At 38.2% G+C, this 57671-nt stretch carries 44 protein-coding genes (2 of these 44 running past the window's edge); 28 read left to right on the top strand and 16 right to left on the bottom strand.

What is annotated here, in order from left to right; genetic code table 11:
• A protein-coding gene (gene truA / locus AACM45_RS14005) for a tRNA pseudouridine(38-40) synthase TruA (RefSeq protein ID WP_339143457.1) crosses the window boundary here: on the top strand, nt 1-448 show its 3' portion. It extends 299 nt beyond the left edge of the window; only the last 448 of its 747 coding nucleotides appear in the window; its start codon lies beyond the left edge, outside the window; it ends in the stop codon at nt 446-448.
• Entirely contained in the window at nt 441-2213 is a 1773-nt protein-coding gene (locus tag AACM45_RS14000) for an ABC transporter ATP-binding protein (protein WP_339143456.1), read from the top strand. The genes truA and AACM45_RS14000 overlap by 8 nt, the downstream gene beginning before the upstream one ends.
• A gap of 9 nt (nt 2214-2222) precedes the next feature.
• Here the strand turns inward: AACM45_RS14000 and AACM45_RS13995 are convergent, their stop codons facing one another.
• From AACM45_RS13995 to folP, 3 genes are read right to left on the bottom strand one after another with little or no spacing between them, the layout of a single operon-like run.
• Nucleotides 2223-3023 carry a DUF3667 domain-containing protein gene (locus AACM45_RS13995; RefSeq protein ID WP_339143455.1) on the bottom strand — a complete coding sequence of 267 codons (801 nt, stop codon included), beginning with the start codon at nt 3021-3023 and terminating at the stop codon, nt 2223-2225.
• Nucleotides 3023-3808, bottom strand: coding sequence for a diadenylate cyclase CdaA (gene cdaA / locus AACM45_RS13990; protein ID WP_339143454.1), 786 nt, complete (start codon nt 3806-3808; stop codon nt 3023-3025). The genes AACM45_RS13995 and cdaA overlap by 1 nt, the downstream gene beginning before the upstream one ends.
• Nucleotides 3809-3845: 37 nt before the next feature.
• Nucleotides 3846-4685 carry a dihydropteroate synthase gene (gene folP, locus AACM45_RS13985; RefSeq protein WP_339143452.1) on the bottom strand — a complete coding sequence of 280 codons (840 nt, stop codon included), beginning with the start codon at nt 4683-4685 and terminating at the stop codon, nt 3846-3848.
• Between the two features lie 93 nt (nt 4686-4778).
• Here folP and AACM45_RS13980 point away from each other — a divergent pair, with 93 nt between their 5' ends.
• The 15 genes from AACM45_RS13980 to AACM45_RS13910 all read left to right on the top strand — a co-directional run bounded on the left by AACM45_RS13980 (nt 4779) and on the right by AACM45_RS13910 (nt 30681).
• Nucleotides 4779-5318 carry a DUF1599 domain-containing protein gene (locus tag AACM45_RS13980; RefSeq protein WP_339143451.1) on the top strand — a complete coding sequence of 180 codons (540 nt, stop codon included), beginning with the start codon at nt 4779-4781 and terminating at the stop codon, nt 5316-5318.
• Nucleotides 5318-6985, top strand: coding sequence for a BT_3928 family protein (locus AACM45_RS13975; protein WP_339143450.1), 1668 nt, complete (start codon nt 5318-5320; stop codon nt 6983-6985). The genes AACM45_RS13980 and AACM45_RS13975 overlap by 1 nt, the downstream gene beginning before the upstream one ends.
• 7 nt (nt 6986-6992) lie before the next feature.
• A complete protein-coding gene (gene tpiA / locus AACM45_RS13970; protein ID WP_339143449.1) occupies nt 6993-7742 on the top strand; it encodes a triose-phosphate isomerase in 750 nt (249 codons plus the stop codon).
• Between the two features lie 17 nt (nt 7743-7759).
• Nucleotides 7760-8587, top strand: coding sequence for a 50S ribosomal protein L11 methyltransferase (gene prmA, locus AACM45_RS13965; protein ID WP_339143448.1), 828 nt, complete (start codon nt 7760-7762; stop codon nt 8585-8587).
• A gap of 18 nt (nt 8588-8605) precedes the next feature.
• On the top strand, nt 8606-8881 hold the full coding sequence (locus AACM45_RS13960) for an ATP-dependent Clp protease adaptor ClpS (RefSeq protein WP_339143447.1): 276 nt from the start codon (nt 8606-8608) through the stop codon (nt 8879-8881).
• Between the two features lie 199 nt (nt 8882-9080).
• On the top strand, nt 9081-11183 hold the full coding sequence (locus AACM45_RS13955; RefSeq protein ID WP_339143445.1) for a glycoside hydrolase family 16 protein: 2103 nt from the start codon (nt 9081-9083) through the stop codon (nt 11181-11183).
• A 142-nt stretch (nt 11184-11325) separates the two neighbouring features.
• Nucleotides 11326-14133 carry a triple tyrosine motif-containing protein gene (locus AACM45_RS13950; protein ID WP_339143444.1) on the top strand — a complete coding sequence of 936 codons (2808 nt, stop codon included), beginning with the start codon at nt 11326-11328 and terminating at the stop codon, nt 14131-14133.
• Nucleotides 14134-14395: 262 nt separating this feature from the next.
• Nucleotides 14396-17596, top strand: coding sequence for a glycoside hydrolase family 2 TIM barrel-domain containing protein (locus tag AACM45_RS13945; RefSeq protein WP_339143443.1), 3201 nt, complete (start codon nt 14396-14398; stop codon nt 17594-17596).
• 12 nt (nt 17597-17608) lie between these two features.
• Nucleotides 17609-19024: a carbohydrate-binding protein gene (locus tag AACM45_RS13940; protein ID WP_339143442.1), complete on the top strand. Its 1416-nt coding sequence runs from the start codon at nt 17609-17611 to the stop codon at nt 19022-19024.
• Between the two features lie 28 nt (nt 19025-19052).
• Nucleotides 19053-19901 carry a glycoside hydrolase family 16 protein gene (locus AACM45_RS13935; protein ID WP_339143441.1) on the top strand — a complete coding sequence of 283 codons (849 nt, stop codon included), beginning with the start codon at nt 19053-19055 and terminating at the stop codon, nt 19899-19901.
• An 11-nt stretch (nt 19902-19912) separates the two neighbouring features.
• Nucleotides 19913-22102: a PKD domain-containing protein gene (locus AACM45_RS13930; protein ID WP_339143439.1), complete on the top strand. Its 2190-nt coding sequence runs from the start codon at nt 19913-19915 to the stop codon at nt 22100-22102.
• A 403-nt stretch (nt 22103-22505) separates the two neighbouring features.
• Nucleotides 22506-25913, top strand: coding sequence for a hypothetical protein (locus tag AACM45_RS13925; RefSeq protein ID WP_339143438.1), 3408 nt, complete (start codon nt 22506-22508; stop codon nt 25911-25913).
• 13 nt (nt 25914-25926) lie between these two features.
• Complete coding sequence (locus AACM45_RS13920; RefSeq protein WP_339143437.1) at nt 25927-27207, top strand: glycosyl hydrolase family 17; 1281 nt, start codon at nt 25927-25929, stop codon at nt 27205-27207.
• A gap of 102 nt (nt 27208-27309) precedes the next feature.
• The gene (locus tag AACM45_RS13915) at nt 27310-29682 is read left to right on the top strand and encodes an MFS transporter (protein ID WP_339143436.1); all 2373 of its coding nucleotides are present in this window, start codon (nt 27310-27312) and stop codon (nt 29680-29682) included.
• A 387-nt stretch (nt 29683-30069) separates the two neighbouring features.
• Nucleotides 30070-30681: a hypothetical protein gene (locus AACM45_RS13910; protein WP_339143435.1), complete on the top strand. Its 612-nt coding sequence runs from the start codon at nt 30070-30072 to the stop codon at nt 30679-30681.
• A gap of 9 nt (nt 30682-30690) precedes the next feature.
• Here the strand turns inward: AACM45_RS13910 and AACM45_RS13905 are convergent, their stop codons facing one another.
• On the bottom strand, nt 30691-31176 hold the full coding sequence (locus tag AACM45_RS13905) for a hypothetical protein (protein WP_339143434.1): 486 nt from the start codon (nt 31174-31176) through the stop codon (nt 30691-30693).
• Nucleotides 31177-31388: 212 nt separating this feature from the next.
• Here AACM45_RS13905 and AACM45_RS13900 point away from each other — a divergent pair, with 212 nt between their 5' ends.
• The gene (locus tag AACM45_RS13900; RefSeq protein ID WP_339143432.1) at nt 31389-31616 is read left to right on the top strand and encodes a hypothetical protein; all 228 of its coding nucleotides are present in this window, start codon (nt 31389-31391) and stop codon (nt 31614-31616) included.
• A 136-nt stretch (nt 31617-31752) separates the two neighbouring features.
• Here the strand turns inward: AACM45_RS13900 and AACM45_RS13895 are convergent, their stop codons facing one another.
• The 5 genes from AACM45_RS13895 to AACM45_RS13875 all read right to left on the bottom strand — a co-directional run bounded on the left by AACM45_RS13895 (nt 31753) and on the right by AACM45_RS13875 (nt 39943).
• A complete protein-coding gene (locus AACM45_RS13895; protein WP_339143430.1) occupies nt 31753-33135 on the bottom strand; it encodes an alpha-L-fucosidase in 1383 nt (460 codons plus the stop codon).
• 14 nt (nt 33136-33149) lie between these two features.
• On the bottom strand, nt 33150-35123 hold the full coding sequence (locus tag AACM45_RS13890) for a tetratricopeptide repeat-containing sensor histidine kinase (RefSeq protein WP_339143429.1): 1974 nt from the start codon (nt 35121-35123) through the stop codon (nt 33150-33152).
• A gap of 253 nt (nt 35124-35376) precedes the next feature.
• Entirely contained in the window at nt 35377-36312 is a 936-nt protein-coding gene (locus AACM45_RS13885; protein ID WP_339143428.1) for a hypothetical protein, read from the bottom strand.
• Between the two features lie 252 nt (nt 36313-36564).
• Nucleotides 36565-38688 carry a serine hydrolase domain-containing protein gene (locus tag AACM45_RS13880; RefSeq protein ID WP_339143426.1) on the bottom strand — a complete coding sequence of 708 codons (2124 nt, stop codon included), beginning with the start codon at nt 38686-38688 and terminating at the stop codon, nt 36565-36567.
• Nucleotides 38689-38761: 73 nt separating this feature from the next.
• A complete protein-coding gene (locus tag AACM45_RS13875) occupies nt 38762-39943 on the bottom strand; it encodes a helix-turn-helix domain-containing protein (protein ID WP_339143425.1) in 1182 nt (393 codons plus the stop codon).
• A gap of 493 nt (nt 39944-40436) precedes the next feature.
• On the opposite strand from AACM45_RS13875, the gene AACM45_RS13870 reads away from it, so the two are divergent.
• The 3 genes from AACM45_RS13870 (at nt 40437) to AACM45_RS13860 (ending at nt 43268) form a co-directional block, all read left to right on the top strand.
• Nucleotides 40437-41168 (top strand): alpha/beta hydrolase-fold protein, encoded by a 732-nt coding sequence (locus tag AACM45_RS13870; protein WP_339143423.1) that lies wholly within the window; start codon nt 40437-40439, stop codon nt 41166-41168.
• A gap of 71 nt (nt 41169-41239) precedes the next feature.
• Nucleotides 41240-42370: a serine hydrolase domain-containing protein gene (locus tag AACM45_RS13865; RefSeq protein WP_339143422.1), complete on the top strand. Its 1131-nt coding sequence runs from the start codon at nt 41240-41242 to the stop codon at nt 42368-42370.
• A gap of 82 nt (nt 42371-42452) precedes the next feature.
• Nucleotides 42453-43268 carry a hypothetical protein gene (locus tag AACM45_RS13860; RefSeq protein WP_339143420.1) on the top strand — a complete coding sequence of 272 codons (816 nt, stop codon included), beginning with the start codon at nt 42453-42455 and terminating at the stop codon, nt 43266-43268.
• Nucleotides 43269-43468: 200 nt separating this feature from the next.
• On the opposite strand, the gene AACM45_RS13855 is transcribed toward AACM45_RS13860, so the two are convergent.
• The 3 genes from AACM45_RS13855 to AACM45_RS13845 form a co-directional block, all read right to left on the bottom strand.
• Complete coding sequence (locus AACM45_RS13855) at nt 43469-44374, bottom strand: hypothetical protein (protein ID WP_339143418.1); 906 nt, start codon at nt 44372-44374, stop codon at nt 43469-43471.
• Nucleotides 44375-45394: 1020 nt separating this feature from the next.
• Nucleotides 45395-45877 (bottom strand): nuclear transport factor 2 family protein, encoded by a 483-nt coding sequence (locus tag AACM45_RS13850; protein WP_339143417.1) that lies wholly within the window; start codon nt 45875-45877, stop codon nt 45395-45397.
• A gap of 46 nt (nt 45878-45923) precedes the next feature.
• A complete protein-coding gene (locus tag AACM45_RS13845; protein WP_339143415.1) occupies nt 45924-46754 on the bottom strand; it encodes a CPBP family intramembrane glutamic endopeptidase in 831 nt (276 codons plus the stop codon).
• Nucleotides 46755-47159: 405 nt separating this feature from the next.
• On the opposite strand from AACM45_RS13845, the gene AACM45_RS13840 reads away from it, so the two are divergent.
• On the top strand, nt 47160-47588 hold the full coding sequence (locus AACM45_RS13840) for a response regulator transcription factor (RefSeq protein ID WP_339143413.1): 429 nt from the start codon (nt 47160-47162) through the stop codon (nt 47586-47588).
• Nucleotides 47589-47668: 80 nt separating this feature from the next.
• Complete coding sequence (locus tag AACM45_RS13835) at nt 47669-48202, top strand: DUF4199 domain-containing protein (protein ID WP_339143411.1); 534 nt, start codon at nt 47669-47671, stop codon at nt 48200-48202.
• Nucleotides 48203-48387: 185 nt separating this feature from the next.
• Here the strand turns inward: AACM45_RS13835 and AACM45_RS13830 are convergent, their stop codons facing one another.
• Nucleotides 48388-48606: an integrase core domain-containing protein gene (locus AACM45_RS13830; protein WP_339143410.1), complete on the bottom strand. Its 219-nt coding sequence runs from the start codon at nt 48604-48606 to the stop codon at nt 48388-48390.
• A gap of 823 nt (nt 48607-49429) precedes the next feature.
• On the opposite strand from AACM45_RS13830, the gene AACM45_RS13825 reads away from it, so the two are divergent.
• From AACM45_RS13825 to AACM45_RS13805, 5 genes are all read left to right on the top strand, one after another.
• Entirely contained in the window at nt 49430-49573 is a 144-nt protein-coding gene (locus tag AACM45_RS13825; protein ID WP_158657163.1) for a hypothetical protein, read from the top strand.
• Nucleotides 49574-49745: 172 nt separating this feature from the next.
• Nucleotides 49746-50918, top strand: a complete 1173-nt coding sequence (locus AACM45_RS13820) for a carboxypeptidase-like regulatory domain-containing protein (RefSeq protein WP_163636102.1) — start codon at nt 49746-49748, stop codon at nt 50916-50918.
• Nucleotides 50919-51168: 250 nt separating this feature from the next.
• Complete coding sequence (locus AACM45_RS13815; RefSeq protein ID WP_339143409.1) at nt 51169-52905, top strand: hypothetical protein; 1737 nt, start codon at nt 51169-51171, stop codon at nt 52903-52905.
• A complete protein-coding gene (locus tag AACM45_RS13810) occupies nt 52895-54082 on the top strand; it encodes a hypothetical protein (RefSeq protein WP_163636104.1) in 1188 nt (395 codons plus the stop codon). The genes AACM45_RS13815 and AACM45_RS13810 overlap by 11 nt, the downstream gene beginning before the upstream one ends.
• Nucleotides 54079-54906 (top strand): carboxypeptidase-like regulatory domain-containing protein, encoded by an 828-nt coding sequence (locus AACM45_RS13805; RefSeq protein ID WP_163636105.1) that lies wholly within the window; start codon nt 54079-54081, stop codon nt 54904-54906. The genes AACM45_RS13810 and AACM45_RS13805 overlap by 4 nt, the downstream gene beginning before the upstream one ends.
• 430 nt (nt 54907-55336) lie before the next feature.
• Here AACM45_RS13805 and AACM45_RS13800 read toward each other — a convergent pair whose 3' ends face one another.
• From AACM45_RS13800 to AACM45_RS13790, 3 genes are all read right to left on the bottom strand, one after another.
• On the bottom strand, nt 55337-56017 hold the full coding sequence (locus tag AACM45_RS13800) for an ABC transporter ATP-binding protein (protein ID WP_163636106.1): 681 nt from the start codon (nt 56015-56017) through the stop codon (nt 55337-55339).
• Nucleotides 56010-56930 (bottom strand): ABC transporter permease, encoded by a 921-nt coding sequence (locus tag AACM45_RS13795; protein WP_203583815.1) that lies wholly within the window; start codon nt 56928-56930, stop codon nt 56010-56012. The genes AACM45_RS13800 and AACM45_RS13795 overlap by 8 nt, the downstream gene beginning before the upstream one ends.
• Before the next feature lie 405 nt (nt 56931-57335).
• Nucleotides 57336-57671, bottom strand: partial view of a hypothetical protein gene (locus tag AACM45_RS13790; RefSeq protein WP_163636107.1) — the end only. Its footprint extends 645 nt past the window's final position; only the last 336 of its 981 coding nucleotides appear in the window; the start codon falls outside the window, past its right edge — the gene reads right to left on this strand; its stop codon occupies nt 57336-57338.

Genomic DNA, 57671 nt, shown 5'->3' with positions numbered 1-57671 from the left:
GAGGTTTGATGCACTTGAACGTACTTATGAGTATTGGATAGTTCAAGAAAAAAACCCTTTTTACATAGATATGGCACACTATGTTTGGTCTTCCTTAGATATTGATGCGATGAACCGTGCGGCAAAAATTCTTCTAGAGTATCACGATTTTGAATGTTTTTCAAAATCGAATACGGATGTCAAAACATTTTTATGCACTATTAAAAATGCGGAATGGGCCCGAAAGAGGGATAAATTGGTTTTTACGATAACGGCCAACCGTTTTTTGAGAAATATGGTCAGGGCGATTGTGGGTACTATGCTGGAAGTAGGTCTTGGTAAGAAGAAACCTGAAGGGGTACGGGATATTATAGAAAGCAAAGACAGGGGGCAAGCGGGCGTATCGGTGCCGGCAAAAGGATTATATTTGACCAAGATTGTATATCCGGAAACAATTTGCAATGAGTAAAGATAAAGACACGGGAACAGCATTTGATTTTGGACTATTCCAAAGGGTTTTTGCCTATACAAAGCCATATAGGCCCGTATTTTGGTTGGTAGCTTTTGTGGCCATTTTTTTGGCTGCCTTTGCGATTTTCACCCCTTTTTTGGTAAAAGCGGTCATCAACCAAGCGCTTCCCGTTAATGACATCGATCTTTTGGCAACCTTGGTTTGGTTAATGCTTGCCGCCCTTTTTGGCCAAGTGGTCTTACAATTGACCTTTAACTATTATGCAAACCTTTTGGGGGAGTCGGTCATCAAAGACTTGCGTGTCAAGCTCTTCAAAAAAATGATGGGTTTTAAAATGACCTATTTCGACAATTCTTCCATTGGGGTTTTGGTAACAAGGGCCGTGGCCGATATGCAACGTATCGGGGAGATCTTCAGCCAAGGTTTTTTCGTCATTGTTTCAGACCTATTAAAGATGATCGCCGGTGCATTGGCTATGGTGCTGATCAATTGGAAACTGGCCTTGATCGTCTTTGCCATATTACCCATTATCCTTGTTGCTACACGTCTGTTTCAAAAAGCAATGAAAGTTGCCTTTATTGAGGTTCGTACACAGGTCTCAAACCTAAATTCTTTTGTACAAGAGCGAATTTCCGGGATGAAAATAGTACAGTTGTTCAATAGGGAAGCGATAGAGCGCGAGAAGTTTAGGGTAATCAATGAGAAACACCAGAATGCCTGGCTTAAAACGGTTTGGTACAACTCCATTTTTTTTCCTATTGCCGAGATTTCGTACTCTATTGGTATTGGCTTGGTGGTTTATTTTGGGGTACTTCAAAATATCAATATCGAAGGGTTCAATGATACCGGAACCATCATTGCCTTTTTCTTTCTAATGGATCTGTTGTTCCGTCCGTTACGACAAATAGCCGATAAGTTCAATACCTTACAGATGGGTATGGTGGCGGCCAATCGAGTCTTTAAGATCATCGATACCGAAAGCCATATAGACGATCTCGGTACCGTGGTAAAAGACGATGTTACCGGCGTGATCGAGTTTAAAGATGTTCGCTTCGGATACGTGGAAAACGAAGAAGTACTTCATGGGGTATCCTTTAAAGTCAATGCGGGGGAAACCATCGCAATCGTAGGTACTACCGGAGCAGGTAAGTCTACGATCATTAACTTATTGAATCGTTTTTACGAAATCAATTCAGGTGATATCAAAGTAGACGGAATATCGATCCGTGATTATAAATTGAAGTCATTGCGTTCACATATTGCCGTAGTATTGCAAGATGTTTTTTTGTTTGCTGATTCCATAGCGAACAACATCTCCTTACAAGATGATTCGATTGGTATTGAGACCATTGAAGCTGCGGCCAAGCAAATTGGAGTGCATGAATTCATCTCAAGATTACCTGGTGGTTTTCAATACAATGTGAAGGAACGGGGTACCATGCTATCAAGCGGGCAACGTCAATTGATTGCCTTTTTAAGGGCATACGTTAGTAATCCGGGGATTTTGGTTTTAGACGAGGCTACTTCTTCCGTGGATACATATTCAGAGCAGTTGATACAACAAGCTACCTCAAAAATAACGGAGGGCAGAACATCCATAATCATAGCCCATCGTTTAGCGACTATCAAAAATGCCGATAAAATATTGGTAATGGATGCCGGTAAGATTGTGGAAAGTGGCACGCATAAAGAACTTTTGCAACAAGGGGGCTACTACAACGATTTATACGAAGCACAATTTTTGGAGGAAGAAGTTGCCTAGCCCTTTTCGTCAAGAAGCAGCTTTGATCTGTTCCAAGAATTCAGGTTGGGTCAACATGTATGCCACCACTAAGAATATTGCTACAATAATCAAAATCACAAGTATACCCAAGAAAAGGAGCAGTTTTAAAATAGTCTGTTCAAGACTAAGTTTAAACAGTTTTTTAAAGACGTACGTGAAATAGACAATCTGTGCGATTCCGGTTAGAAAACTTAAGATCATAAGCATTTGGGAGTTCCAAATGAACATTATGTACAGCAAATTGACACATATCGACATTTGTGCGTATCCATAAATATTAATCACAAAGTGTTCACTGAAATTGTACGTTTTTTTATTGAAGAAGACAATCTTTGAGATCAACGAAAGCAAGGGAATCATCAAAACATAGAAAAGGTTTTGGTACTCGAAAATAGCATCGTTGATTTTTTTACCCATTTCGATATTGGCATTGTACCTAGGATCCGTGGGTTCTATCATTGCGTTTTGTGAAAAATCCATGGCTTCAGGAAAAACGGAACGTATCAGAAATACGAATAAGGCCCCCAAGGTCACGGCAATCGTAAAGTAAGAAATCGGATTTAAATATTTTTTGCGTACTCCATTAATGTAGCCGCCTATGACATCTTCGGGTCTGGTGAACAGCGCAAGAAATGTTTTTAAAAAGGTGTTGTCGATATTAAAAAAACGTTCAACGGCATCGTACCATAGGTTTTTTACCGTAATTCGATTTCGAATTACTTTTGCTCCGCAATCTGGACAATAACTATAATCTGTTCGTAGTGTATTCTCGCAGTTTTTGCAATGCATTACGTCAAATCTTTTTTAATCGTCTCTGATAATTCGTTTAGATTTTTATAAAGGACGAATTCCCCATTTTTTATATACGAAATAAGTCCTGTCTCTTCACTGACCACCAAGCAAATGGCATCGGTTTTTTCGGTAATGCCCACTGCGGCGCGATGGCGCAACCCAAAGCGAAGTGGAATATTCCTCTCGTTTGAAACTGGCAATATTACCCTGGTCGCGGTAATGTAATTGTCTTGTATTATGGCCGCACCATCATGTAAGGGACTGTTTTTGTAGAATATACTTTCAATAATGGGTTGGGTGATTTCTATGTTCATCGTATCACCTGTAGACCTAACGAAATCAAGACTGTTATTTCTTTCTATGACTAAAATAGCCCCGGTTTTGGTCATGGCCATTTTCTCACAGGCAGCCATTATGGCATTTACATCGGTATCTGTGGGTAATGCCTCTTGTTTTAAAAACTTAAAGTGTTTGATAAAACTACGTTTAGAGGCAAAATTAGTAGAGCCGATCATTAACAAGAACTTACGGATTTCTTGTTGGAATACAATGATCAAGGCGATAAGGCCGATATTCATAAAACCGCCTACCATACTACTGATCATTTTCATTTGAAGTAGCTCTGTGAGCTTCCAAAGTGCCCAAACGATAACAATACCGATGAAAATGTTGATGGCAACTGTACCTTTTACGAGTTTGTAGATGTAGTAGAGTAGAATAGCGACCAAAAAGATATCGATGAAATCGGTAATCTTAAACTCTAAAAAATTAAGGAATTCCAACGGCCGTGTTTTTGTAAAATTAGGAAAAATAGGTGTATTAAAACGAAATTCCGTTCGCTTCCAATTCTTTGTGCAACAGAACACATTCGACAGCCTCTTTTACATCATGAACCCTTAAAAGGTTTGCACCGTTCTGTAGTGCTATCATATGTAGTGCGGTCGTTCCATTCAAGGCCTTTGAGGGGTTTGAGTGTACTGTTTTGTATATCATTGACTTGCGGCTGATACCCGCAAGCAATGGTACCCCAAAGTTCTTGAGTAAATTGAAATGGGCCAGTAGCTGAAAATTTTGTTGGGTCGATTTTGCAAAGCCAAACCCTGGGTCTATGATGATATCGTTGATTTTCAGTTCCCTTGCCAATGCGACCTTTTGTGAAAAAAAATAGCGTAAGTCTTTCATCATGTTGCCGTAGTTGGTAAGTTCTTTCATGTTTTGTGGGGTACCCTTCATATGCATCATGATATAAGGTACTTGGTTTGATGCTATGGTATCGAACATGTGTTCATCTAAATTGCCGGCAGAAATATCGTTGATCATTGCCGCACCAAGTTGCAAACACTTTTGGGCCACTTTGCTTCTAAAGGTATCTACTGAGATCAGGGTTTCAGGAAATTCTTGTATAATCAGATTGATTATGGGTAAAATACGATGTAACTCTTCATCTTCTGAAACATGCTCTGCCCCAGGTCTCGAACTATAGGCGCCGATGTCTATAAATGTTGCTCCTTCCAAAAGCATTTTCTCAACTTGTTGGAGAATAGTTCGCGAATTTTTGAATTTTCCTCCATCATAAAAAGAGTCTGGGGTTATATTCAGGATTCCCATGATTTTCGGATCGGTCAAATCAATCAGGTTCCCCCTACAGTTTATTGTCATAAAAAAAGTTAGCTTTACTGGGTTTCGTTATCTTTGTCGCTTTCCGATTACGGACTTTTAATTGAAACGAAATTTACACAAATAAACCCATTCATGCAGCAGACCTCGCAACAGTATGATGCCGTTATTAAAGAATGTCGAAAATTATTTGAGAACAAAACGAAAGACTATGGTACGGCCTGGCGAATTCTGAGATTACCGTCACTTACCGATCAAATTTTCATAAAGGCACAACGCATTAGGGGCTTGCAAGAAAATGAGGTGCGCAAAGTAGATGAAGGGGAACAATCAGAGTTTATGGGCATTATCAATTATGCGGTAATGGCGTTGGTGCAATTGGAAAGGGGAGTGGTTGAAAAGCCTGATTTGAATGAGTCGGAAGCCATCGCCTTGTACGATGAGAAGATAGCTGCGACCAAAGCATTGATGGAAAACAAAAACCACGATTACGGTGAGGCTTGGAGGGCGATGCGGGTGAGTTCGCTTACAGATCTGATTTTGCAAAAATTACTTCGTGTAAAGGAAATTGAAAACAACAAAGGTAAAACCTTGGTCAGTGAAGGTGTTGATGCCAATTACCAAGATATGATCAATTATGCCGTTTTTGCATTGATACATTTAAATAGGCCCTAATGAAATATATCGTTGGATTTTCAAGAGTATTCGTTGGAATATTGTTTATCATCAGTGGATTGATCAAACTTAACGATCCCGTCGGTTTTTCATTTAAGTTGGAAGAATATTTTAGCCAAGGCGTTTTTGATTGGCCGATATTTATGCCCTATGCTTTGGGCATAGCTATTTTCGTAGTAATCGTTGAGGTTGTTCTTGGAGTAATGTTGTTAATTGGTTTTAAGCCGAGGTTCACCGTGTGGAGTTTGCTGGCCATGATTTTGTTTTTTACCTTTTTGACCTTCTACTCGGCCTATTTCAATAAGGTTACCGATTGTGGTTGTTTTGGTGATGCCATTAAGCTGACCCCGTGGGAATCCTTTACGAAAGACATCATTTTATTGGTATTGATAGCGATATTGGTTTTTGGGGTAACTTACGTTAAACCACTTTTTAATAGAAAGGTAAATCTAAACGTGATGGCCTTCGCCCTCGTTGGGTGCATTCTTTTCTGTTATCAAGTTTTAAGCCACCTGCCTTCTTTGGATTTTAGACCTTATAAAATCGGTGCCAACATCAAAGAGGGAATGACGGTCCCTGATAATGCCCCGAAGGCCATTTATGAATACGAATGGAAGTTCAAGGTCGACGGTGAAGAAGAAATTATTGTTACCAATGGTGATTACCCTGATATAGCCGGTGAATTCATAGGTGTGGAAACTACTGAAATACAAAAAGGGTATGAGCCTCCCGTACATGATTTCACTATTGAAAAAGAAGGTGGTGATTTCACCGAAAGTATGCTTCAAGAACCAAAATTGGTGATGGTGGTTGCCTACGACTTGGCCAAAAGTAATTACGGCGTTTTTGAGTCACTTAAATCAACTACTGATGAGGCTATTCGAAAAGGTTATAAGGTAATCGGTATGTCAGCGTCAAGCAATGAAGTGGGCCAGGCCCTAGCCAAAGAATATGATTTGAACTTTGATTTCTATTTTACCGATGAAACCACTTTAAAGACCATTGTGCGTTCAAACCCAGCAATTCTGGTGCTGGATAATGGTACCATCCTTCAAAAAGTGCATTATAATGATTTTGATACGTTGGAGTTTGAAGAACCTGAAAACGGTATTTATTTTGACCTTAGGTTAAAGAAGGGTTTGGATAGTATTCTTGAATTGGACCAGAAGTATCGCGCCAATCCTTCGTCAGAGACTTGGAAACTTCAGATGGCAATAGATAGTTCGAATATCGACTATGTGGCGAAAGTGATAGCTGAGCATGGATATCCGGGCAAAAGCATGGTTGGTGAAGGGGCAAATGTTGCAGCTTGGTACGTAATTCAACATTCTGACGAAATTGGGCAATATTTGCCCGTGATAAAAAAGGCTGCTGATCAGGGTGAATTGCCTTTTAGATTGTATGCCATGATGTTGGACAGACATTTGATGCAAAGTAACAAACCCCAGATATATGGAACGCAAGGTTCTTCTTATTTCATGGGTACGCCTAACCAGATAAGCTTTATTTGGCCCATACAAAATCCTGATTCCGTAAATATTTTAAGAAAAGGTATTTTTGAAAATACCGTTGAAGAGAACGCCAAGCGATTGTTCGGCGATGACTTTGAATTGAAGTATTATACCCTTGAAGAAATTAACAAACTTATTCCTGAAATAAATAATTAAGACGATCATGAGAACCAAAATAGTTGCTGGAAATTGGAAAATGAACAAGAATCTCGAAGAAACGGAAGCCCTATTGGGCGAATTGGCTGCAAAACTTCCAGATACTTCTGCAGAAGTTATAGTGGCCCCTACCTTTGTAAGCCTATCTTCTGCCGTACAACAGCTGTCACAATCGGTTATTCAGGTTGCGGCTCAAAATATGCACTTTGCGGAAAACGGTGCCTATACGGGTGAAATCTCGGCCGATATGTTATTAGCCATTGATGTTGATACGGTGATTATAGGGCATTCTGAAAGACGCTCGCTTTTTGGTGAAAATGATGAATTGTTGGCCAAAAAAGTAAAGTCTGCATTAGACAAGAACATGAAGGTGATATTCTGTTTTGGGGAAGAACTCGATGATAGAAAGTCAGACAATCATTTCAAGGTCGTCGAAACACAATTGAAGAATGCATTATTTGATTTGACGGCATCTGCCTGGAGTCAGATCGTGCTCGCTTATGAACCGGTTTGGGCCATCGGTACAGGCGAAACAGCAAGCCCGGAACAGGCTCAAGAAATGCATGCGTTTATACGCAAGACAATTGCCGAGGCTTTCAATGCCGAAATAGCGGGCAATGTTACCATTCTCTACGGTGGTAGCGTAAAACCGAATAATGCGAAAGAGATATTCTCAAAACCTGATGTCGACGGGGGCCTAATTGGTGGTGCGTCTTTAAAATGTGATGATTTTATTGAAATCGTCAAGGCAATCTAACCAGAACGAATAAAGTTTTGAACTATTTAGAGTTTCAGTTTCATTTGCTACCGCTGCAACCAACATCCGATATTTTAGTGGCGGAACTGAGCGAAATCGGTTTCGAAAGTTTTGTCGAGCATGAGCACGGGCTTACCGCTTATTGCACTGAAGATGACTTCGACAAAAGCCAATTTGAAGATTTATTTATTTTCAGTTCCGATAATTTCAAAATCACGTGGTCCTCAAAATTAGTAGCACAGCAAAACTGGAATGCCGCATGGGAAAAAAGTTTTGATCCGATCAAAGTTGGTGATGATTGTATTGTTCGTGCACCGTTTCATGAAAAAGAAGGGGTCACTTACGATTTGGTCATAGAACCGAAAATGAGTTTTGGCACCGGGCATCATGAAACAACCCATATGATGTTATCGCATATTCTCGATAATGACTTTCAGGGAAAAAAAGTACTTGACATGGGCTGCGGAACAGGGGTCTTGGCCATACTTGCCGAAAAACGAGGGGCCATCGAACTTGAAGCAATAGATATCGATAATTGGTGTTACCAGAATTCGATAGAAAATTCCCAAAGGAACAACTGTAAAAAAATAAAGGTCTTTGAGGGTGATTCGAGTTTGCTCAAGAACAGAAAATATGATATTATCCTAGCCAATATCAATAGAAATATTCTATTGGAAGACATTCCCCACTATGTAAATTCTTTGAATGCAAAAGGCACCCTTTTTCTTAGTGGGTTCTATTTGAGTGATTTAGATACGATATCCGCAAAATGTGAATCGGTTGGATTACAATTTGAAAAAAATCTGGAAAATAATAATTGGGTTGCTGCAAAATATGTATTTTAGATAATCTAAGGTCAAGCAATGGGAACAAGAGAGAAGATTTCTGAAGAGGTACTGCTAGAAGAAGAGGTTGTCAAACAAAGTGAAATCATACTTTTCAATGACGATGTAAATACCTTCGATCATGTTATCAATACGTTGATAGCCGTTTGTGAACATTCCCCAGAACAAGCGGAACAATGTTCACTGATAGTCCATTACAAAGGCAAGTGTACGGTAAAGACCGGTGAATACGATGACTTAAAGCCCAAGTGTTCAAGATTGCTTCAGGCCGGTCTGAGTGCTGAAATAGTCTGACTTGAACTTGGTTTGAGATTATTGCCCTCAACTCAATTTTATCATATTTGTAAAAAAGCTATTCGTTTTTTGCGATTTTGGTGCTATATTTCGATATAATTATGTGATTGTTTGATGTTTTTCGTGTTTTTTACGGATTTTCTTTATAAACATTAAACAGATTCTTGAAATATATTTAACCAAACTTCAAAAAAACGAGATGAAAAAAAATAGCTTTGCTTTAGCTTATTTAGTATTGTGCGCATTCATTGTGTTATTATCATGCGATGATGACGATATTCCGGCCCAGGGCGTCATTCCGGTAAACCTAACTATTGATTCCAATGTATCCGCTGATGGTTCAGGGTTAGTGGAAGTGACTCCTTCCGCTGAAAATGCGGTTAGTTTTGTCGTTGATTTTGAGCCTGACGCAGATGCGGTCATTATAGCCCCTGGTGAGACGGCGTCATATCAATACACCCAAACCGGTGAAACCACGTATGAAATAACCGTAACGGCTTATAGCCTTGGCGGTGGTAAGGTGAGTTCTACTATCACGGTTGGTTTAGAGGTACTTCCCGGTATTGATCCAGACATCTTACAGAAGTTGGCAGGTGATGGTGAAAAACGATGGGTTTGGGCACAAACTGTCGGGGGTCATTTTGGGGTAGGTCCTACTACAAATGATTTTCCTGAATTTTTCAGTGCTACCCCAAATTCGTTAAACCCTTGCCTTTATGATGACGTCTTGGTTTTTAGTTACGACGATAGTAACAATTTCACTTATACCTTGGAACCAGGATCAACTAATGAGGTTTTTATCAATTGGACAGAAGTGAATCGCTTTTTTCCGGAAGCTACTCCACAACAATTCGTGGATGAGTGTCGGGACATTACCGACCAAGCTAGTTTTCAATCCGAGTTTACGGTTATCGAGAATGTTGATGGTACGCAAACCTTGGATATTGGGGAAAGCTTTTTAAGTTATTGGGCCGTAATACCCGGACAGTATCAGATTACCGAACTCACTGAAGATAGATTAGTAGTACGTGGAATAAGCCAGCCTTTTAATGGTGACGACCCCCTAGCTTGGTACAGCATTTTTACGCCAGAAGGTGAAACAGGCGGTGGTGATCCTTTAGAGACCGCTTTTACAAATCTGGTTTGGTCAGATGAATTCGATACGGATGGTGCACCTGACCCGGCAAGTTGGACGTACGATTTAGGTAATGGCGATAACGGGTGGGGCAATCAAGAACTTCAGAGTTATACCAGCGACCCAAGCAATGTGGTGGTCGAAGGAGGTAACTTAAAAATTACCGCTAGGTCTGAGGGAACGACTACGGATGGGATTTATTACTACGATGAATTTCAACTTGTTGATGCAGGTAATACGACCCAGGTCTTGGTAGAGGATTTCGAAAATGCCGCACCTGCACTCAATAATTTTGGTGGTGGCTTTTCTGAGGTAATAGACAACCCCGATCCGACTGGTTCGAATACGACTGCAACCGTAGCAAGGTTTACAAAACCAATTGGTTCAGAAGTTTTTGCTGGGACCTCATTTGATGTTTCATCACCTTTAGACTTATCGACTACCAATCAAATCAGTATTAAGACCTGGTCACCTACCGTTGGTACGGTGGTTAAATTGAAATTGGAGAACTCGGCAGATGCCGATAACCAGTCGTTCGAAGTGGATTTAAGCACTACGGTCATGAACGCTTGGGAAGAACTGGTCTATGACTTTAGCATGGCCCCTGACTTTTCATACGATCGAGTGGTGATTTTCTTTGATTTCGGCAGCACGGGTTCTGCGGGCGCAGCGTATACCTCTGCGAGGATCAAGAGTGAAGGTCTTCAAGAATTTACCTACGGGCGGGTTGCTGCAAGGGCAAAACTCCCTACAGGAGGAGGTACTTGGCCTGCCATTTGGATGCTGGGTGCCGATTACTTGACGAATCCATGGCCAGCGGCCGGTGAAATGGACATTATGGAGCACGTAGGCAATCAACAAGATGTTGTTTTCGCCTCAACACATGACCCGAATAATTTTGCCGGAAATGCAAGAACTGGTTCTACTTTGGTCGAAGGGGCTTCCGATGAATTTCATCTCTACGAAATGGAATGGAACGAGACTGAGATTAAGTTTGCGGTAGATGGTATTGTTTATCATACGGTCAGTAATGATACATCCTTGCCATTCAATAAAGACTTTTTCTTTATTCTTAATGTGGCCATGGGCGGTACCTTTGGCGGTAACGTGGATGCGAACTTTACAGAATCTACAATGGAGATCGACTATATCAGGATGTATCAGTAATAACACTGATTTTTTCTAAAAAAGGCCGGATTTATCTGGCCTTTTTTAATAAATGGACTTTGATGCCTTCCGTTGGAATCAAGAAAAGGACTGGTGAAAAAAATAAGCACAATACATTGAACTAAAGATTTTTTGATATGTAATGGAAAGATGGGTGTCATGCTTTTTTAAAGTGTTTTTTTCGTTTTTGACCTTTGGGATGTATGCCCAAGAACTGCCGCCTATCCGAAATTATGCCCCCATTGAGTATAATGCCGAGAACCAGAATTGGAGCATTTCGCAAGCAGCTTCCAAACTAATTTATGTCGCCAACAATAAAGGACTTTTAGAATATAATGGTGCCCGATGGAAATTATATCCTTCACCGAACGAGAGTGTTATAAGATCGGTTAAAACGGCTGGGGATGTCATATATACGGGCTGCTATATGGAGTTTGGATACTGGGAAAAAGACAATTTTGGCCAACTTCAGTATACCTCATTATCCCAAAAATTGGAAATCGATCACATCGAGGATGAAGAATTCTGGAATATTCATGCTATTGGTGATTTGATGGTCTTTCAATCTAAACGGGCAATTTACATTACCAACCTTGCTGAAGGTACGGTGAACAGAATAGCTTCAGATCATACCATTGGCAAAATATTCAAAGTAGACCAAACCATTTATTTTCAAAGAATTGGCATCGGCCTCTATAAGATTGAATATGGTAGGGCCAAGCTGGTTACAGATCATCCGGCAGTAAAAACCGATGAGGTCATCAATATTTTTCAAGATGGTCGAAATCTACTCTTACTGACACAGAATAATGGTTTTTATACATTAGATTCCAAGCTGGCCCTAAATCAGGCTGACTTCACTTCAGCACGGTTACTTTCCGATTACAGTTTCTATACGGCAATAAAATCAAAGGATAAAAAGTATATTTTGGGTACCATATCAAATGGTTTGATTTACTTAAATGAAGAGGGGGTATTCGAGAAGCAAATCAACCAAACCAATGGCTTGGTCAATAACACGGTTCTATCAATATATGAAGACGTAAACGGTAGGCTGTGGTTAGGTCTTGACAACGGCATTTCTTTAGTGAACACAAATTCCCCCTTCAGGGTCTTTGATGATGGTAAGGGAACTCTTGGAAGTATTTATGCTTCGGCCTTGCACGATGATTTATTATATATAGGTACGAATCAAGGGCTTTTTTATAAAAGGGCGAATAGCAATGCTGCTTTTGAGTTTATAAAAAATACACAGGGACAAGTTTGGAGTTTGCAGCTAATAGATGACACTTTGTTCTGTGGCCATCATTCAGGCACATATATTGTAGAAAAAGAGAAAGTCAAAAAAATCGTGGATGTACCCGGCACATGGCGTATTTCAAAATTTGATGACAGCCCTGACCTACTATTACAGGGTAACTATGACGGATTGTACGTATTGAAAAACGACCAGGGTTCTTGGGGCCTTCGAAATAAGATCAAGGGTTTCGGGAATTCCTCTAGGTATTTTGAGGTTTTTGAAAACAAGATTTTCATCAATCATGAGTATAATGGCATTTTTGAATTAGAAGTAGACCCTTCTTTTCGAGAAGTGCAAGAGTTTAAGAAAGACACCTCTATAAGGGGAGCTAATTCCGGATTGGTAAAATACAGGGGAGATATTCTGTATGCCTATAAAAACGGAATTTTAAAATATAGTAGGGAAGAAGATAGGTTTGTAAGCGATAGCGTCTTGAATACGTTATATACCGAAGGGGATTATGAATCCGGAAAGTTGATTTTCAATGAGCGTGAAGATGCGTTATGGGTTTTTACAAAATCAGGTATTTCTTGTTTGACCTATGATACACTATCCAACCAACCCAAAGTAAGTACGATTCCACTAGCTAACAATATCAGGAATGATGTTTTAGGATATGAGAACATGCTTCCATTAGGTGATGGAAAGTACCTTTTAGGAAGAGCGTCTGGTTACATCGTTGTGAACAATACTAATGTCGGGACCAAAAATTTCGAAGTACGATTTGGGGAGGTCATATTTGTCGATGCCGCCAGTTCAAGAACCAACAAAGACGTACAAACTAAAGGTAGTTTTGATAGCGGACCGAGTAGTATAGAAATTTCTTTTTACGTACCTGAATATTATAAGCTCTTGAATAAACAATATCAATACAGGCTAAGTGGATTTTATAATAATTGGAGCCCGTGGTCAGAAGATGATGTGGTCACTTTTGATAACCTACCCTACGGTGATTATACATTTCAGGTACGAGGTAAGATCGGTAACAAGATTTCGGAAAATATCGGTGTGTACAATTTCAGCATTGCCAAACCTTGGTATATTTCTAACCTGATGTTGGGCATTTATGTCTTATCAGTGGTGTCGTTCTCAATACTTATGCATACGATTTATAAAAGGTATTACACGCGTCAACGTGAAAAATTGATGGAACGGAATAAAAAAGAATTGGCGTGGAACAAAATTCAAAGTGAGAAGGAAATAATCAATATCAAAAATGCGCAATTAGAACTGGAAAATAAGGCGAAGAGTAAAGAATTGGCAGCTTCAACGATGAATATTATCAAAAAGAACGAACTACTATCCAACATTAAGGATGAATTGTTGCAGATCGATCACAAAGAAGCAATGAAGCCCGTGATTCAAATTATTGATAAAAATCTAAATCAAAATGATGATTGGGAGTTGTTTCAAGAAGCTTTCAACAACACGGATAGTGGGTTTTTGAAAAAAATCAAAGAATTACACCCGTCGGTATCACCAAGTGACTTGAAACTATGTGTATACCTGCGCTTAAATCTTTCATCGAAAGAGATTGCCCAATTGTTGCATATTTCACCTAGAAGTGTGGAGATCAAGCGATATCGTTTGCGCAAAAAATTAGAACTTCGACATGAAGATAATCTGGCAAACTACATTTTAGGTCTTTAACCCGCCCTTAATCCCCGGCATCAAACCTCAACATTGTCATACTACAACTCAACATTACCTATACAATGATAAATTGAGGTTGTTTTTTGTTTAAGTATATCCTTCAATACCGACTCTAAGAATATACCGCTAAACAAGCATGCTTTATATGAAATCCGCAAAAAATAAAATCCATAAATACGTTGTATACTTTTTGTAAAGGTATTTTTTGAAGAATTCATAATGTTTTACAGTATGTTTAAAATTCGAAAAATACTGGAGTATGAACAAAAACTTTAAATGGGTACTCGGGCTAAGTTGTTTATTAGTTACAACAACAGTGCTCACTCAGTCGGCAAACGTGTCCGTTGTGAGAAATGAAATGGGCATGACGTTGATAGTAGACGGAAAAGACTTTATGGTGAATGGCATGAATTGGGATTACATTCCAATTGGTACGAACACCGTGAATGCCCGTTTTTGGGAAAAATCAGATGACGTCATCATGGCAGGATTGGATATTGAGATGCCCCTACTTCAAAATATGGGGGTAAATGTCATTAGGCAGTATACGGGTGTTCCCGCACGGTGGATAAAATACATTTATGAAAATTATGGTATTTATACGATGCTCAACCATTCTTTTGGTAGGTATGGTCTAACATTGGATGGCGTTTGGGTCGAAATCACGGATTATGCCAATCCACGTACACAAGAATACCTTTTAACGGAAGTTGAAAAGTTGGTAACGGAGTATAAGAATACACCAGGGCTCTTAATGTATCTTCTTGGTAATGAGAATAATTATGGCCTTTTTTGGGCAGGGGCCGAAACGGAGGACTTTCCAGATGATGAAGAGGAAAAGAAGTTCATAGGCGAAAAAAGGGGGCGCCCTATGTATAAATTGATGAATGAGGCGGCCAAACGTATGAAGATGATGGATACCTCGCATCCAGTGGCAATCTGTAACGGTGATGTGTTGTTTATCGACATTATCGCAGAAGAATGCAAAGATGTCGATATCTATGGTACGAATACCTACAGGGGTGTTTCTTTCGGTGACATGTTTCAAGAAGTAAAGGAAAAACTTGATATGCCCATTATGTTTACCGAGTTTGGGGCTGATGCATTCAATGCAATTGAGAATGAAGAAGACCAATATTCCCAAGCCTACTATATGGTCGGTAACTGGAAAGAGATCTATGAGAATGCCGCGGGTTTGGGTAAAGCAAATAATTCCATTGGGGGGTTTACCTTTCAGTTTAGTGATGGCTGGTGGAAGTATGGTTTTGATGAACGGAAAAATGCGGATAGACATGACAACAACGCCTCTTGGTCAAATGGTGGTTATGCCCGCGATCTAGCCGCTGAAGGGGTGAACAATATGAACGAAGAGTGGTTTGGTATTTGTGCGAAAGGGCAGACCAGCTCAAGAGGTCTTTATGAATTGTATCCCCGTGCGGCCTACTACGCGTTGAAAGAGGCACATCAACTGAATCCGTATGATGAAGGTGTTGATTTGGGTTTTATTCAAAATCATTTTGAAAACATTCAATTGACCGAGGCCGTGCTTAAGGCACGTGGTGACAAAGCCGCCTTAAGGGGTGAGCAAAGTAACCTACTTCGTATTAGTAATCTTACGGCGAGGTTTTCAACTTTCAGCACCGGTGGTAGTCTTATCACGACCCCTGAAAATCCGGATCCGGATGATCCATTGACATTTCCAAATCAATTGGGTTTTGATCATATGCAATCCTATTTTATCGGTGTTGAAGGCAACCCAGCTTCCAACATGCGTGCAGAAGTCAACTTGAACGTTGTCGGTAACGTAGCCCAAAACCCTATCAACGAGATTTTTTATGAAAATAGGGCCAGGCCGATAACGGTAAGCTCGCCAGATGGTAATGTGATATTGGCCGATAATAATCGGGTAGCGGTATATCAGGCCAAATTTGAATGGAATGCCAAGGAATTCGACTTAAGGGGGTTTTTCAGAACTGGGCATTACCATTGGGGTTATGAAGGGGATTTTTTCAATTTATATCGAGAAGCAAACTACGGACCGAACCTTGATATTTATAATGGCGAAACCTTAGGCGTTGAGATTGACGGTAAGGGTCCCTTAAAAGGGATAAAGGCCGTGATTGGACCCCAGATTTGGTGGGGGGCTAATCCGACGATGCTATACAAATACAGCACCGATTTAGGCAAATTCGGTATTACAGGTATTTACCAGAGGGATTTTGAAACGGAGATTATATTGGATGATAATGGGGTACGGGTTTTAGACGCCAACCAAGTGGCAAGTGGTATTATTCCCCCGTTTCCTACCGAAAGGGCTACTATTGCCGTAGAACGCGAGTTCGGTAAATTTGGGGTTACGGCAGGTGGAATATGGGCTGGTAGTCCTTTGAACGGCACGATATTCCAAGATGTTAGGGGTACCCCGGGTAACTACACGGTTTTTGAGGATAAGATTCAAGCAAGTGATAATTGGGGAGGTAAAGTCAAGGTCACTTATGAAGGGGGAAAGTTCAATTGGTACGGTCAAGCTGCGGCGATGGGATTGGTCGCTAGCGGTAGCGCAGATCAAACCTTGACCTTTACGGGTTGGAAGTTAAGGGATACCGGAAGTGGAAACCAAACAAATGTTCTTAGCGGTTTCACCTATAGTACGGGAAACTTCCAAATTGCACCTAACTTTCTATGGCAGAAACCCTTGGTTGATCCAATACCGAATGATGTTCAAGGGCCAGGACGCTTACGAAATGTTATCGATGACCCCTTTGCGGTTCGGGCAAATCGAGAGACCACCGGGGGCGAATTGTTGATTACCTATGATCCCACACCGGGTACTTGGATGTATGAATGGGACAACGATAGGGCAGAAGATGCCAAATTTGCCATGAACCTGGGCTTTGTATACCGTCACCTACCAACGACCCAAGATGCGCATGTCGGATTCTTGGCCACGAGACAATTTTTTGCTTTTCCGAACTCTGTTCCAGCAGAGGATTTATGGGAGGTACATTCGAGAATGGTTTCCAAACTGAGTCCTGATTTAGGTATCATTGGCAATTTTTACTATGGTAATGGACAAGGGAATGGCGATTCAGAACGATTGATCAGACGTTTCGGTGGGGATGTTCGAATGATCTATAAAAAATATAGACTACAATTCACGCAAAAAATAAACGATTGGGGTCCCTTTGATTACCATCGCGATTTTAACCTGACCTTTCCGGTGCAATTGATGCTCGATATATCTACCACCCTTGGTAAGCCAGACTGGTTTATTTTACCAAGTACCCAAATAGGGATACGGGGAATATGGAGGTCTTTAGATGAATTTTCACCTCGATTCGCCCCTACGGCGGTAGACCCTAATGTATTTCCACCTGCGCCCATTCTGGATCCGGCCGGATTCGATAATGGAAATGAGTGGGAGATTATGACGTACATACATATCAATATCGGAAAATAAAAAGAAACCAAAATGAAGAATAATACATACAAGCACTTACAGTTCATACTTTTTATGAGCTTGGGTATCACTGTTTTCTACAGTTGTGAAAGGGGGTTCTCTGATGATGTACAATTTGCGACCTTTTCTAATACCGGTGATATTTTTACGGATGGGCCCATAGGCTTGGGAAGTGATTTTTACTTTCCTTTTATAGGATCCAAAGCGACCGCAGCCTCTTTTACTGATGAAAACGGATTTGAAAGTGAGGTAGCCATACGCATTGACGTGCCCAATGCAGATGATCCTGAGGGAAGTTTTGCCGGGGCAATCCTAAGAATTGATGGTTCTGGTCGAGACCTTACCGGATTCGATGCATTGACATTTTATGCAAAAGCCTCACAAGGTGTGGTTATCGGTGAAATAGGGTTTGGACAGGATTTTTTGGAAAATAGGTTTCAAGTGACCAGAACCAACCTTAGTTTGAGTACCCAATGGACAAAATACATTATTCCAATCCCAGATCCTTCGAGATTAATTGAAGAAAGGGGCATGCTCTGGTATTCCGCGGGGACTGATGATACTGACGGATTGGGGTATTCATTCTTTCTAGATGAAATACGGTTCGAAAAATTAGGTACGATTGCACAACCGAGCCCAGCCATTTTAAATGGCGTCGATGCTGAACAAACGGGCTTTGTAAATATCCCATTGGAATTGTCAGGTCTTACACAAACCTTTAATACCGCTTCCGGTGAAAACATTACGGTAACGGCGACACCGGCTTACTTCGATTTTGAATCAACTGATATTGAAGTTGCCAGGGTAAGTGAACTGGGTGTTGTTTCGGTGGTAGGCCTAGGCCAGGCAACCATCACAGGCAGTATCGGTAATGTCGCGGCGGCAGGTTCACTGGCACTCGATGTTACCGGTTCATTCGATTTTGCACCGATTCCACCGCCACGAGACCCCGATGATGTTATTTCCGTATTCAGTGATGCGTATGCCAATGTACCCGTGGATTTTTTCAACGGATTTTTCACCGACGGTTTTCAAACCACCGAAGGAGGTGCACCACCTATAGATGTTAATGGTGATGCGATTATCAATTACACCATGTTGAATTTTGTGGGTATTGGAACGTTTGAAGAAGTTCCTTCCATCGATGCCACCGAAATGACCACGCTACATATTGATATAAAGGTCAATGAAAATATTGAACCCGATGATTTCATTACCATAGAATTACTTAACTCGGTCGGTACAAATGAAACCTCCGGTTCAGTTACGTTCAATGCAAGCACTTTTATTACGGATGAGTGGGTCGGCTTAGATATTCCATTAGATGATTTCGGCCTGGCCGATCGCTCTCAGATAGGATTGTTGTTCTTTATATCTGACGCGACCATCTCTGATATTTTCGTTGACAACATCTATTATTTTAGGTAAGGGAATGAATATGAAAACCAAGAAAAAGATGAAAAATTCCATACGGCACATTAGCGAAAGAAGGATCTTATTTTTGACCTTTCTGTTATTATTAAGCTGCTATGGTTGCGAGACCGATGATGAACAGACCGTTGCTATGTTCACGACTAATCTTGTCTTGGCCGAAGAGTTTGATACCGATGGTATTCCCAATCCTGAAGTTTGGGATTATGATATTGGCACTGGGCCCAATGGCGATGGCTGGGGAAACCAAGAACTGCAGTACTACACCGATCGTACTGATAATGTAACTGTTCAAAATGGGGTTCTATTGATTACTGCGAAAGAAGAACCATTTGAAGGCGCATCGTACACTTCGGCGAGGTTATTGACCAAAGATCTGTTCGAGCAACGGTATGGTCGCTTTGAAGCTCGAATTCGGTTGCCCTTCGGTCAAGGAATTTGGCCTGCCTTTTGGATGCTCGGGGCAGACATTGATGAAAACCCTTGGCCAGCGGCAGGTGAAATCGATATTATGGAATACCGAGGGCAAGAGCCTACCAAAATATTAGGAAGCGTACACGGACCGGGCTATTCTGCCGGAGCAGCAATTTCTAAAGAGTTCAATTTAGAGAATGACAGATTTGATACCGGCTTTCACATATTCGGCATAGAATGGGGTCCTGAATTCGTCAACTTTTATGTAGATGATATGCTTTATAATCAAATTACACCCGAAGACGTTACCGGTCCTTGGGTTTTTGACAAACCTTTCTTCATATTGATAAATGTTGCTGTCGGGGGAACTTTTGTAGGTGCACCCAGTGAAGAAACGGTTTTTCCCCAAACCATGTTGATAGACTACGTGAGGGTTCATGAAAATACAAATACGAACTAAAACTAGCTAAGATGAAAGAATTGACAAAAAAGTTAAAACTCATTCTCACACTGCTGTTGGCCATATCTTTTTTTGGATGCGATGATGATGACGATAACCTACCTCAGGTAGTAGCGGGATTTACCTTTACCCAAAACATGGAGACAGGTACCGTAACCTTTATTAATATATCTGAGGAAGCGACCGCCTTTGAATGGGATTTTGGAAACGGAGCGACTTCTACGGAAGTGAATCCAATTTTCACCTTTAGCAACGGAACCTTTACAGTAACCCTGGAAGCTTCAAATGTTGCTGGGGCTTCAGCTACTTTTGAAGATGAAATTATCGTACAGGTAGCGGATCCAGATCCTGGTTTTGATGCAGGTTTATTGACCAACGGCGATTTTGAAAATGGGACTGAACCATGGATTGGTGGAGGACTTAATATCGTTACGGAAGAAGACAATAGCTTCAACTCGGTCAACGTAGAGGTTGCCGGAAACCCTTTTGATGTGAATTTAAGCCAGGTGGTCGAATTAACCCAAGGCACCAATTACATTTTAACCTTTGACGCTTCTGCCAGTGTCGCTCGTTCAATACTCGCAGGGATAGGGCTAAATGAAGCCCCTTTCACAAATACGGCCCCTGAGGTTAACCTGACAACGGAGACACAAACATTCACACTGCAACTTTCCGCTGCCGATTTCGGTGGGGCGAATAGTCGTGTGCTCTTTGATATGGGGGCTGAAATAGGCATGGTGGTTATCGATAACGTTTCTCTGGTTGAAGGCGGTGATGGCAGTGATACCAATGGGGGAGGAGGAGGCTTCGACTCGGGTCTGTTGACCAACGGTGACTTTGAGAACGGTGGCGACCCATGGATTGGCAATGCGTTGAACGTCCAGACCGATGGTGGCAACAGTTTTAACTTTGCCGATGTTCAAACGGCAGGGCAACCTTTTGCCGTGAACTTGAGTCAAGTGGTGGAAATCACGCAGGGAACAAATTATATTTTGACTTTTGATGCCTCATCCGATCAGGCACGAACGATGCTCGCGGGGATAGGGCTGAACGTGGAACCTTTCACAAATACGGCCCCTGAGGTTAACCTGACAACGGAGACACAGACATTTACCCTACAGCTTGCCGCGAATGGTTTTGGAGGTGCGGACAGTCGTGTGCTCTTTGATATGGGCGCCGATGTTGGTACCGTTGTGATCGACAACGTATCCTTGGTAGAAGGCGGGGACGGCAGTGATACCAATGGGGGCGGAGGAGGCTTCGACTCGGGTCTGTTGACCAACGGTGACTTTGAGAACGGTGGCGACCCATGGATTGGCAATGCGTTGAACGTCCAGACCGATGGTGGCAACAGTTTTAACTTTGCCGATGTTCAAACGGCAGGGCAACCTTTTGCCGTGAACTTGAGTCAAGTGGTGGAAATCACGCAGGGAACAAATTATATTTTGACTTTTGATGCCTCATCCGATCAGGCACGAACGATGCTCGCGGGGATAGGGCTGAACGTGGAACCTTTCACAAATACGGCCCCTGAGGTTAACCTGACAACGGAGACACAGACATTTACCCTACAACTTGCCGCGAACGATTTTGGAGGTGCGGACAGTCGTGTGCTCTTTGATATGGGTGCCGATGTGGGCACCGTTGTAATCGACAACGTATCCCTAATTGAAGATACCAGTGGTGGTTCAGGTAGCGGAGTTACGGCACTATCTTCTTTACCTGCCGATTTTGAAAATGGGGAAGAATTCAGTGCTGTTTTCGAACCAGCAAGCGTTAACGGTTCCATTACCGCAAATGTTGTCGCAGGTGGAATCAATACCTCACCTAACATTTATACTTTCAATAAACCTGAAGGGACGGAATTTTTCGGGGGTATGGAAAATGTTTTTGCCACTCCGTTGGATTTGACTACGGCTAGAACATTTCGGGTACAGATTTATTCCACGAAACCAAATGTAGTCGTTCGGTTTGAGTTACAAACAAGGCCCGACGGTCCTAATTTTAGTATAGACCAAACGGTGGTCAATGCAAACGAATGGGTTGAGTTGACTTTTGATTTTGGGCCGGTCACTAATGGGGACGCAGGCTTTAATCCGAATATATACAATGCTATAGTCATCATTCCTGATTTTGACCCGGCAAATGACCCAACAACCACTTCGGAAACCTATTACATCGACAATATAATCCTTGAATAAAATGGAGAACGATGATGCGGCAGAAAAGGAGGCCCACGAAAGTATATTACCGTCTTTTTTCTTGGTGAAAGATGAAAAAAGATAACTGATATGGTCTTAGTGGCAATTTAAGAAGGAACATGGAAAAGACGACAAATACGGTTCAAATGAACAGGGCTTATACCATTTTGATTAGCCTAATCGTTGCATTGAGTGTTTTTTGGTTACCTCTGTCTTTTCTTGGGAATTAATGACCCTAGGACCGACGATAACTTTTAAAATCAACGCTGCGTTTTTCACTGCCAACCGTCGTTTCGATTTATAGGTTCGTCATTAAAAACCAAAGGAAAGAAAGAAGGGCGAATAGAAGAAACCTAGGTCAGTATCAATTGATCATAAAGTTTAAATAGTTAAAAAAAATTGAATGGATTACGTTCAAATCGGAAATGAGGGGTACTATAAAATAGAGAACAACGATTCTTTAAGACCTTTTTTTATGAGCATAGTTAGTGATTCGAATCATTGGATGTTCATTTCAAGTAATGGAGGGCTGAGCGCGGGCAGAAAAGATAGGGACAATGCTATATTTCCCTATTATACCGATGATAAGATTACTGAATCATATGATACCACCGGCAGTAAAACAATAGTTCAAGTTGCTGATAGTAATGGGAAGAACGTAATCTGGGAACCATTTTCGAATAGATATACAGGGGTATTCAATACCACCAGAAACCTTTATAAAAATGAGTATGGTAATAAGATCATCTTTGAGGAAATCAATCATGATTTTGGTCTGAAATTTCAATATCAATGGAGTTCCAGCAATCGTTTTGGTTTTGTTAGAAAAAGTAAGCTAACCAATACTTCAGAAGCAAGTGTTGCCGTGAAAGTTTTGGATGGTATTCAAAACATTATGCCCTATGGGGTAGGTGTAAGCACCCAGCAAGCGAGTAGCAATCTGGTCGACGCTTACAAACGAAGTGAACTATTACAAGGTTCCCGATTAGGGATTTTTGCCCTTAGTGCCATTATTGTTGACAAAGCAGAGCCAAGTGAAGCCTTGAAAGCCAATGTCGTTTGGTCTATTGGTCTTGATACGGCTATGATCTTACTATCATCCCTACAGCTCGATAAATTTAGAAAAGGGCTATCAGTGGTTCAAGAGGTTGATGTAAAAGCAGAGAAAGGGGCATATTTTGTCGTGACCAATTTGAACCTGGGTCCAAGACAAGAAAGAGAATGGGCTATCGTCGCTGATGTGAACAAGAGTACTGCCAAGGTGATTAGCCTATCAGAGCAGCTGAAATCGAATAAAAAATTATGGTCTGAGGTTTTTGATGATGTGGCAATAGGCACCCATAATTTATTGAAACTTACCAATGCTGCGGATGGCAAGCAATTGACAGCTGATAAAAGAAGCAATACAAGGCATTACGCGAATGTAATGTTCAATATAATGCGTGGTGGAATTTTTGATGCCAATTATAGCGTTGAAAAAGACGATTTCGTAACCTACATCCGCAAAGCGAATACAAATGTTTTTACAGCCAATAAGAAGACATTGGAAAACTTGTCTGATAGGTTTACTTATGATGAGCTACAAAAAATTGCTTCCGATAGTGATGACAAAGACTTTAGCAGGCTATGTTTGGAATATTTGCCATTGAAGTTTAGTAGAAGGCACGGTGACCCAAGTCGGCCGTGGAACCGATTTTCGATAAATACCACTACCGAAGACGGCAAGAAAATATTGGATTATGAGGGTAACTGGCGTGATATCTTTCAAAATTGGGAAGCTTTGGCACATTCTTATCCGGAGTTTATCAAAGGCATGATTTTTAAATTTTTAAATGCCACTACATTTGACGGGTATAACCCTTACAGGGTTACAAAAGACGGTTTTGATTGGGAGACTATCGAGCCAGACGACCCATGGTCTTATATCGGGTATTGGGGTGATCATCAAATTATTTACTTATTGAAGTTTTTGGAGTTCTCAGAGAATCACTATCCAAAACTTTTAGAACGGTACTTCACTGAAGATATCTTCGTGTATGCCAATGTACCCTACACTATCAAAGGGTATCAATCAATTTTAAAAGACCCAAAAGATACTATCGAATTTGATGACGGGTTGAATAGGGCAATTTGTAAAAAAAGAGCTCAACTTGGTTCAGATGGTGCACTTCTGACCAATGCCCAAAATGAAATTTACAAAGTCAATCTAATTGAGAAACTGTTGGCCACCCTATTGGCAAAATGTGCCAACCTTATCCCAGAAGGTGGAATTTGGATGAATACCCAAAGACCTGAATGGAACGATGCCAACAATGCCCTTGTCGGTAACGGGGTATCGATGGTGACCTTGTATTACATGAGAAGGTTCTTTGTTTTTTTTAAAGGATTATTGGCTGGTAGTAATATGGAGGCTATACGATTGTCCAATGATTTGAAAGTACTTTTTGATCAGGTCTTGCGAGCATTTGATTCTTGCAGCCAATTAGCTCAAAAAGGTTTTTCAGATAAGGAACGAAAAAGGATAATGGATGATTTAGGAACTGCTGCTGGCGATTACCGTTCCTTTATTTATGAAAATGGATTTTCAGGCAAAAAGGCCGCCGTAAAAAAAGAGGATATTCTAGAATTTGCAAAACTTGGTATAGCGGTTCTAAATCAATCAATTGCAATCAATAAAAGGCCCGATGGATTATTCCATGCCTATAATTTAATGACGGTTCGTAATGATCAAGAGGTTTCCATTTCACACCTAAGTGAAATGTTGGAGGGCCAAGTAGCCGTTCTTAGCTCTGGTTACTTGTCTGCAAAAGAAAGTCTTGCCGTTTTAGACAGTATGAAAAATAGCAAACTGTTTCGAGATGACCAGTATAGTTATTTGCTTTACCCAAATAAGGAATTACCACATTTTATAGCGCGTAATACCATTCCGCAAAGTGTGGTCAAAAATTCGGGTCTTCTAAAGCGCTTGTTAAAAGAGGGGAATACCCAGGTCATCGAACAAGATGTTAACGGTGCCTATCATTTTAATGGTGATTTCAACAATGCAAATAGTTTGGCGAATGCCCTTGAAAATCTTGATGCCACTTACCAAGATTTGGTCGCCAAAGAGCGAGATCAACTATTAACGGCTTTTGAAGAAGTGTTCAATCATAAGGCATTTACAGGCCGATCGGGTACTTTTTATGGTTATGAGGGTTTAGGGTCAATTTATTGGCACATGGTATCGAAGTTGTTACTCGCGGTTCAGGAGACAAGTTTAAAAGCCATGGAAACCAATGGGAATGAAGAAATTATAGGAAGGCTTCTAGAACATTACTATGAGATAAATGCAGGAATAGGGGTGCATAAATCCCCTGAGCTGTATGGAGCCTTCCCTATAGACCCCTATTCGCATACACCAGCGGGTAAAGGGGCCCAGCAACCGGGAATGACAGGGCAGGTCAAGGAAGATATCTTGAGTAGGTTTGGTGAACTTGGTGTTTTTGTGGACGATGGTAAATTAAATTTTGCGCCTTCCCTATTACAAGAAAAAGAGTTTTTAAAAGAGTCATCGACTTTTGAGTATGTGACTACTCACGGAAAATTCGAGAGACAGCAGTTAGAAAAAGGTTCTTTGGGTTTTACCTATTGTCAAATACCGATAATCTATAAAATTTCAGGGCATGAGTGCATGACCGTTTTTTTAGATAATGGTTCTTCCCTGGAATTTGAAGGGTTGGTGCTGGATCGTACCGTAAGCACTATGGTGTTTAAAAGAACGGGTGAAATACAAAAGATTGAGGTTGCCCTTACAAAAAATAAAATGCGATAATAAGCATATGATCATGAAGAACTTCCATAGAATAATGAATTGTATCATATTATTCATCATAGTTTTTTCATGTAAAAATACCACTAAATCAGAAAGTAAGACCATTTCAGTGAGGCAAGAAATCAATAGAACAGCAAAAGAAATTTTAGGTAATCCTGATTATTTGGCAATTTCTTATGGGGGCTACCGTCATGTCGATCATGGTATTGAGCCAACCATTTCAGAGCTTAAAGAAGATATGAGGATTCTAGCCGCGATGGGAATCAAAATTTTACGTACTTACAAAGTACATTTTCCGCATGCAGCTAACGTATTGAAGGCCATACGTGAACTGAAAAAAGAAGACCCTGATTTTGAAATGTATGTAATGCTGGGTGCTTGGATAGATTGTAAAAATGCATGGACGGATCTAGAACCTGACCACAACCAAGAAAGTAGGCGCAATGCCACTGAAATAGAAGAAACGGTTCGATTGGCCAATAAATACCCAGACATCGTTAAGATTATTGCGGTAGGTAATGAGGCCATGGTAAAATGGGCCACAAGTTATTACGTACAACCTGGGATAATCTTAAAATGGGTCAACCACTTGCAAGATTTAAAACAATCGGGAAAATTATCTAAAGACCTTTGGGTGACCAGTTCTGATAATTTCGCTTCGTGGGGAGGCGGTGATGGTGGGTATCATGTTGAAGATTTGAATAAGTTGATTGCCGCTGTAGATTTCATTTCAATTCATACCTACCCCATGCATGATACCCATTATAATCCTCAGTTTTGGGGAATTCCAGAATCAGAAAAAGACATTTCGGATATTGAAAAGATAGAAGCTGCAATGCTGAGGGCCAAAGAATATGCCATGTCGCAATATAAAGGGGTTTCTAATTATATGAAAAGTTTGGGTATTGATAAACCAATTCATATTGGAGAGACAGGATGGGCGACGACCTCTAATCGGCATTATGGCGCTGAGGGCTCAAAAGCAACGGACGAATATAAAGAGGCATTATATTATGGGCATATGAGGGATTGGACCAATGCCGAGGGTATTTCATGCTTTTATTTTGAAGGGTTTGATGAACAATGGAAAGACGCTGCCAACCCTTTGGGTTCTGAAAATCATTTTGGATTGATAAACTTAAGGAGTGAGGCAAAATTCGCGCTTTGGCATTTGGTCGACAAGGGGCTCTTTGAGGGCCTCAACCGAAACGGTAAACCTATCACAAAAACATTCAACGGCGATAAAGAAGCATTAATGAAAGAAGTATTGGTGCCACCTTACAAACATGAATGAACTTTAAGTAAAAAGCATTTTTGAACATAGGTGAACTCGAATAACAAAAATAGACCAACAAAATTATCATAACCTAAAGTACCACCCACAAATCAAAAAACTATGAGTCAAACAAAAACACTTTCAAAGAACAGGGTCCCTTTTGGGCAAAAAATCGCTTTCGGTATTGGTATGTTGGCCAATCAAATGTTTCCTGCCATATTGGGCATATTCATGGTAGTGCTGGTGCAAGATCTGGGTTTTCCTGGTTGGATGTGGGGAATACTATTTTTCTTGCCAAGAATATTTGATTGCTTCACCGACCCTGTAATGGGGTTTATTTCAGACAATACAAAGTCAAAATGGGGTAGGCGAAGACAGTACGTTTTTATCGGCGCACTTCTTATGGGAATTTCATTTGTGATCATGTGGCAATTATATCGTGAAAACGGTTTAGACTATAATTTTACATATTTCTTATTATGGTCATTTGTGTTCTATTTGGGTATTACCATTTTTGGCGTTCCTTATGTGGCCATGGGCTATGAGATGAGCAATGACTTTCACGAACGCACTGATATTATGGCCATTGCACAATGGATAGGACAATGGGCATGGGTGATTGCCCCTTGGTTTTGGGTCATTATGTATGATGAGAGCTGGTTTGCGTCAGCGGAAATCGCGACAAGGGAGCTTTCTATTTGGGTAGGTATTGGCTGTATGTTGTTTGCGATGGTCCCCGCGATTTTCATAAAAAGCGAATCAACGATCAATGCCGATTATTCACCGTTGACCATCAAAAATATCGGCGGCAGTTTAAAGGAAATTGGAAAAGGATTCAAAGAAGCATTCCGATCCAAACCTTTTGGACAGCTATGCATAGCTACATTTTTGATTTACAATACGTTCTATACCATTGCCAGTTTCTCGTTTTTTATTGTGGTGTATTATCTTTTTGGTGGCGATGCCGGAGCGGCCGGACTTTGGCCAACACTTTTTGGTAGCGTTGGGGCTTTGGCCACCACTTTTATAGTAATTCCAATTATTACGGCAATGTCCAAAAAGATGGGGAAAAAGAAGGCCTTCATAATTTCCCAGGCCATCTCCATAATCGGCTATATTATGCTCTGGTTTTTGTTCATTCCCGGAAAGCCTTATATGTTCTTGTTCGCATTACCCTTCTTTTCTTTTGGTATCGGAAGCCTCTTTACCTTAATGATGTCGATGACCGCGGATGTTATCGATTTAGATGAGCTGAATACGGGGCAGCGCAGGGAAGGGGTATTTGGGGCGATTTATTGGTGGATGGTAAAATTTGGATTTGCAATAGCAGGGGGATTGACCGGTGTCATCATGTCCGCCGTTGGATTTAACCCTGATTTAGCCACACAACCCGAAGGAGCGGTTTTAGGATTGAGGATATTTTATTCCGGTTTCCCGATTATTGGTACGTTGATAGCCATCTACGTGATGTGGAACTATGATTTAACTGAAGAAAGGGCAAACGAGATAAGCGAGGCATTGGAAGAGCGAAAAGGTATGAAAGGTTCTGGGTATCAACAAACGGGATTGCTTTCGAACGTCAATTTTGAAGAAGTTACGGAAGCTGATTTCAACGTAAAACACCCTGATTTTTTCACCACCAAAGTTGATTTTACAAGCATGCCCCCGAAAGCTCTCAAGACGGAATTCCAAACCGTTTTCAATAAAGGAATGTCAGGCATCTGTTTTAGTGCTTATAAGTTGGGCCAAGAACCTGGCGACCCCATAACTGAAACGCAGATTAGGGAGCGACTTAAAATCTTAAAACCCCACACACAATGGATACGCATTTTTTCTTGTACCAATGGGCATGGGAGTATCCCTAAAATTGCCAAGGAAATGGGACTTAAAACCTTGGTCGGTGCTTGGTTGAGCAATGATTTGGAAGAAAACAAAGCTGAAATTGAAGCGCTGATAACCCTGATGAAAAACAACTTAGTTGATATTGCGGCCGTAGGGAATGAAGTGCTTTATAGGGGAGAACTGAATGATGAAGTCATCATTGAATATATTCGAGAGGTCAAGAAAGAAGCAAAATATGTTCCTGTTGGTTACGTAGATTCTTACTATGAATTTGCAAATAGGCCACACTTGACTGCCGAATGTGATATCATACTAGCCAACTGCTATCCATTTTGGGAAGGAGCCGATATTCGAACTTCTGGTTTTCACCTTCAAGAAATGTACCGCAGCACATTGAGGGCAGCGCAGGGCAAAAGGGTAATCATAACTGAAACTGGCTGGCCAAGTAGGGGAGAAGTCGTTGGTGCGGCAGTTCCTTCTGAAGAAAACGTATTGCAGTATTTTATAAAAACACAACTGTGGGCAGCGCAAGAAAAGGTCGATGTGTTCTATTTCTCTTCTTTTGATGAATCTTGGAAAATACATTTCGAGGGTTGGGCAGGTACTTCATGGGGCTTATGGGATGCCAATGAGGACTTCAAATATCAGTAGTTTGCCTCACAGTGGGTGAAAAAGGCGAGCAAGGTGAAAATGGTTCACTAAAAGACACCATGGTTTCAAGGTGGATACTATGATATATGTCGTTAAAAACCGGATTGGAGGGGCTAAATGGGGATATCGGTAACACTTAATTCGTGTCTTTCGAAGGGTAATGGAAAGTCATTACTGAAGGTAATTTCGGTGCGTAATAAAGACAGTACGATAAAATGAAAATTTGAAATTTCCTTCCTTTGGTTTTTAAGATTGATTTCTAAAACTATTTTTTACGGGAACATGTTGCACTTTTATGGGATGGAATCAAAAAAAATAGCTCCAAATAATGTGGGTTTGGTTTATTTTTGACGAAACTTATGAGGTATCTAACCACCGCGATTACGAATGAGTGAATTCTTCAAGGCTGAATTAAAGGATAAATTTTTAGAGTATGCTTCAGAACGTGATGATTATTTTCAGCTTCACTTGCTCTATGATGAATTTTTAAAGCCAAATTATAGTCTTCAATTTGTCGAAAAACTTGTTTATGAGATCATGGAATACGATTCAGCACTCTTGGACATCATGAGTGGGAATGGTTCCAAAATTTTTATGCTTTCCGCAACCGCCCTTACCAAAGATTTTCTTGATGAAAGTGGTTTCAAAAACCTTTATATTCAAGAGGAAGAAAAATGGGACGTGTTTTTGACACAGTTGGCAGATAATCGCAAATTGTCTTTTTCTAGTAAGGTCACACCCGGTAATACGGTAAAAACTGAAAACAAGAAAGAACGTTTTCTACTTTTAAGTCTGCTAAGCGCCGTAATTCTAAGTTTCGTCTTTACTTTATTCAGCTTACTAAAACCTTTCTTTAGAAATGACGATTATGTCTCTAGGGAAGAATTTCAAAGGGTCATTTTCGAAATGGAACGAAAGATAAAGGAGAATGATGTTATGCCCAACGATTTGTTCTTACAGTCCAAGCCCACTGAAATAAAAAAAGATAGCATAAACTGATTTTGAATACTATTGCGTAACCGGATCCAATCTGGTATATACTACACTTTGAATACCTGGCAAATCATTGCCAAGTAACTCGGTAAGTTGGTTTGTTCCACTTATCGTAAAGGGTCTAGAGGTACCTGAAACCAAAAAAAGCTGTCCGGCCTGAACCCCCCAATTGCCATTTGTGTTTTGAAGGTCGGAACAGGTAAGGGCATATAGATTTCCAGTAATCGCAGTCAATAGTTCAATAGTTACGGTACTGGCCGTAAAGGTAAAATCAGAATTCAATTGTAACGTACCCATAAGACAATCGGCCTCATCCAAAAGATTGGTGGAAGTAACCCCATCATTGTTGATATCTATGGCCGAACTAACGGTGATTGCGGTTATTTGCCATGAACCGGCGAACTCGACCCCCGTACTTTCACCGCCTCCATCACCATCATCATCAGAACATGAAACCATAAAAAGAACAAACAGGCCAAAAAACAAATACTGGAATCTCATATCAATTTTTTTATGAATTTAAAGTTTTAAGTTTAATTTGGGAAATTAGTTCGAGGTTATTTCTTTATATTCGAAAAATCATTCTGTTGAACTTGTTTGGTTTTAAAAGTAAAGGGAAAACCTCGGGTATTGAGAGCGTCGATTTACCCATAAAGTTTAATAATGATAAGAATAGTTTTAAATAGTATTTAGTTTTTAAATTAAAATAAAAAATGACCGCAGATTTATTGGCAAAAGCAACTGAGTTTGAGAATAGAACCTTAAGCCACATGTCTACAAGTGACAGGGTTGCCGCTTCGAGAGAGGCAAAACAGCTTATTTTAGATATTAATGAAATATATAAAAAGACAAAAGATTCCAATTTGATGGATATCATGAAGCGTCTTACCGAAAAGAAAAAGAAAATCGAAAAACGTTTGAAGGGTACTCCGTTGGTGTAAAACTTAAGTTTTGAACATTAGCAGAGCCCATTACATTGTTGTAGTGGGCTTTTTAGTCTTCGGTGACCAACATGACATAATGAATCAATATCTTGGGGTTATCTAATGCCACAAAAAATGGAGATAATACCAACTACTATTTTCCTTGATTTTTTGCTTCCATCCCTATATCTTCCGCATAAGAAAGTTCAATAACGCTGACTGTTTGATTGGGTTCCAAGACCGTTAAATCAAAAACCAGAGTACCCGCCTCGGTTTTCTTAAAGGGTACGGTTTGATTGGTTCCAAATATCGTAGCCCCCTGTAAACCTTGTTTTAATTGGGCCAATTCTATTTTTTGGGTATTGGGTTTTATAACGAAGAGCCAAGCCTTGTTCTTTCTTCGAGTGCTGACACCATGTTCAAAGGGGTAATATGGACCACCCCTAGTGCCGTATATGGCATTTGCATGTTGATGTAACCATTCGCCCAGTTGGTCCATTAAAGCTATTTGATCGGGTTCAAAAGTGCCGTCTGGTCTTGGCCCGAGGTTGATCATGTAATTTCCATTGTTACCTAACGCACTTAGCATATCCAATAAAAGCTCGTCAATGGTCATGAGTTCGGTATTCTTGCGATACGACCATTGCCCCTTATCAATAGTGACCCATGCTTGCCAAGGATGGTCTGCCCAGGCAAAAACCTCATTTCCCTCACCTACCACCCGTTCCCGTTCTTGGTAGTCACCGGCATATTTTTGACCGTCAATGTCAATGTGGTTCTTTGAAAAAGTCCGCCCTTTGTCAATTCTCGTGCTTAGTAGTACATCTGGGTCCGCTTCTCTAAATTTACGGTAGAGTTCAGCTCCGATTTCATGGGTGTAGGTATCATCCCATTCCCCATCAAATTGGATGAACTCCACACCATATTGGGTGATTAATTCTAAAACCTGACCTTCCATAAACTTAAGATATCGCTCCATATTCGGGCTATCAGGATAGGTTTTAAATAGTTGGCCAGGGCCACCATGTTCGTTAGGTGACCAATCAGGGTGGTACCAATCAAGGTTTGAATAATAGCTACCAAAAGCAATGTTGTTTTCTTTACAGACCCTTGCCCATTCTTTCATTAAATCTATAGGAAGTTTGGCATTTTCCATGTCGTATTCGGTATAATCTGAAAACCATAATGTAAAGCTGTCATGATGTTTTCCGGTTGGGGCCATATATTTTATTCCCCAACGTTTCATGAGGGAGGCCCATTCATCGGCATCAAAATTGATGGGATTGAACTGCTTGTAATAGTTATCGTAAATTTCAGTCGCAATGCTATCCCCACGAGACCAACTTATTTCCTTCCCTCCGAGGCACGAAGGCCCCCAATGGACACTCAAACCTATGCGAAGGTCCATGAACCTTTCTTGAGCCTCTTTTGGGGCTTTTAAATCAGGATTGAGGTCTCCGCCACCACTAAGCTGGGCTTGAACTGCAGCCAAACCAATTGCCATGAAAATTATAAGTACACTAACTGATTTTTTCATTTGTTTTTGTTTTTTCATGCCGCGGCCGTGTCCTCTACATAAATATTAAACCCTGCACCGCTGCCATTACGAAATTGTATTTCCCCATTGAGTTGTCTCACCAATCCTTTAACCATTTGTAGTCCAAAAGAGCTTAATTTATCGATATCAAAATTTTTCGGAAGCCCGTTGCCGTTATCATAGATTTCTAGGTTGTAGCTATTCATCTTGCTGGTCTTTTTGAACTTTATAGTTATCAGATTTTCTTTTTGATTTACTTTAAACGCATATTTATAGGAATTGGTTATCAATTCGTTCAAAATAAGCCCTAGTGGTACGGCAAGGTCCATTTTAATTTCACTATCATCAATATCCATATTAAAGGTTACAGTCTTGTTGTGGGGTTCATTGTTGGAATTTTTGACATGTTCAATAAGGTCTTTAAAGTAGTTGGAAGTATGGACTTTTACGAAATTATCGGAATTATAGAGGTTTTGATGTATTAGGGCCATCGTTTTGATTTTATTCTGACTATCTAACAAAACTTCGTTTACCCTTTTATTTCCCTCTACGGTCTTGGTGTTCAAAAGGCTTGAGATTATTTGTAGGTTGTTTTTTACCCTATGGTGGGTCTCTTTTATCAATAACTCGTTTTCGGTATTCTTTAGGGTAATGGCCTTTTTCTGTTCTTCTATGATTTCAACCGCTTTTTTCTTCAATAAAAAACGGTTGTAAAGCATCCCTAGTGAAATGGCCAATAAAATCGTACCTATCAACAAGCCTATTTTTAAATTGCGCTGCTGCTTGGCTTCTAGGCTCTTGATATTTTTCTCTGCGGTCAGCAACGAAATCTCCTCATTTTTTTTATCAAGTTCAAAATTTGCGGTAAGCTCTTCCAATTCCCTTGCCTTATCGATATTGAAGATCGAATCCCTTATCGTATAGGCGAGTGATTTGAATTCGTAAGCTTTGTAAAAGTTACCTAGGGCAGAATCTACCTGTGCCAATGATTCGTAAGTAGAGCGTTTTCCATCTAACATGTCATATTCTTCTGCCACCCTATTGGCCTCTAAAAAGAATTTTTTAGCTGTCCTAAAATCGTTACGCATAAAGTAAACCCAACCAATTTGTTGGCTGACGGCCATTTTGCTTCTTTGGTGCCCACTATTTTCTATTATTTGGTAAGCTTTTTCAAAATTGGTCATTGCCGCTTCATATTGTTCTAGTTGTAAGTAAAGGTTGCCCATGTCAATATGGATATCCGATTCTACCAAGCGGTCCACAGAACTTTTTGCAATAAGCAAGGCTTTGTTCATATAATCCAATGCTTCTTCGTGGTTTTCTTCAAGCTTACTTATTTGGTACTTATTGACCAATACTTTTACTTTTAACCTATCTGATGTATCACCTATCAAAACAAGTACCTTGTCCAATTGCTCGTGGCATAGCCCATATTTTCCGGTTTTCTGGAAGGATGCCGCAAGATTGATTCTAAGACTTGCAAGTACCATGGTATCAGTGGGAACTATCTTTTCTTGTATATCCAATGCCTTTAAAGAAAGTTGCAATGACTTGTTATAGTTCTTTTTTACATAGTTTAGATTGCCTAGGTTGATATAGCATTTTGCAATGTTCTTTTTATCGTTTAATTCAATATAAGTATCAAGTGCTTTGTTTAAAAGGTCGAAGGCCTTTGGAACATCTCCTGAAAACCAGTATGCTACGCCAAGACGTTGGTTGGCATTGGCTGTTTCCAATTGGTCATTATTATTTTCGGCCAGACTTAAATATTTCTTTCCATAAAAAACACCGGAATCCGCATTTACGATTACATACCTGAAGGTTAGGTCCCATAAGGAGCGATAACGGTCTTCGTCATTTTTTGCTTGTTCAAATTGTAAGCGTAACGAATCTAGAGGAAGGTTGTCTGAACTTTTACGCTGCCCCTTAATAGTACTACTTAACAAGCATGTTAATGCGAAAAAATAAAGAGCAATCCTATAGTTCATAAGTGTGCCTTTGATATTATGTAAGATTAATTGCCTAGCGTAGTTCCATCGTTTTTTCAACCTGATAAAACAGGTCTTACTTTATGCATTGGTACTATTTGACAAATAGGTGGCTCATCTTGATTTTTATAAAAATATAAAAATATGGGGTATCATACGGTAAAAGATTAAGTGGCCAGTTTTATCAGACAAAACCTATCTCAGATTGGTATTGTGACAATCACCACTAAGTTTAAAGGTAGTTTTTAACAAATCACTGTTTAAAAATTTCATACTTGTTGCCTGAGGATTTTGAAATGGACTTCTTTGGTTTTTCATCAGTTGTCTTATAAAGATCTTTTTTAGGATAGAGCACCTCGTTCGCCACCCCATCGAAAAGAAATGATTTAATCTCAAGGGTATGAATGGGTTTTTTGTTCTTTTTGATCTTACCGAATAGGGTCTCATGTTTCATGGGAATCAAAATACCTTCCACCTTTTTAAAATCACTGTATCGAATACTGCCATAAAAAGAATGCCTACCAGGTAAATAGCCCTCATGGGCCGAGTACGAGACCAGTTCCATAAGGCCGGTTTCTTTGCTGATATAGACAAGATATTGGTCATGGGCCTTTGTGGGTTCACTGTTTGTCCCCCAGGTGACCAATACCATTTCATAGTCTTTGCCTAATACCGTTGTGGTGCCTGCATAAAGTTTTAAGGGCGCGTTTTTTAATCGATTGGGCAACTCGGTCAAATAATGGAAAGTGGGTATGGCAAAAGCTTTTTTTTTATCTTTCTTTACGTTGAAATCAGGCGGTGTTCTTTCATTACCTTCATAATATTGCCATGATTGGAGTCCGAAATATGTTCCCGTTTTTCGACCTGATAAGACGGTGACCCTGCCATCGAACGTATTGATTGCATATTCGAATTGGAGCAATTCATTGTTCAGCCGCCATGGGTTCCCCAACTTTCCTATTAATGATCGCCAAGCTTCGTGACCAACGAATTGAATGGAGCTATGTGACATTAGCCTATCCATGCCCTGTAATTTCCATGAGGTTTCTAAGAGTCCAGTGCCCTTGGTTTCCAATTCATGGCTATCATAGGTTAAGTTTTCTTTTAAATAAGGGGTTCTCAAATCTACCGTGCGACAGCCCTGTAGGGCAAGGCCAATCGCAAGTAGCATAATAATCGGATATCGCATTTTCTAATCGTACACTTTTACCTTATCTAAGTCGCAAGAGTATCCCTTTACTTAGAAAATAGTTGCAACCAATAATATTGCGGTGATGGTGTATGAAAATTCAAATACTACCACCCAAAATAAAAAATCCAGGTTTTTATTGGCACCGCCAAAGGGTATAATACTCCGAGGCTTGCCTCGAAATCAAATGTTTGTTTCCTATGAATGCCTCGCGGACTTGCCCAGAGGTAGTTTACTTGATACGTCGGTTTATTAGAACTTTTTAAGGATTTTGTTTTTGATTTCCTTCCCTTTTTCGTCTAGCTCTATAAACCATGTATAGGTTTCACAGTTTGCATCGGCGATATTTGAATTGGAGTCGCATTTTTGGGTCGTACCTTTAATAAGGAAACCTGAGTCGGTTTGCTCAGCGGTATAACCATAATCGTTATAGGCATACCCGGATACCGTATTCCATTGTTCCCTACCCTCACTATCAACTTTTATAACATAGACGTCATAGTTTCCTTTTCCAAAGGAACTGGTAGCCCCAATGATTAAATAGCCCTCATCTTCAGTTTTAATAAGCGAACTGGCCTTGTCATAAGACTTTCCTCCAAATTGTCTGGTCCAGATTTCATTGCCATTTTTGTAATTTTTGGTCAACAGTATGGTTGAACCTTGTTTCTTTGATGGTATTGTAGTGACCTGTATTGAGGTGTTTTCTAAGTTGATTTTAGGTTGAAATATGAGATTTGTTTTTTTTGTAAACCGAACATTTTTTAAGCGATTCGTGGTTAGTAAGATTTCATTGACCCGATTAAAAATATCACGCTTTATCACCAACTTATAGTCAGAGACTAAGAAGTCGTATGGAGTGAGTATCTCAACTTTTTGAGGCCTTTTGTACTTCTTTCGATTAATAAAAATAGCGTCATCTTCTTTTGTTATTTCAAATGAAATATTCAACTCTTCATTTTGATATTGCCCAATAAATGCGTCTAGCTGATGACCTTGCAATTGCGCTTCGGGCAATTTGGTATGGATTCTTGGCTCGGTTCCGGGTCTATAAAGTAAAAGCTTTGCTGTATCCCCCGTTTGGGTAAAAACAATCTTGATGTCTGGCGAAGATTCAAAGGCATAATAACCCGTAGTTTCTTTAATAAGCTTAAAGGGATTGTTATTATCAACCTGGTAATAAAGCATGCCTTGCTTTTCTATGATTCGAACGATTTTACCTTTGCTAGTTTTATAAAATCCTGGGAGTTTATTTGAATCAATAGCCTCGATTTTAGGTATTTGAGATAAATAATCGTCTTTCTTTACCTCTTGGGTGTTAGATTGTATTTTAGAAGCGATCTTGTCAGCGATTGAACCGCTCCAGATTCGACTATTACTGCTCATAACGAATACGCTCAGCTTTTCTTCAGGAAATCGAATGGTTTGTGCATGGTATGAACCTGTGCTTCCAGAATGGTGAACAGCTTTTCGATTTAATCGATCGGTAAGTTCCAATCCAAATCCATAAGTAGCAATCTCGCTATTTGGAATTTCTTTTTGACTTTGTAGCAACAGTTGATTATTCGTTTGTTCGGCATTTTGAATGGCTTTCTCGAATATTAGCTGGTCTTCAAGGGTTGTGAACAAGAAACCGTCTCCGTGTAGATTTGTAAGCATAGGATATTGTCGCCATATACCATCGCCCCAATCGGAGTATGGTAGTACTTGATTGGGTATGACCGCCATATAATTTTTTAAAAACCGCGTATTTTTCAATCCTAGTTCTACAAATAATCGTTTCGAATAGTCGTGAAAAGACACTCCGGAAACAACGGCTACGACCTTGGTCAATAAGGTATAATTTGTGTTACTATACAGATATTCTGAACCCGGAGTGAAGTTGAGGTCATTCTGTTTTTCTATAAGTGTTATCACATCATGGTTATCCAATCCCTCTTGCCGCCACCAAGGGTTTTGTTGTAAACTCATTAAATCGGCATAATCCCTTATACCACTTGAGTGATTTAGAAGATGCCTTATCTTAATTGAATCGGTAATGTTGGGGTATAGTTTTGGTAGGTATTCACGAATATCATCCTCAAGGCTTAGCTTGTTTTCTAGACTTAGCTTTAAGATACATAGCGCTGTAAACTGTTTTGCCACTGAAGCAATGTTCGAACTTGAAGCTGAATTCGCTTTTACCTGATGTTGTAAATTTGCTAACCCGCGAACACCGGAATAGCTGACCATACCGTTTTTTACGACACCTACGAATAAACTTGGGTCTTTTTCGCCAATTGCCTTGGTAACTATTTTTTCAATTTCTAAGGAAGTAACCGACTGGGCACATATGGTCAAAGTAACAAAAAGGGAAACTAAAAAGATTGCTGTTTTCATGATGATCAATTGAATTGTGGGGTAAAAATCCAATTATCATTACTGTTTTGCGCTTCAAATCTTGATTTGAGACTTATTTTGAAACTGAATTTTCAATGTAGTCTTTTGGGGAAAGGCCTGTACCTTTTTTAAATGCCCGGTTAAAAGTCGCTTTACTATTGAAGCCTGAATCTAAAGCAATACCCAACAGTGTTGAACTATCATGTTCTTTTGCTTTTATTTTAGCTTTGACGGCTTGAATTCTATAGTGGTTGATAAAATCATTAAAGTTCATCTGAAAGCCCTTATTCACCACTGAAGAGATGATTTTGGTAGTGGTCCGTAATTCGTTGGCCACGTCTTGCAGGGTTAATCGAGGATTCTCATAGAGGCGTTTGTTGGTAATCAAATCCGCTAGTTTTACTTTCCAAACATCAATATCCTTTTCTATTGCAGTGTCTTGTATAACTCCCTTTGATTTTTCTTTTTCTTGAACGAGAACATTGATTTCCCCATTTTTTCGTTCTGTAAAAAAGGTGGATTTAATAGCATTGGCATAACCATTTATAGAGATGTAATAAAATACTAGAGAGAATAAAATGTAATGCCAAAATTGACTGCCAAACTCCCCCCAGTCAGGATTCAGTATAAAAAACAATAACCGCAAAATCAAAATTCCCAAAAATGCCACCATAAAGCTTCTTATCCATCTGAATAAAATTGTTTCAGCGTAACTGACCGTGTCAAATATCAATTTTTTATAATTCGCATAGTACCGTAAACTAAGTATTAAGTAGATACTCATTGATAGTAAACCGGCGATTTGGTACCATGTTGCTAAATCTTTGTCGCGTCCATTGGCGTAAAAATAGTATTCATGGAATATAAATTTATCGGTAATAAAAACGATTAGGGAATAAAAGGAATAAAGAATGAAAGGTAAAAAATGAATCCAATCTTTTTTGGTTAGTTGAAAGGTCGTATTGAGCAGACTCTGTGTGTAAAAATATACTACAGGACCAATTAATAAAACCTGCATAAATGGAATGAAGAAAAGGATTTCCCGAGTGATTTTTTGGCTATACCAATTCGCATACCCCAGCATATAGGGGGTAATGTACATAGCAGACAAGAACAATAACAAACTAAGCCATTTAACGGATTTTTTACCGTGGATGATACCTTTGACCAGCAATAACAATGAAAAGACGATAAGGTGAAAAAAGAAAATAAGTAATAGTGAACTCTTTTGTCCGAAACTAAAAGGAAAATCCATCAATTGATTAAGATTAAAAGATTTTGATTGACGCTTTTAAAAGTATTGTTTTTTTTGAACTTGTAAAATAACTTAAGATTGGGCTCAACCAATATTACAGATCTTCTATAAGATTACAATAGCTATTCTAGCTTAGACAATACGTTGGGTTTTAGGGTAGCTTTCATAAGGGTTTCGTATTTCGTCCGACGGCTTATATGGAGAATATGGTCAACTGTCACAAAATTGAACAGTACTGTATAAGAATTTTACATCTTTTTTAAAACAATAAATTTCAGAAAATTGATTTTCAATGATTTAAGTGTTTGGCATGGGTTTGGTTCCTTGATTGATGGTTTATTTTTTGTTTGCCGAGGCAAAATTTTTGCAAGCTGATTTAAAGTTTAACGCCTAGGGGTTATAGAGATTGACAACCCACTTTATTAAAGAATATAGAAACTATATTATTGGGATACCCCAATATTTTTAACCGCACAACCAAATGAAATCAATAATGGCTACAAGAATTACAATGATGGTTCTTACAATTATTTTAAGCACTACGACGACTTTTTCCCAGTACGATTCCCTAAGAATAAAAAGCTCGATTTTAAATAGGAGTGTTGACGTATTCCTTTATCAAAACGGAGATCCCACCGAAAATAGGTCCATTACCTATATTACAGACGGTAAAAAGATGATTCAGAATGGGGTAATTAAGAGAATTACCGAATTGACAAAAAAAAATGAAATTCCCCATGGCTTTTTTGCCTTCGTGAGCACAATTGATCAGCAATCGAGTAAAGATTTTCGAGATGAATATTTTTTTTGTAATTCCGATTATGTGAGGTTTTTTGAAGAAGAATTGCTCCCACAGGTAGAATCAAGCATTGATAACACATTTACATCTGAAAATAGAAATCTTCTAGGTGTTTCTTATGGAGGTATGAATGCCGCTTATTTTTCTACACAGACCGACAGTATTAAGAATTTTGCCATGTTATCACCATATATTGGTCCCTGCGGCACACTTTCGAACAAAATACTAACAAGTAACCAGAAAGACTTTAGGCTATTCATTTCTTCTGGTATCAATGATGCGGAAGAATATGTCAATATACTCAATGAGGCGTATAGTACTAAAACTGACAAAATAAAATTGTACCAAACAAGTGGAGGTCATGACTTTGACAACTGGATCGATCAAATCGGTGTTGCCTTAAACTTTTTGTCACATAAAGAATAAGGGTTTAAAGGTAAAACAAGCTGAATTTTGAGATTCAATCCAATAGTATTAATAAATAGAACGAAAATCACATGAAGAAAATATATAATGCAGTTATGCTTGGTGTCTCCTTATTAATTGTATTTGGATGTATGGGACAGGAAAGTGGGAAAAAATTAAAAGGAATAAGCAAAATTAACTATGAAGAGCTCGAAACGAAAATTCCGCAATTGCTTGAAAAGTATGATGTTCCTGCAGTTTCCATAAGCCTCATTGAGCAAGGAAACATCAAATGGTCTTCCGTTTTCGGAATGCAAAACCAAACAAAGAAAGCTGACAAAAACACACTTTTTCTATCAGCTTCCATCGCCAAGCCAGTAACAGCTGAAGTTTTTTTAAGATTGGCCAGCATGGGAAAAGTTTCATTGGATGAGCCTATGTGTCACTATTGGACTGACCCAGATATAAAAGATCATCCTTTTACAAAATTACTTACTCCGCGCCATGTGCTGACCCATCAGACAGGATTCAAGAATTGGCGGTATATGACCAATGACACCTTACGTTTTGAAAGCAGGCCCGGAATGGAAGTTGGTTACTCTGGCGAAGGGTTACGCTATCTGGTTCGGTTCATTGAAAAAAAGCTGAATAGACCTTTCAATGATATAGCAAACGAAGTTCTGTTCACCCCAGAAAAGATGAACAATAGTTCGTTCAAAAAACAAGATTGGTATGACAATAGATTGGCCGCACCAAAATTCGCTGACGGCAATTGGGGCGAACCTTTTGCAAGGGATGTAGCAATAGGTGCTGGAGGATTGCACACTACAAGTGAAGAATATGCAAGATTCGTTCTGAGTATAATGAACAAAACCGAAGTCTCCAAAACTTTAAGAAAGGAGCAATTTATCATTTCTAAGAATCAAAATAAGGAATGCATAGCATCTGCAACCAACCCTGAGGCTTGCCCTAAAAACTTGGGGTTTGGTTTAAGTTGGTATGTTTATGAATTTGAAGAAGAAACCATAATCGCACATAGCGGTGCGAACAATGGTGAGCGTACCCTTGCCGTATTTAACCTTAAAAGCAAATGGGGATTGGTGGTGATGACAAATGGTGGTAATGGCAATTATGTGATTTATGATATAGCCAAGCTTGCTGGGGTAAACCAGAATTTTATTGCCATAGAAAAACCCAGACGTGTGTTTGAATCCAATGATTGAAAGTGGTGGCTTTCATCGAATGTTCCAGTGTTGGTGCAATATGAATTCTCCCTTTAGCGTTGGCACTACAAATACCGGTATCATGAGAAATCTTTTAAGCTTAGCCCTGTTGATTCTAGTGACGTTACAATCTTGTAGTAGTGAAGATGGAGCAATTGAAGAAGGATTGCCGGAAGATGCCATTGAACAAGAAGACGAAACACCTGAAGATAGTGACATGATGGACGATTCTGAAGATGATGGGGAGCCTACGGAACAAGGTGACGAATGTCCCGATTCCATCGGTTTTGTTTTTGAGGAACAAAATGGTCTGATCTCCATTGAATTTGAGAACAACGATTTTCCTGAAGGTTGGATACTGAAGAATGATGTCACCGACGTTTCGGGCGAGGGGTACATGCAATGGGAGGGTAATCCAAGTATGGGCAATCCTGGGAATGGAATAGTAACTTTTCCGGTGAAGATTACCAATACGGGAACCTATAGATTTATTTGGAAGTCTTCCTATAGAAAGGGGAACAATGGAACGGAGCATAACGATTCTTGGTTGCGGTTTCCTGATGCCGATAATTTTTTCGGAATGAAGAACGATGGTAGTGTAGTTTATCCAAACGGTTCGGGTAAAGAACCTAATCCTAACGGAGCGTCAAAAGAGGGTTGGTTTAAGGTGTATCGAAGCGGAAACGACAACGAATTCAAGTGGCAGTCGAAAACCTCTGACAATGATGCCCATGATATCTATGTCAGCTTTGAAAGCCCTGGTGTTTACCTCATGGAAATCTCTGCGCGTTCTGACTTTCATGCCATAGATAGAATATTGATACACCAAGAAGACATTTCATTAAATGCGGCCATTGACCAGGCAGATAATTTTAGCCTTAAGGCGACCTGTGATTGAAGTATTTGGTTGCGATATGTTGCGAGTGTCGGTATTTGTAAGCCGTAATACACAAAACTTAAATGAAAACAATTTAAACTATTTGTTAGATAAGGTTTTGTTTACTTAGGCTGATTTTTCGTTTTACAATACAATGTTTTCAGAGTTTTGCTTGAATTCTTCAAGCGATTTCAATTTTTGCATAATGTTAAAATTTGATATTAATTGTTACTGTATTTCTTCATTAGTAAAGACATCGTTTTTTGATGATTTTTTAGAGATCTTAAACCTATAGACTTTCTTCTTGTATCGAGATTATGAAAATCTCGAATTTCCGTAGAATCCGATGAGCGATATATTCCGTAAGTAAACATTTTATCTTTACGGTTATTACTATCAACCATGGATGCCAAAGTATAAGGATTGCACTCTCCCTTTTTAATAAAGTCTAGGAGTTTGGGTTTGAAATAGTTTAGGTCATTACAGTGCATAAGCATCACGGTAATATCAACCTTTTCGTCTGTTTTGCTGAATCCTACGAGTTTTTCGTTTGGGTATCCATATGTTTCAAAAATTTCTTTGATTCTTCTTTGATGAGAGCTATCAATTTTCTTCATTTTTTCATAATCCAAAGTACCACTGCGCACTTTTTGATCTGACTTTACCATGGCTATGATTTCATATCTCAATGGCCAATTAAAAGAATCATTTTTCTCATCATTGACCTTTGAGGACAGTTCCCTTAACTTCGTCCATTTCTTATCTTTTTTTAGCTCGTTTAAAGCTTCGTTGTTCTCTAAATATCCAAATGGAAAACCACTTGAAAGAATATCTTCAAGTGATTCAAAAGCCTCGGTGTAGTTTTGTTTTTTTACTTGAATTTCAGCGTACATTACCCTTTCTAAAATATCAGGGGTATTAAGAAATCCACATTTTTTTTTGACGACATTCAGGTAGTGTGAAGCAGAATCTAAGTCGTTTTCCAAATATTTTAATTGAGCCTTGTAAACCATTGGATAATAATCAGTGATGTAATTACACTGTTTGCATTCATTTGATTTTTGGGTTTGTGAAATAGTAATATTAAAGAAAAAAACAAAGGTTAAAAACAATAGGAAACTTCTCATAGGATTATATTTTACCTCAATATGTAGCCTTCCCTCGAAATGTTCGCATTATGAAACTGAAAGCAAACCTTCCACTTAGAATCCAAAAACCCAGGATTCCATTTTTTTTGACTTAGGAACATTTATATCAACAAGTTGCTGCCCAAAACAACGGGAAGGACGTGCCATAACCATATGGGACCATGTGGTTTTCCCTTACATATGGTTTTAGAAACATACAAATAAAAGAAAGGGCCTGCAAGCATACACGCCGATAGGCCTATTTGTATAAGACCATTGGATATATTACTATCAAAATTGAGAAAAACGGATTTGGCTACCCTAAGGCTTACCCCAAACAGGAGCGCTGATAAAAAGTAGGTAGCCCTGTTCCTGTTTTTCACGAAAAAAGCAAAATAGGCACTTAAAAAGAGTTCATTGAATGTTCCTATTACACTTAGAAAAATAAGATTTGATTTTCAAGAACCATATTACGAAGAATAACACAAAGAAATATATTGAGCCCAATTTCAAGTAAATTACTTATAATTTAAATAAAAAGAAAAAGGCCATAAATTGCAAAGTTGTCAGGACTCTTTGTAAGTAAAGAGTAGATCCCCCGGAAATATTCGTTTTACTAGATTCCCAGGAATTACTGATCTGACCTATTCTTTTTTTCTAATTTTTTAATTAGAAAAGGTGAACTACTGGTAATAACTGCAAGGGCAATAAAAAGGACTATGATGTCAGTTTCAAAGCTCTTGTAAAAACCGAATGCAATTAGGACAATCCAAGCCAAAATAATTCCAAGTGAGGTTGACTTTATGCTTTTCATGTATTTTTGATTTTTCAATATTGGTAAGTTTTCATTCTGATTTGTTACAAGTTCCGCCACTATTTTTGTTTAGGCTCGATTTTTATGTTTCCATCTTCCTAAATTGAAAGTACTACCATTGAATCTGATTGATGGCTCAAGCCAAAGATCTTACTCAAAACCTTGGGTTTATAGAACTAATAGTTAAGATTAAGTTTTGAAATATCTTAATCTAAACGAAAAGGGGTTTCATTCGAAAAGGGGCATTTTTCTATTTCCTCATTGTTCATGGTCCAAGTAACCGATGTTATCTTCCAGATACCATTGACCAACATCAGGGACCAATATTCCGTCCCCCAGTTCTGGACTTTTGAATCAATGGATAAAGAATAATCAAATGATATGGTTGCAAATTCTCCCCGTTCATCAATTTTCAAATTGTAAAACTTTTCTTCGCTTTTCTCTTTTAGGTTTGTGTAAAATGTTTTGTAATCCGTTGAATGGAACCTGAAATCTGGCATATGTGCCATAGCTGCTTTTTTTGTTTTGTTGGTAAAAATAGCGGCCCATGTTATGGAGTCGTGCAGAAATAGATTTCCAATTTTTTCGATACTATCATGTTCTATTATCGAGGTTCTAAAATCCTCAATGACCTGTTTCAGCTTTCTTTCTGAATTTTGGTTTTGGGCACTGCCAAGGACAGTTGACATTAGTGCTATCAAGCATAGTAATCTATTCCCCATAACTGTAAATACTTTATACGTTTATTTTCTTTTGGATTTCTTCTCTATTTATATTTCGAATAAGTACAAGACCAATAAGGAACAAGGGCAGAAAAATAAGAAGGGGTATTACAGATGATAATATCTGTTCCGTCAAAGCAATTTCCAATTCAGGTGCTGTATGACTGTCGCTATGGCCATTCAAGTTCGGGAGTGAACCGAAGAGAAAGAAAAAATTGATGAGCCCATGGGTAATTGCAAGGGGTATCAGCTTATTTGTCTTCAGCAAGACCACTCCAAAAAAGAATCCAATAAAAATAGCATATATCGATTGTCCGATTACTTGTGGTACATTATCATTCACAGTGAAGTTCAGTAAATGAGAGGCTCCAAAAAACATGGCGGGGAACAATATGCCCAAGAAGATGCCATTTTTGTGGGCAATGTATTTCTTTAAAAAAACAGCCTGCAAATATCCCCTGAATACAAACTCCTCTGCAAAACCTACCAATAAACAGGCTGCCAAAAGCAGCAATACATTGAAGATATTTATGGATGATAGGTCTTTACCCATAAAAGTCACGATGCCCAGCAAGAATAGGTAGCAGGGAATCAGGTTTAAATATTTGAAGGACCATTTATAGTTTAAGCTGATTCCTGATAGGGCTTTCTCACTTAGTTTTAAGACGAGTATCAGACCAATCGAGAAAATCAACAGCATCTTGGCGCCCAATATGAGATATTCGATCTGAAAACCTGAAAAATGGGATGTAGTGATTATTTTATCCAGCGGTAGCTGCATAATAGCAGCTATGACTGCGAGCATCACTATTCCTAAAAGAAAAGGGGGTATCTTATTTGTCATTGCTAAATGTTCTCTCTAGGTGTTTCTTAAATGGAGGACGACACAGTCGGGCCTTTGTTACTGGCAAGTAACTAAGCATTTACATTTAAGTCCAACCAAAGCTCGTCTCATTCAACAGGAAGCTAATTTTATCCATGAGAATTTAGAAAACTTAAACATCTAATGACTATGAGGTGAAAAATCTCAAATCGAGTGAAGTTTCTCTATCAGGCATAAGTGCTATAGACTGACAATTTAATTGGACATTTTGGGCAGAAGGAGTACCATCCAAATAAAGGAGTTATCCCTTTTTCTCCGAACGGTATCTTTAATTGATTATTTTTATTTGATATTTAGAATGATTCGCATATATAAGGCAAAATATATTCTTGTACTAGAGCTTGATAAGGCTGAACTTCATTAAATATGATGAACATTCTCAAGAAAAATAAACTTTTAGTGCTCTTGACAATAGTTGTGACTTCTGGAGTACTCATTTTTGATGTATTTCGCTATTCAACTGATTATGGGATAGTTGAAGTCAACAATACAAATTCACTTCTTTTGGTGCCCTTCATTCTTTTGGTCTGTTGGCTTGGAATGAAGCTCGGTACGGCCAAGAATACGGAAGAAATGGAAAGCGCATATCAAAAACGACTTTCGAAACGGGAACGGGAGGTAATCGAACTTATTTGTTTGGGCAGAAGAAACCAAGACATCGCGGATGAACTATATGTTGATATTACCACCATTAAAAGTCATATCAATAGAATTTACAAAAAGACAGGAGCAAGAAACAGAAAAGAGCTGAGATTTTATGTTGAAAAAGTCTTGAAGAAAGTTGCAAAAGATTGATTTCACCTTATTTTCCACCTATTTAGAGTTGCATGCTTCTAAAATGTCATTGAATTTTGCGAAAACCAAAAACAGGTAAAATGGCAAAACTAAAGACACCCATCATTTATGGATTTATAGTCGCGCTTGCTGGAAGCATACTTATGCTGACACTTATCGAGCTCAAATTGATTGGTCCCAAGGCAATTGTTATGGAAACTGAAATGACAGGGGGAACAATCTTGTTTCTCATGCTATATCTTTTTTTACTTTTTGGAGTTTACTTGGCAATAAAAAAAAGGGAAAACCAACTTGGAAATGGTATTTGCTTCAAAGGAGCCGTGGGACAGGGACTTATTGTGAGCATCGCAACAGCTGTTTTTAGTGTGGTCTTTACAATTGTGTTTTATGAACTGTTGTATCCGACTTATGCGATAGAAACAATCGATGCGCTAAAGACAAAAATGGAGGCCTTAGGCGTTCCTGGTGATAAAATCAACAGTAAACTTGAAGAAAGGGAAGAGTACTTGAGCACTGCTACACAAAGTTTATTTTCTTTTGTCGGAAATCTTATGACTGGGACTGCCTTCACATTACTATTGGGTTTCTTTCTTAAATCCAATACTAAGAAATGAACTATAAGCTTCAAATAACCGATTATATAGCCTAGGCAGCAGAGTAGCAGAATCCTTTGTTGGAGCGGTCAAAGGAACTGTGCATACCTTTTGTGACCTTCAGCTTTTTAGGACGACTCTAAATTCAATAATTTTTGATTAATAAAGTTTGTTTCTGGGAAGAATTCTTTCCAGAATCGGTTTCTTTATTCCCTTGGCGGTATGCTCCCTAAAGCTGAATGTTCATGTTTTGTATGACCATTCTCCATCCATTTATAGTTCAATTTTCTTATCTGATGAAGGTTATTAAACCAGTATGCATCGAAAATATCTTCCCTGTGGTATTTGTTCAATCTTTCCATATATGCGTTCTGTAAGGGCTTACCCGGTTGTATCCGAGTTCGACACGTTTTCTTTTTCATCATTCCTCAAGGTCTTGGATGGGAACCTTGGTCAGTAATCGCACCTTATCGCCTTGGGAAGCCCTATTTCTTTCTTTAATCATAATAAGTAACTAGTATCGATGCCCAGCTTAAGGGATGTGTCACCAAACTTGAGACCTTGTTCATTTTCTTTGAGTACCTTGATTAGTTGGCCTTCGGTAAACTTGCTTTTCTTCATTCGACATTTAAAATTTAAGGTTACTTTTTCTGAACTTTAAACTGTCTTATTTTTATGCAAAGCTACAGTTTGAAATCATATCAATTCAAATCTTATTATGGTCCAAGAAACCACGAAACCCTGCAGAACCATAGATTTTGCAAGGCTTTCTATTCGTTCGGAGTTTCCTCCCAGTGACCTGGGCAGGATTGTTTCACATTCTTTGAACCCATTCCTGAAAATGCAACTGTGCATCGCAACTGCGTTGCGGTTTTGCTATTTCTTTTCATTTACAAAAATCTCGTGGTTTTTGATACTCCATGAAATAACAAAACCCTGCATTTTCATACAGGGCTTACGCTTTAAGTGACCTCAACGGGACAGAGTTCAAACTTTTTGAAGGAGGATATCGAAACTATTATCGCTAAATCATTTAATATTAGAAATACAAAGGAGGTCACTGAATTTAATGATATCCTACATTTTTAAGGAAGGCTACAAAACAGTATTGTAATAATTGTAGTGGATTTCATTTTAAGAAAAATTTTGAATAATCTGAACCCAGATAGTGTCAATTTAAAAAAATATTCATAAGTTTAATACTACAAATAGAAAGGCATTTTATTGCATTAACCTAAAACTATAATTATGAACAAAAGTGAGGATTTAAAAAACTTCAAAGTCGAAGAACTAGAGCAAAGATTAGAGATGGCAAAGTGGAAAAACGAGAGTAATTATGCTTGTACAAGTGGTGATTGTAGAGGCTATATTGGAGCTAGTTACACTTTCTAAACCTATCAAACTTTTGTCATCCGGATTCATGATAAATGAATCCGGATTTCTTTTGCCCTAATATCCTATATAATTTCTTTATTAATTCGTTGCAATTCAGCTAAATAATTCAAATAGATGTATATTGTTCTAAACGAATTAGTCTTAATATTTACCAAAAGATGCCTGATTTATGAAAAAGATATACTTTATTGTCTTTTTTCTTGGGAGTATTCATCTACATTCTCAAATAGTATTGGATTCGATGACCAGGGAGCCAATACAGTTTGCCCACATCACTGATGAAAAAGGTCAGGGAACAACCACAAACGAAGTTGGGAAATTTTCAATTGATTATTTTGTCGAATCCAATAATATAGAATTCTCTCATTTAGCTTATCGAAAAAAAAATATCAAAAAAAATAACTTAAGTAAAAAGGATACAATTTGGTTGAGTCCTTATATTATCAGTTTGGAGGAGGTCTTTGTTAGGGGAGAAACCGCAAAGGATATTATAATAAAAGCTATTAAAAGCATCCCACAGAATATAATATCGAATCCATTTAATCTTTATGGCTTTTATCGTGAAAGTGTACAGGAAGATGGAAAAGGCGCTATGTTAACCGAAGTTTCCTTTATGACTTATAATGAAGGAGACAATAATCCCCAAGGCTATCAAGCAGAAATCATTCAGGGTCGTCGAACAGAAAACCACACAAAGCTAAATTTAGATGCCGTTGGGGGCATAGCCACGATTGTTCGGAACGCCGATATGGTACGTTCAAAAAGCAGAATGTTCGATATTGACAATCTTTCAGACTATACTTTCAAATATGTTGGAGAAATCGAATCTAGGGAAAACCCTATTCTCATTATCGGGTTCTCACCATCAAACGACAATATCTATAACAACAATATGGGTAAAATTTATATTGAAAGAGAAACCATGGCAATTGTTCAGATAGAAACGCAAAAAGATCCAGAAAAAATTAAAGCGATTGTGGCATCATCCCTTGAGGGGAAAAAATCAAAAAAGCCTGTATTTATATTAATAGAGGCAAAAGCAACGATAAAATATCGTAAAGTCCATGATAAATACTTCCTTTCTTTTGTTGAAGTGGACAACGTTAGGAACGGCATTTTAGGCCAAGAAAGCTACAGGTACAGTTCAAACGCCAAATATATATTGACGCTTGTAGAACACATATCACCAAAAAAGTTGTCTACTAACTACGATGTTGAAGAAGGATTTAACAAACAAGTTATTGCAATACCAAAGTTGGAAGGCTGGAATGAGAACAATACAATGTTCTTTAGTGAAGAGGAAAGAAAGATATTAAAGGACATAAGGGATTTACGTAATTGATTTTTAAGAAAATTATATAAACAGTGATTGGTTGATAAGTACAAAATATTTTTTTGATTACAGAGATGACAATCTTTTCAAAGAAGCGATTGAAAATGTACAGATATACTTGAATGGGCTTGGCTATCCCAAGGAAGTAATCGATAATATTTGCTACCAAAAGTTTATCCGGAACAACCCTGATTACTATTTATATTACCCATATCTTTTCAATTCAGCTTTCGATTTTTCTGATAAAGAGGTGTTGGATATGTTGTCAATCGCTGGATTTCTTTACTATCGGTCCATTATTTTGATGGACGATATTTTTGACAACAAAAAGGAAACATCGAATTTCAACGTCTTTCTAACAATTAATATCTGCCAAGAGGAAACTGTCAAGATATTATCGACTTTCTTTGAAACTGATTCTGAATTTTGGGATATATGGGGCAAAAGAAAATTTGAATATGTTAAGGCTTATAAATTGGACAAGCAAAGCCACAATATATCTTCGTTTGCGGAATATGAGGTTTTATGCGATTACAAGTCTTCTTTTGGAAAAATAGCGATAGACGCACTATTTGTACTTACAGGGAAACATTATCGAAATGAATACCAAAACGTTCTTAAATCGCACAAGGATTTTTATGTTGCTTTTCAAATATTGGATGATGTTTCAGATTATGAGGAAGACTATATTAATCAGCAGTTCAATATTTCAAAAAACCACTTAGAAAAGAGAGTCGATGACATTGAATCATATAGTTTAGGTGATCAAAAAAAGCTTCTTTATCTGGAAGGTGTGGCCGAAGAACTATACTTAAAGGCTTATGAACATATTATAAGGGCCTTTGAATTTGTGAGAGATTATAAAGCGCCCAGATGGAAGGATGAATTGCAGCGGATGCAAAATACAATCACAATAAACAACCTGAATATAAATGGATATATAAGATTTAATAAATACTTGAAATCAAAACATATTGATAGATCGAGTAATGGTTCAGGCAAAATAGAAAATTCCGAAGTCTTACATTATTTATTTGAAATTCAAGAAGAAGATGGTAGTTGGACAGATTATTTTAATGATGCAGGGAACAGTAATGTTTGGACTACTTCCTTTGTATGCTATTTTTTATCTCACTGGTACAAGTCCCATTTTGATTTGAGTAAATCAAAGGAGTTTTTACTTTCCAATCGCTATGAAGAAAAGAATTTATGGGGATATAATTCAAACTGGATACCAGACGCAGACTCTACGTCCTTCACAATACTTGCCTTACATAGTCTGGGAACTGATTTCTGTGAAGACGAACTTGAAGAATGGTTCAGTTTTCAAAATGAAGATGGAGGTTTTTGTACCTATAGAAATGAAAAAGAGCTATTGGCTTCACTAAACACCAAGGAAGTTAATAACGTTGAAGGTTGGTTAAATTCACATTTCTGTGTTAGCGCTGTTGCATATTTAGTTTTTTGTCAGCTAGGCATTAATAATGATAAAAAACGAAAATTGGAGTCATTTCTAATTGATAAAATCGAAGATTTAGATGAAGTACCATACTGGTGGACCAGCAGGGATTATGCAATTTCTTTCTTGGTGTTAGCATGTTGTATCAATATGAATAAAAAAATATTCAACCTTTGTTGCAATGAATTAAATAAAAAATCCAATCCTGTCAAGGATGGGGCTCATAATATATTTTATGTTGCCTTGTGCCTTTTGAGCAGAATCAAGTCCAAGCATATTTTTAATTATGATAATCTGCCTGATAAACTTTTGTCGGAAATTTTGTTAAATGCCCAATTAGAAAATGGCTCATGGAGGGGAAACTATTCTATGAGAATACCCTCACCGGATATATTAGATCCTGAAAAACAAATCTATGGATGGAAAAAGGATAATAAAGGAACAAACATTGTCTTGCAAGACTTTAATGGGGTGTTCACTTCTGTTGTCTCTTTTGTTGCATTGGAAAACTATAAGTCGAGCCTAAATGGACGTTAAAAGCAAAATACCTGTTTTATCACCGAACATTGAAATCCTTCCTTTTGATAAGAACGAGTTTATCATAAAACAAACTGAATATGGACATCGCATAAATGTCAATAAAGATACTTTGGATATAATTAAATTAGTGGACGGTAAACGGAATCTTCAAAAGATAAATGAACTTTATGGTATACACAAAGGTGTGTCTGCCAATCTGCTTGACAATTTATTATTTGGTACCTTGGCCACTTACGGGATTATAGAATCAGCAAATGTTGAAATTAAGAAAATAGGAAAGCCCTCTTATTTAAAGCTAAGTTTCACATTGCTAAAGAATAAGACCATATTGCCAATAGTGAGGCTTATGTCCCCATTGTTCTCAGATAAATTATTTTACTTTTTACTGGCTATTTTTTCTTTGGTCGTTTTTGGAACATTAATCGCTCATTTTAACTCCATCAAAATAGGTCTTGAAAATCTCAACTTTGGTCAATGGGCATTATATATTTTATTTGCAGGTACAGTGTTGTTTTTCCATGAAATGGGACATGCTGCCGCCTGTCATCGATTTGGTGCTAAATTTGGGGATATTGGATTCGGTTTTTACCTACTTTCACCAGTGATGTTTGCCGATGTTTCAGATATATGGAAATTAAAACCGAATAAAAGAATCATCGTGAATCTATCTGGAATCTATATCGAATTACTGATTGCCTCCATATTGGTTTTATTTTTTTTTATAACTCGGACAAACAATTATTTAGTATACAGCTCGGCCATATCATTGTCATTGCTGGCTAATTTGAACCCTTTCCTTCGTTATGATGGATATTGGGTATTATCTGATATGATTGGGGTTCCAAACCTAAGAATGGCATCAAATAAAATTTTAAAAAAGGTTTTTCAAAATGAAACATCTATTCGTCACTTGAGAGGCAAAGATTTTTTTTTGGTATTTTATGCATTGACGAGTCAAATACTTATATTAATTGTACTAGGCGGAATATTGCTTTATGATTCGAATGGTATAATAAAATTCCCGGAAAATGTTTTTACTTATTTATCAGAGGTATTTTCAAGACGCTCAAGACCAAAATTCTCGGATTTGTATAGGTTTATATTACCCATCATTTTTTATGTTACTGTATTCAGTTTTCTATTTTCATATATAAAGGAGCGACAAAAAAAATGAAAACCTATAGTAAACATATAATTTTTTTTGCTTTACTCTTCACAATCTCTTTCGGATTTGGTCAAGAGACTCGACTTATTTTAAATGGCACGGTCAAAAGCCTTAACACTGAGGTTGAAGGCGTACACATTCTAAACCTTACTAGCAAGAGAGGGACCATAACCGATTCGTATGGACGTTTTTCTATAGGTGTCATATCAAAGGATACACTATTATTTTCATCTGTTCAACTAAAGCATAAATATCTGGTTGTAACAGAGGATATTTTATCCTCCAACCATTTGAGGATAGATTTAGAGGAGCTTATCAACGAATTGGAAGAAGTGGTTGTAAGACCATATAATCTGACTGGAATCTTGGACAAGGACATTTCAGCATTAAGGTTATCAAAAAATGTTGATGCTTCTTCTTTGGGGCTTCCCAATGCCGATGTGAGGGTCCTTTCCCAATATGAACGAAAACTGTTTGAAGCTGATAATGGAAAGTTTGTTAATTTGTATGGACACTACTTTGGATTGGGAATTAGCATCAATCTGCATAAAATTCTAAATAGAGCATCGGGGAGAACCAAAAAGCTAAAAAAATTGGTAGAACAAAATGAACAAACTATTAAATTAGAGGAGTTTGAGTATTTGTTCAACGATTCCCTTCGATTGCAGGAATTAAAAATCCCCTTTTCAAAAAAAGAACAATTTTTCGTTTATTGTCTCGCTGATTCCAATTTTGTTGATCTCATAGAAGCCGAAGACCACTTGGGAATATTAGAGCTTATTAAGAAGAAAAGCAAAATATTTATATCAGAAAACCGACACCAACCTTTTTGATTCGGATGCTTTCGCACACTTCGAATCTTTAGCCTGATTCTAGTCCTAGACCCATTTTGAAGTACTCGATTGGGGCCTTTACTTTGCTCTGTAAAACTAACTCAAAAACGTAATAGAGCAAAATTTCCGAATTACTATAAATTCGTAGAAACGAATTCCTCTGTATGTAGATACCCAAAAAAATTAAAAATTGTCATCAAAATACTGGATTCCCACATATTTCAACCACACCCATCCTTTTTTCATACCCACATTATGCAAAAAAACGACAGATAGCACCCTAAGTGGAAGTCACCAAATATTATTACATTATTTTTATGGACTCAGCACCCTTCGGGTGTAGCCTTCCCCAAAAATGTAAGGCTACACCTCTACGGTGTTTGTGGTGTCTATTAGCTTTCTAATGGGAGCAGTGTATTGAAACCGTTATTTATTTCAGTTCAAGTTTGTCAATTTTATTTCCGACTGTAAATTCTTTCATTTTTTTTTCGAGATTTTTAAAATCAGCTTTTTCTACTTTGTTTATAATTTCTCCGTTTTTCATTAAATATATTTCATCACAAGTATTCTCTAAAGTTGAAAATATATGAGATGAAATAATTACTGTTTTCTCTAATTTTTTAAATCTTTTTATGATTTCAGTTATGATTAAATTACTTTGTATATCAACACCATTGAAGGGTTCGTCTAAAATAAACACATTATTTTCCTGTAAAAGTATGGCGGTTAAAGCCAATTTCTTTTTCATTCCAGTCGAGTAGGTTGATGCATATTGATTCAATGGTAAACCAAAAATGTTTTTGTTCTCAATTTTGGTTATTTCTGTTTGTCTTGCATTGGCAAGTAGCTGTATATATTCTTTTCCGGTAATTTTAGAGAAAAAATATGGTTCTGTCAATAAAAGTCCTAGATGGTCTTTTAATTCTGTAAAGTCGGACAAGATATTCCCTTTATAGCTTTCAAGTCCTGAAATACACCTAAATAGGGTTGTTTTTCCTGCTCCATTTTCTCCAACAATTCCATATATTTTACCTTTTTTAAATTCTAAATCTATTGAATTTAGAACTTGTTTTTTACCATAAAATTTTGATAGTCTTTCAATTTTAATCATTTAAAAGAGCATTTAACTTTTTAATTGATCGGGAATAAAAGAGAGGAATAAATATTAAAAGTACTGGTGGAAGCATAAAACTTATTGCAATTAAAATTCCTTGAGACATGTTCATTTCTTTCGGAAAAGACGAATATTTAGCAAAAATCATTGATGTGAGATAAGCATAGCACAACAGAAAAAATACAATTAAAATATCGATTTCCCTATAAAATGAAATACTTAAAGCCATTATAATTGGTAAACTTAAAAATGTAAAATAGATTAAGCACGTTTTCGTTTTTTCTATTAAAAATTCTTTTGGAGATAGATTGTAATTCCAGACGAAATATTCGTTTTCCATTTTTGGATAATACGAAAAACAAGTCAATCCAATTAATAGCATGGAAAAAACACCAAGGTTAAAATTTCCAACTGATATTGAAACATAAGTTAAGAAATAAGTTATTGGAAAAACAAAGAATGTCTTTCTAAATCCAATAGTAAATTCAAATGGTTTTTTGCTAAATGGTGTTGGGATTGTCACATTTAAATCTGTACTAAAGTTGAACAGTGTGATTACAAATACACATAAATTTAATATAAGAGAAAAGACAAATTGTTTCTGATAGATTAAAAAAAGAGTAAAAGGCAAAGAATAAAGAATATTTTCTGATATTCTCAATTTTTTGTATTTGCCTTTATTGAAAATAGATTTTAAGAAATCATTTCTTTTGGGTTCACTTAATTTTGAAATGAAACTTAATGCAAATAATCCATAAGCATAATTCGCAAATTCTGTTTTTTGAAATAGGTAATAGGACAGCAATATAAAAACTGAAGGTAAAAGAGCATATCCAATCAAAAGTGGAATTCCGAAATCAATCATTTTCCGGTTCAGCATTTTAAATTGGAGTTGGAAATATTCTTTCATTTGCAATTTTTGTCATAATGATCGGCAACCGCTCATATCCTGAACTTTCTTGGGAATATACATCCAAATTTTAGTTGGCTATGCCCAATTACCGTAATTTATCGTTCAGTATGGCCTCCATGGTCTTGGAGTATTTACTTGCCATCTAAGATAAAGATATCATTGAAGTTTTTCCTATTTTTCGATGTAATGGGTATAAATCGTTCCATCGATTTTTAATGGAACTCAACGGACAGAATTCGACTTTTTGAAGGAAGAAATTGAAATTATTATCAATAAACCACTCCATATCAAAAGTGCTTGATTTTTAATTGTATATATCCCAATCTTTAGACCAAGTCCGGTCCATTTTTAGTTAAAGATTTACACTTATCATAATCAAATAGCCTAGTTCATGAATTCATTTTAGGGCCTGTTGGCAACCGTTATTTTCCCATTCCGCCATCCTTTGGGTAGATGTAGGTCCATTCCTGTTTCATTTTCAACATCTATCAATTCATTCCTAAGGTCAATGCTTCTTAATCCAATATTGGCTCTATTTTTATTTACAGTTTCAAGAACTGTATCGTCTGGAATGGCCCCAAGAAATCCATAGGATGTCAACTCATGATCATGTAAACCAGCAATTCTCCAGTCTTCTATTTGAGCTAATTCATATGGGGATATTTCACCTTGCTTCAATGCATTCAATAATTTTGGTTTTAATTGAGCATATATTGTGTCTTTCGAGTTGTATTTCAC

The sequence above is a fragment of the Croceitalea sp. MTPC5 genome (genome assembly GCF_036985505.1).
GTDB lineage: Bacteria > Bacteroidota > Bacteroidia > Flavobacteriales > Flavobacteriaceae > Croceitalea.
Note: the sequence above shows the minus strand (reverse complement) of the source record. Positions and strands in the feature narration are given on the sequence as shown.

Excerpts from the sequence above, each read along its gene's own strand:
- AACM45_RS14000 (WP_339143456.1), top strand. The coding sequence starts at position 441 with ATGAGTAAAGATAAAGACACGGGAACAGCATTTGATTTTGGACTATTC.
- AACM45_RS13995 (WP_339143455.1), bottom strand. The coding sequence starts at position 3,023 with ATGCATTGCAAAAACTGCGAGAATACACTACGAACAGATTATAGTTAT.
- folP (WP_339143452.1), bottom strand. The coding sequence starts at position 4,685 with ATGACAATAAACTGTAGGGGGAACCTGATTGATTTGACCGATCCGAAA.
- AACM45_RS13980 (WP_339143451.1), top strand. The coding sequence starts at position 4,779 with ATGCAGCAGACCTCGCAACAGTATGATGCCGTTATTAAAGAATGTCGA.
- AACM45_RS13975 (WP_339143450.1), top strand. The coding sequence starts at position 5,318 with ATGAAATATATCGTTGGATTTTCAAGAGTATTCGTTGGAATATTGTTT.
- tpiA (WP_339143449.1), top strand. The coding sequence starts at position 6,993 with ATGAGAACCAAAATAGTTGCTGGAAATTGGAAAATGAACAAGAATCTC.
- AACM45_RS13960 (WP_339143447.1), top strand. The coding sequence starts at position 8,606 with ATGGGAACAAGAGAGAAGATTTCTGAAGAGGTACTGCTAGAAGAAGAG.
- AACM45_RS13955 (WP_339143445.1), top strand. The coding sequence starts at position 9,081 with ATGAAAAAAAATAGCTTTGCTTTAGCTTATTTAGTATTGTGCGCATTC.
- AACM45_RS13950 (WP_339143444.1), top strand. The coding sequence starts at position 11,326 with ATGGAAAGATGGGTGTCATGCTTTTTTAAAGTGTTTTTTTCGTTTTTG.
- AACM45_RS13945 (WP_339143443.1), top strand. The coding sequence starts at position 14,396 with ATGAACAAAAACTTTAAATGGGTACTCGGGCTAAGTTGTTTATTAGTT.
- AACM45_RS13940 (WP_339143442.1), top strand. The coding sequence starts at position 17,609 with ATGAAGAATAATACATACAAGCACTTACAGTTCATACTTTTTATGAGC.
- AACM45_RS13935 (WP_339143441.1), top strand. The coding sequence starts at position 19,053 with ATGAAAAATTCCATACGGCACATTAGCGAAAGAAGGATCTTATTTTTG.
- AACM45_RS13930 (WP_339143439.1), top strand. The coding sequence starts at position 19,913 with ATGAAAGAATTGACAAAAAAGTTAAAACTCATTCTCACACTGCTGTTG.
- AACM45_RS13925 (WP_339143438.1), top strand. The coding sequence starts at position 22,506 with ATGGATTACGTTCAAATCGGAAATGAGGGGTACTATAAAATAGAGAAC.
- AACM45_RS13920 (WP_339143437.1), top strand. The coding sequence starts at position 25,927 with ATGAAGAACTTCCATAGAATAATGAATTGTATCATATTATTCATCATA.
- AACM45_RS13915 (WP_339143436.1), top strand. The coding sequence starts at position 27,310 with ATGAGTCAAACAAAAACACTTTCAAAGAACAGGGTCCCTTTTGGGCAA.
- AACM45_RS13910 (WP_339143435.1), top strand. The coding sequence starts at position 30,070 with ATGAGTGAATTCTTCAAGGCTGAATTAAAGGATAAATTTTTAGAGTAT.
- AACM45_RS13905 (WP_339143434.1), bottom strand. The coding sequence starts at position 31,176 with ATGAGATTCCAGTATTTGTTTTTTGGCCTGTTTGTTCTTTTTATGGTT.
- AACM45_RS13900 (WP_339143432.1), top strand. The coding sequence starts at position 31,389 with ATGACCGCAGATTTATTGGCAAAAGCAACTGAGTTTGAGAATAGAACC.
- AACM45_RS13895 (WP_339143430.1), bottom strand. The coding sequence starts at position 33,135 with ATGAAAAAATCAGTTAGTGTACTTATAATTTTCATGGCAATTGGTTTG.
- AACM45_RS13890 (WP_339143429.1), bottom strand. The coding sequence starts at position 35,123 with ATGAACTATAGGATTGCTCTTTATTTTTTCGCATTAACATGCTTGTTA.
- AACM45_RS13885 (WP_339143428.1), bottom strand. The coding sequence starts at position 36,312 with ATGCGATATCCGATTATTATGCTACTTGCGATTGGCCTTGCCCTACAG.
- AACM45_RS13880 (WP_339143426.1), bottom strand. The coding sequence starts at position 38,688 with ATGAAAACAGCAATCTTTTTAGTTTCCCTTTTTGTTACTTTGACCATA.
- AACM45_RS13875 (WP_339143425.1), bottom strand. The coding sequence starts at position 39,943 with ATGGATTTTCCTTTTAGTTTCGGACAAAAGAGTTCACTATTACTTATT.
- AACM45_RS13870 (WP_339143423.1), top strand. The coding sequence starts at position 40,437 with ATGGCTACAAGAATTACAATGATGGTTCTTACAATTATTTTAAGCACT.
- AACM45_RS13865 (WP_339143422.1), top strand. The coding sequence starts at position 41,240 with ATGAAGAAAATATATAATGCAGTTATGCTTGGTGTCTCCTTATTAATT.
- AACM45_RS13860 (WP_339143420.1), top strand. The coding sequence starts at position 42,453 with ATGAGAAATCTTTTAAGCTTAGCCCTGTTGATTCTAGTGACGTTACAA.
- AACM45_RS13855 (WP_339143418.1), bottom strand. The coding sequence starts at position 44,374 with ATGAGAAGTTTCCTATTGTTTTTAACCTTTGTTTTTTTCTTTAATATT.
- AACM45_RS13850 (WP_339143417.1), bottom strand. The coding sequence starts at position 45,877 with ATGTCAACTGTCCTTGGCAGTGCCCAAAACCAAAATTCAGAAAGAAAG.
- AACM45_RS13845 (WP_339143415.1), bottom strand. The coding sequence starts at position 46,754 with ATGACAAATAAGATACCCCCTTTTCTTTTAGGAATAGTGATGCTCGCA.
- AACM45_RS13840 (WP_339143413.1), top strand. The coding sequence starts at position 47,160 with ATGATGAACATTCTCAAGAAAAATAAACTTTTAGTGCTCTTGACAATA.
- AACM45_RS13835 (WP_339143411.1), top strand. The coding sequence starts at position 47,669 with ATGGCAAAACTAAAGACACCCATCATTTATGGATTTATAGTCGCGCTT.
- AACM45_RS13830 (WP_339143410.1), bottom strand. The coding sequence starts at position 48,606 with ATGATGAAAAAGAAAACGTGTCGAACTCGGATACAACCGGGTAAGCCC.
- AACM45_RS13825 (WP_158657163.1), top strand. The coding sequence starts at position 49,430 with ATGAACAAAAGTGAGGATTTAAAAAACTTCAAAGTCGAAGAACTAGAG.
- AACM45_RS13820 (WP_163636102.1), top strand. The coding sequence starts at position 49,746 with ATGAAAAAGATATACTTTATTGTCTTTTTTCTTGGGAGTATTCATCTA.
- AACM45_RS13815 (WP_339143409.1), top strand. The coding sequence starts at position 51,169 with ATGTTGTCAATCGCTGGATTTCTTTACTATCGGTCCATTATTTTGATG.
- AACM45_RS13810 (WP_163636104.1), top strand. The coding sequence starts at position 52,895 with ATGGACGTTAAAAGCAAAATACCTGTTTTATCACCGAACATTGAAATC.
- AACM45_RS13805 (WP_163636105.1), top strand. The coding sequence starts at position 54,079 with ATGAAAACCTATAGTAAACATATAATTTTTTTTGCTTTACTCTTCACA.
- AACM45_RS13800 (WP_163636106.1), bottom strand. The coding sequence starts at position 56,017 with ATGATTAAAATTGAAAGACTATCAAAATTTTATGGTAAAAAACAAGTT.
- AACM45_RS13795 (WP_203583815.1), bottom strand. The coding sequence starts at position 56,930 with ATGAAAGAATATTTCCAACTCCAATTTAAAATGCTGAACCGGAAAATG.